Origin of the sequence: Streptomyces sp. NPDC014733 (genome assembly GCF_043083385.1) — a bacterium.
Classification (GTDB): Bacteria; Actinomycetota; Actinomycetes; order Streptomycetales; family Streptomycetaceae; genus Streptomyces.
This window is the reverse complement of sequence record NZ_JBIBYO010000011.1, coordinates 1-57030: the sequence shown is the minus strand read 5'-3', so window position 1 is coordinate 57030 and position 57030 is coordinate 1. Positions and strand designations below refer to the sequence as shown.

49 protein-coding genes and 5 pseudogenes (1 of these 54 only partly in view) are annotated in these 57030 nt (G+C 70.1%); 29 read left to right on the top strand and 25 right to left on the bottom strand.

The genetic code is table 11. The annotated features are described in order from the left end of the window. Together ACF1BH_RS23035 and ACF1BH_RS23030 are read left to right on the top strand one after the other, a co-directional pair. Positions 1-139: the final stretch of an MFS transporter gene (locus tag ACF1BH_RS23035; RefSeq protein WP_391645029.1), read on the top strand. The gene continues 1217 nt to the left of window position 1, outside the view; only the last 139 of its 1356 coding nucleotides appear in the window; its start codon lies beyond the left edge, outside the window; it ends in the stop codon at positions 137-139. 361 nt (positions 140-500) lie between these two features. Continuing rightward, a complete protein-coding gene (locus tag ACF1BH_RS23030; RefSeq protein WP_026170122.1) occupies positions 501-878 on the top strand; it encodes an RNA polymerase-binding protein RbpA in 378 nt (125 codons plus the stop codon). A 176-nt stretch (positions 879-1054) separates the two neighbouring features. Here ACF1BH_RS23030 and fxsA read toward each other — a convergent pair whose 3' ends face one another. From fxsA to ACF1BH_RS23005, 5 genes are all read right to left on the bottom strand, one after another. Continuing rightward, positions 1055-1615 (bottom strand): FxsA family membrane protein, encoded by a 561-nt coding sequence (fxsA, locus tag ACF1BH_RS23025; protein WP_391645026.1) that lies wholly within the window; start codon positions 1613-1615, stop codon positions 1055-1057. A gap of 75 nt (positions 1616-1690) precedes the next feature. Beyond that, on the bottom strand, positions 1691-2449 hold the full coding sequence (locus ACF1BH_RS23020) for a polyprenol monophosphomannose synthase (RefSeq protein WP_391645024.1): 759 nt from the start codon (positions 2447-2449) through the stop codon (positions 1691-1693). Beyond that, on the bottom strand, positions 2446-4116 hold the full coding sequence (gene lnt / locus ACF1BH_RS23015; protein ID WP_391645022.1) for an apolipoprotein N-acyltransferase: 1671 nt from the start codon (positions 4114-4116) through the stop codon (positions 2446-2448). The genes ACF1BH_RS23020 and lnt overlap by 4 nt, the downstream gene beginning before the upstream one ends. Positions 4117-4667: 551 nt before the next feature. Further along, the gene (locus tag ACF1BH_RS23010) at positions 4668-6308 is read right to left on the bottom strand and encodes an amidohydrolase (RefSeq protein ID WP_391645020.1); all 1641 of its coding nucleotides are present in this window, start codon (positions 6306-6308) and stop codon (positions 4668-4670) included. A gap of 113 nt (positions 6309-6421) precedes the next feature. Further along, a complete protein-coding gene (locus tag ACF1BH_RS23005) occupies positions 6422-6862 on the bottom strand; it encodes an Lrp/AsnC family transcriptional regulator (protein WP_030288641.1) in 441 nt (146 codons plus the stop codon). Positions 6863-7069: 207 nt separating this feature from the next. Here ACF1BH_RS23005 and ACF1BH_RS23000 point away from each other — a divergent pair, with 207 nt between their 5' ends. Next, positions 7070-7489 carry a hypothetical protein gene (locus ACF1BH_RS23000; RefSeq protein WP_391645017.1) on the top strand — a complete coding sequence of 140 codons (420 nt, stop codon included), beginning with the start codon at positions 7070-7072 and terminating at the stop codon, positions 7487-7489. Positions 7490-7719: 230 nt separating this feature from the next. Here the strand turns inward: ACF1BH_RS23000 and ACF1BH_RS22995 are convergent, their stop codons facing one another. Then, complete coding sequence (locus ACF1BH_RS22995) at positions 7720-8892, bottom strand: acyl-CoA dehydrogenase family protein (RefSeq protein WP_391645015.1); 1173 nt, start codon at positions 8890-8892, stop codon at positions 7720-7722. A 339-nt stretch (positions 8893-9231) separates the two neighbouring features. Here ACF1BH_RS22995 and ACF1BH_RS22990 point away from each other — a divergent pair, with 339 nt between their 5' ends. Further along, positions 9232-10518 (top strand): glycoside hydrolase family 18 protein, encoded by a 1287-nt coding sequence (locus ACF1BH_RS22990; protein WP_391645013.1) that lies wholly within the window; start codon positions 9232-9234, stop codon positions 10516-10518. Between the two features lie 70 nt (positions 10519-10588). Here the strand turns inward: ACF1BH_RS22990 and ACF1BH_RS22985 are convergent, their stop codons facing one another. Next, entirely contained in the window at positions 10589-11227 is a 639-nt protein-coding gene (locus ACF1BH_RS22985) for a TetR/AcrR family transcriptional regulator (RefSeq protein WP_391645011.1), read from the bottom strand. 207 nt (positions 11228-11434) lie between these two features. Here ACF1BH_RS22985 and ACF1BH_RS22980 point away from each other — a divergent pair, with 207 nt between their 5' ends. Together ACF1BH_RS22980 and ACF1BH_RS22975 are read left to right on the top strand one after the other, a co-directional pair. After that, positions 11435-12691 carry a GAF domain-containing protein gene (locus ACF1BH_RS22980; RefSeq protein ID WP_391645009.1) on the top strand — a complete coding sequence of 419 codons (1257 nt, stop codon included), beginning with the start codon at positions 11435-11437 and terminating at the stop codon, positions 12689-12691. 162 nt (positions 12692-12853) lie between these two features. Then, the gene (locus ACF1BH_RS22975; RefSeq protein ID WP_391645007.1) at positions 12854-14377 is read left to right on the top strand and encodes an aldehyde dehydrogenase family protein; all 1524 of its coding nucleotides are present in this window, start codon (positions 12854-12856) and stop codon (positions 14375-14377) included. 315 nt (positions 14378-14692) lie between these two features. Here the strand turns inward: ACF1BH_RS22975 and ACF1BH_RS22970 are convergent, their stop codons facing one another. Beyond that, the gene (locus tag ACF1BH_RS22970; RefSeq protein ID WP_391645005.1) at positions 14693-15256 is read right to left on the bottom strand and encodes a hypothetical protein; all 564 of its coding nucleotides are present in this window, start codon (positions 15254-15256) and stop codon (positions 14693-14695) included. Positions 15257-15828: 572 nt separating this feature from the next. Here ACF1BH_RS22970 and ACF1BH_RS22965 point away from each other — a divergent pair. Further along, positions 15829-16008, top strand: coding sequence for a hypothetical protein (locus tag ACF1BH_RS22965; protein WP_391645003.1), 180 nt, complete (start codon positions 15829-15831; stop codon positions 16006-16008). A gap of 63 nt (positions 16009-16071) precedes the next feature. Here ACF1BH_RS22965 and ACF1BH_RS22960 read toward each other — a convergent pair whose 3' ends face one another. Further along, on the bottom strand, positions 16072-16278 hold the full coding sequence (locus tag ACF1BH_RS22960) for a hypothetical protein (RefSeq protein ID WP_391645000.1): 207 nt from the start codon (positions 16276-16278) through the stop codon (positions 16072-16074). 84 nt (positions 16279-16362) lie between these two features. Here ACF1BH_RS22960 and ACF1BH_RS22955 point away from each other — a divergent pair, with 84 nt between their 5' ends. From ACF1BH_RS22955 to ACF1BH_RS22915, 9 genes and pseudogenes are all read left to right on the top strand, one after another. Beyond that, positions 16363-19239 carry a tetratricopeptide repeat protein gene (locus ACF1BH_RS22955; protein WP_391644998.1) on the top strand — a complete coding sequence of 959 codons (2877 nt, stop codon included), beginning with the start codon at positions 16363-16365 and terminating at the stop codon, positions 19237-19239. Positions 19240-19486: 247 nt separating this feature from the next. Next, complete coding sequence (locus ACF1BH_RS22950) at positions 19487-20140, top strand: VWA domain-containing protein (protein ID WP_391644996.1); 654 nt, start codon at positions 19487-19489, stop codon at positions 20138-20140. Between the two features lie 34 nt (positions 20141-20174). After that, on the top strand, positions 20175-21602 hold the full coding sequence (locus tag ACF1BH_RS22945) for a lipopolysaccharide kinase InaA family protein (RefSeq protein ID WP_391644994.1): 1428 nt from the start codon (positions 20175-20177) through the stop codon (positions 21600-21602). After that, positions 21599-25009 (top strand): DEAD/DEAH box helicase, encoded by a 3411-nt coding sequence (locus ACF1BH_RS22940; protein WP_391644992.1) that lies wholly within the window; start codon positions 21599-21601, stop codon positions 25007-25009. Before ACF1BH_RS22945 ends, ACF1BH_RS22940 begins: the two co-directional genes overlap by 4 nt. Next, a complete protein-coding gene (locus tag ACF1BH_RS22935) occupies positions 24993-26435 on the top strand; it encodes a hypothetical protein (protein ID WP_391644990.1) in 1443 nt (480 codons plus the stop codon). The genes ACF1BH_RS22940 and ACF1BH_RS22935 overlap by 17 nt, the downstream gene beginning before the upstream one ends. Positions 26436-26444: 9 nt before the next feature. Beyond that, positions 26445-28808 carry a hypothetical protein gene (locus ACF1BH_RS22930; RefSeq protein WP_391644988.1) on the top strand — a complete coding sequence of 788 codons (2364 nt, stop codon included), beginning with the start codon at positions 26445-26447 and terminating at the stop codon, positions 28806-28808. After that, positions 28805-30739: a DUF2357 domain-containing protein gene (locus tag ACF1BH_RS22925; RefSeq protein WP_391644986.1), complete on the top strand. Its 1935-nt coding sequence runs from the start codon at positions 28805-28807 to the stop codon at positions 30737-30739. Before ACF1BH_RS22930 ends, ACF1BH_RS22925 begins: the two co-directional genes overlap by 4 nt. 294 nt (positions 30740-31033) lie before the next feature. Beyond that, positions 31034-31264, top strand: a complete 231-nt coding sequence (locus ACF1BH_RS22920; RefSeq protein ID WP_391645355.1) for a hypothetical protein — start codon at positions 31034-31036, stop codon at positions 31262-31264. 1013 nt (positions 31265-32277) lie between these two features. Then, positions 32278-32631 (top strand): annotated as a pseudogene (locus tag ACF1BH_RS22915) (transposase); the annotation flags it as partial. Between the two features lie 227 nt (positions 32632-32858). Here the strand turns inward: ACF1BH_RS22915 and ACF1BH_RS22910 are convergent. Next, positions 32859-33470, bottom strand: coding sequence for a TetR/AcrR family transcriptional regulator (locus ACF1BH_RS22910; protein ID WP_391644984.1), 612 nt, complete (start codon positions 33468-33470; stop codon positions 32859-32861). 197 nt (positions 33471-33667) lie between these two features. Here ACF1BH_RS22910 and ACF1BH_RS22905 point away from each other — a divergent pair, with 197 nt between their 5' ends. After that, a complete protein-coding gene (locus ACF1BH_RS22905) occupies positions 33668-34141 on the top strand; it encodes a hypothetical protein (protein WP_391644982.1) in 474 nt (157 codons plus the stop codon). 83 nt (positions 34142-34224) lie between these two features. Further along, a complete protein-coding gene (gene fxsT, locus ACF1BH_RS22900) occupies positions 34225-36621 on the top strand; it encodes an FxSxx-COOH system tetratricopeptide repeat protein (protein ID WP_391644980.1) in 2397 nt (798 codons plus the stop codon). A gap of 88 nt (positions 36622-36709) precedes the next feature. On the opposite strand, the gene ACF1BH_RS22895 is transcribed toward fxsT, so the two are convergent. Together ACF1BH_RS22895 and ACF1BH_RS22890 are read right to left on the bottom strand one after the other, a co-directional pair. Beyond that, on the bottom strand, positions 36710-36874 hold the full coding sequence (locus ACF1BH_RS22895) for a hypothetical protein (protein WP_391644978.1): 165 nt from the start codon (positions 36872-36874) through the stop codon (positions 36710-36712). Positions 36875-37327: 453 nt separating this feature from the next. Further along, positions 37328-38077: a DUF4118 domain-containing protein gene (locus ACF1BH_RS22890; protein WP_391644976.1), complete on the bottom strand. Its 750-nt coding sequence runs from the start codon at positions 38075-38077 to the stop codon at positions 37328-37330. Between the two features lie 256 nt (positions 38078-38333). Here ACF1BH_RS22890 and ACF1BH_RS22885 point away from each other — a divergent pair, with 256 nt between their 5' ends. Continuing rightward, on the top strand, positions 38334-40175 hold the full coding sequence (locus ACF1BH_RS22885) for an APC family permease (protein ID WP_391644974.1): 1842 nt from the start codon (positions 38334-38336) through the stop codon (positions 40173-40175). A gap of 105 nt (positions 40176-40280) precedes the next feature. Here the strand turns inward: ACF1BH_RS22885 and ACF1BH_RS22880 are convergent. From ACF1BH_RS22880 to ACF1BH_RS22865, 4 genes and pseudogenes are all read right to left on the bottom strand, one after another. Then, positions 40281-40526: pseudogene (locus ACF1BH_RS22880) on the bottom strand (site-specific integrase); the annotation flags it as partial. Between the two features lie 262 nt (positions 40527-40788). Further along, positions 40789-41007 (bottom strand): annotated as a pseudogene (locus ACF1BH_RS22875) (hypothetical protein); the annotation flags it as partial. Further along, the gene (locus ACF1BH_RS22870; RefSeq protein ID WP_391644972.1) at positions 40982-41320 is read right to left on the bottom strand and encodes a hypothetical protein; all 339 of its coding nucleotides are present in this window, start codon (positions 41318-41320) and stop codon (positions 40982-40984) included. The gene ACF1BH_RS22870 and the pseudogene ACF1BH_RS22875, both read right to left, overlap by 26 nt. A gap of 317 nt (positions 41321-41637) precedes the next feature. Beyond that, positions 41638-42651, bottom strand: a complete 1014-nt coding sequence (locus tag ACF1BH_RS22865; protein WP_391644970.1) for a hypothetical protein — start codon at positions 42649-42651, stop codon at positions 41638-41640. Between the two features lie 42 nt (positions 42652-42693). On the opposite strand from ACF1BH_RS22865, the gene ACF1BH_RS22860 reads away from it, so the two are divergent. After that, the gene (locus ACF1BH_RS22860) at positions 42694-43359 is read left to right on the top strand and encodes a TetR/AcrR family transcriptional regulator (protein ID WP_391644968.1); all 666 of its coding nucleotides are present in this window, start codon (positions 42694-42696) and stop codon (positions 43357-43359) included. 37 nt (positions 43360-43396) lie between these two features. On the opposite strand, the gene ACF1BH_RS22855 is transcribed toward ACF1BH_RS22860, so the two are convergent. Together ACF1BH_RS22855 and ACF1BH_RS22850 are read right to left on the bottom strand one after the other, a co-directional pair. Further along, positions 43397-43759: a hypothetical protein gene (locus tag ACF1BH_RS22855; RefSeq protein ID WP_391644966.1), complete on the bottom strand. Its 363-nt coding sequence runs from the start codon at positions 43757-43759 to the stop codon at positions 43397-43399. A gap of 134 nt (positions 43760-43893) precedes the next feature. Next, on the bottom strand, positions 43894-44655 hold the full coding sequence (locus ACF1BH_RS22850; RefSeq protein ID WP_391644964.1) for a DeoR/GlpR family DNA-binding transcription regulator: 762 nt from the start codon (positions 44653-44655) through the stop codon (positions 43894-43896). A gap of 90 nt (positions 44656-44745) precedes the next feature. Here ACF1BH_RS22850 and ACF1BH_RS22845 point away from each other — a divergent pair, with 90 nt between their 5' ends. After that, a complete protein-coding gene (locus tag ACF1BH_RS22845) occupies positions 44746-45972 on the top strand; it encodes an MFS transporter (protein ID WP_391644962.1) in 1227 nt (408 codons plus the stop codon). A 95-nt stretch (positions 45973-46067) separates the two neighbouring features. Continuing rightward, positions 46068-47063: an LLM class flavin-dependent oxidoreductase gene (locus ACF1BH_RS22840; protein ID WP_391644960.1), complete on the top strand. Its 996-nt coding sequence runs from the start codon at positions 46068-46070 to the stop codon at positions 47061-47063. Positions 47064-47756: 693 nt separating this feature from the next. Here the strand turns inward: ACF1BH_RS22840 and ACF1BH_RS22835 are convergent. After that, on the bottom strand, positions 47757-48032 hold the full coding sequence (locus ACF1BH_RS22835) for a CU044_2847 family protein (RefSeq protein WP_391644958.1): 276 nt from the start codon (positions 48030-48032) through the stop codon (positions 47757-47759). 61 nt (positions 48033-48093) lie between these two features. On the opposite strand from ACF1BH_RS22835, the gene ACF1BH_RS22830 reads away from it, so the two are divergent. Beyond that, complete coding sequence (locus tag ACF1BH_RS22830; protein ID WP_391644956.1) at positions 48094-48618, top strand: AAA family ATPase; 525 nt, start codon at positions 48094-48096, stop codon at positions 48616-48618. 9 nt (positions 48619-48627) lie between these two features. Then, positions 48628-49596, top strand: a complete 969-nt coding sequence (locus ACF1BH_RS22825) for a maleylpyruvate isomerase family mycothiol-dependent enzyme (RefSeq protein WP_391644954.1) — start codon at positions 48628-48630, stop codon at positions 49594-49596. 214 nt (positions 49597-49810) lie between these two features. Here ACF1BH_RS22825 and ACF1BH_RS22820 read toward each other — a convergent pair. The 3 genes and pseudogenes from ACF1BH_RS22820 to ACF1BH_RS22810 form a co-directional block, all read right to left on the bottom strand. Continuing rightward, positions 49811-50085, bottom strand: a pseudogene (locus ACF1BH_RS22820) (transposase); the annotation flags it as partial. Positions 50086-50201: 116 nt separating this feature from the next. Beyond that, complete coding sequence (locus ACF1BH_RS22815) at positions 50202-50417, bottom strand: DUF6243 family protein (RefSeq protein ID WP_391644952.1); 216 nt, start codon at positions 50415-50417, stop codon at positions 50202-50204. A 529-nt stretch (positions 50418-50946) separates the two neighbouring features. Continuing rightward, entirely contained in the window at positions 50947-51105 is a 159-nt protein-coding gene (locus ACF1BH_RS22810; protein ID WP_391644950.1) for a hypothetical protein, read from the bottom strand. A gap of 430 nt (positions 51106-51535) precedes the next feature. Here ACF1BH_RS22810 and ACF1BH_RS22805 point away from each other — a divergent pair, with 430 nt between their 5' ends. The 3 genes from ACF1BH_RS22805 (at position 51536) to ACF1BH_RS22795 (ending at position 53292) form a co-directional block, all read left to right on the top strand. Then, entirely contained in the window at positions 51536-52060 is a 525-nt protein-coding gene (locus tag ACF1BH_RS22805; RefSeq protein WP_391644948.1) for a GNAT family N-acetyltransferase, read from the top strand. Between the two features lie 385 nt (positions 52061-52445). Continuing rightward, positions 52446-52598 (top strand): hypothetical protein, encoded by a 153-nt coding sequence (locus tag ACF1BH_RS22800; RefSeq protein WP_391644946.1) that lies wholly within the window; start codon positions 52446-52448, stop codon positions 52596-52598. A 247-nt stretch (positions 52599-52845) separates the two neighbouring features. Continuing rightward, entirely contained in the window at positions 52846-53292 is a 447-nt protein-coding gene (locus ACF1BH_RS22795) for a hypothetical protein (protein ID WP_391644944.1), read from the top strand. A 640-nt stretch (positions 53293-53932) separates the two neighbouring features. Here ACF1BH_RS22795 and ACF1BH_RS22790 read toward each other — a convergent pair. Next, positions 53933-54454 carry a hypothetical protein gene (locus ACF1BH_RS22790; protein ID WP_391644942.1) on the bottom strand — a complete coding sequence of 174 codons (522 nt, stop codon included), beginning with the start codon at positions 54452-54454 and terminating at the stop codon, positions 53933-53935. A 272-nt stretch (positions 54455-54726) separates the two neighbouring features. Between ACF1BH_RS22790 and ACF1BH_RS22785 the strand changes: the two genes are divergently transcribed. Both ACF1BH_RS22785 and ACF1BH_RS22780 read left to right on the top strand, forming a co-directional pair. After that, entirely contained in the window at positions 54727-55629 is a 903-nt protein-coding gene (locus tag ACF1BH_RS22785) for a hypothetical protein (RefSeq protein WP_391644940.1), read from the top strand. 37 nt (positions 55630-55666) lie between these two features. Then, a protein-coding gene (locus ACF1BH_RS22780; protein WP_391645343.1) for an IS5 family transposase occupies positions 55667-56538 on the top strand; the annotation gives its coding sequence in 2 pieces (ribosomal slippage) (positions 55667-55994 and positions 55994-56538; 873 coding nt in all). Here the strand turns inward: ACF1BH_RS22780 and ACF1BH_RS22775 are convergent. Next, the gene (locus ACF1BH_RS22775; protein WP_391644938.1) at positions 56516-56878 is read right to left on the bottom strand and encodes a VOC family protein; all 363 of its coding nucleotides are present in this window, start codon (positions 56876-56878) and stop codon (positions 56516-56518) included. The genes ACF1BH_RS22780 and ACF1BH_RS22775 overlap by 23 nt on opposite strands. A 52-nt stretch (positions 56879-56930) precedes the next feature. Then, positions 56931-57030, bottom strand: a pseudogene (locus tag ACF1BH_RS22770) (IS481 family transposase); the annotation flags it as partial.

Below are 57030 nucleotides of genomic sequence, written 5' to 3'. Positions count from 1 at the left end.
GTACCAGCTGTCGGGGAGTTACCGGCTGGCCATCGCATCGCTGGGGGTGTTCTTCGTGGTGGGATTCGTCCTGCTGGCGCGGGTCCCGATGCGGCGGGCCGTGGCTGCGGCGGGGAATCCCGTACCGGACCGGATTTAGTTTCGGTGGAGGTGGCGCGGTAGTATACGCCTTTGGCTCACCAGGCGGACCGTTACTGCGCGTTCGAGAGAAGTGGGCGCTGGGTGACATCTCCTGTCAGATGTGACAAAACGGGCGCTGGTGGGTACAACAAGGGGCGGCACGAAGGTAGGCAGCGGCACGCAGCGTCTCCGTCACGGCGGAGGCGGGCGAGTGGTGAAGGTGAGCAGCGGCGTACGGCGCCTCCGTCAGGAACGGTGGTCGGTGACGGGCGGGCGCATCCATCCCGAATTCGGGAATCTTCACCGCCGACCGGACGTTGACCAGATGACGACGACAGCGACACCTGTCCTGTGGGCGACAAGCCCGGGAGGCACGATTCATGAGTGAGCGAGCTCTTCGCGGCACGCGACTCGTGGTGACCAGCTACGAGACCGACCGCGGCATCGACCTGGCCCCGCGCCAGGCGGTGGAGTACGCATGCCAGAACGGACATCGGTTTGAGATGCCGTTCTCGGTTGAGGCCGAGATTCCGCCGGAGTGGGAGTGCAAGGTATGTGGCGCACCCTCGCTTCTGGTGGATGGCGACGGCCCGGAGGAAAAGAAGGGTAAGCCCGCGCGTACGCACTGGGACATGCTCATGGAGCGCCGCACCCGCGAGGAGCTGGAGGAGGTGCTGGCCGAACGGCTGGCCGTCCTGCGCTCCGGCACCATGAACATCGCCGTGCATCCGCGCGACAGCAATCGCAAGTCCGCCTGACGACCGGACTTCCCGACGCAGTAGCGCACCACAGCAGCACATGAGGGCCGGTGCCACCACTCGGTGGCACCGGCCCTCGTGCGTGTCCGGACGGTGCGGGCCCGGACGGTCCGGCGCCGCCCGGGCCGGTTCCGCTCCCCCACGGAGCCGGCCCGTCGCCGCGCCCGGCCGCCCGCTCAGCGGGTCAGCGGCGGGTCCTGGCGGGGCGGGCGCGGCGGCTCGTCGTCGCGGATGACCTCACCCTGGACGACCTTGCCGTCGGGCCGGTGCATCCGCGCCTGCTGGAAGGCGTCACCGAGGGACCCGGGGGCCGGGCGCGCGGCGCGGCGGGTCAGCAGCTTCTCGGCGCGGCGGCGGAGCAGCTTCCCGGTCGGCGGGAAGAGGCAGAACAGGCCCAGCACGTCGGAGATCATGCCGGGAAGGATCAGCAGCAGACCGCCGAGCATCGGCAGGGTGTTGCCGCCGTCCTTGGCGGGCTCGGGTGCCGTACCGGACTGCACCGACTCGGCCAGCCGGCGCCAGGCCCGGCGGCCCGCCCTCTTGATCACATAACTGCCCGCGACGACCCCGGCGATCAGCAGCAGGAAGACCGTCCAGCCGCCGGCCGCCTCGGCCACCAGCCGGAGCAGCCAGACCTCCAGGACCAACCAGGCGATCACCGCGAGCGGCAGGAAACGGCGGGCGGCGGAGCGCCGGGGCGGGCGGGGCGGTGGCGTGGGCGTGGCTCCGAACGTCATGCCTCAAGTGTGCCTGGCCGCCCGCCCGGGCCGTCCCCGAGGGTCGCCGCGACGATCACCTCGGGGCGGCCGGGGTCACTTTCCGCGGATCTTGTCCAGGCGGGAGCCGACGCCCCAGGCGGTGACCCGCCACAGCGCCTCGACGACGATGTCCCGGCTCATCTTGGAGTCGCCGCGCTCCCGCTCGACGAAGGTGATCGGCACCTCGACGACGTGCAGCCCGGCCTTGACCGCGCGGCGGGCCAGGTCGACCTGGAAGCAGTACCCCTGGGAGGCCACCTCGTCCAGGCCCAGCCGGTCGAGCGCGTCCACCCGGAAGGCGCGGAATCCGCCGGTCACGTCGCGGATCGGCACGTCGAGCAGCAGGCGGGAGTAGGTGGAGCCGCCGCGGGAGAGGAATTCGCGGGACTTCGGCCAGTTCACCACCCGGCCGCCGGGTACCCAGCGCGAGCCGAGGACCAGATCGGCGCCCTTGAGCGCGGTGAGCAGCCGCGGCAGCTCCTCCGGCTGGTGGGAGCCGTCGGCGTCCATCTCGACGAGGACGCCGTAGCCGTGCTCGACGCCCCAGCGGAACCCGGCGAGATAGGCGGCGCCGAGCCCTTCCTTGCCCTTGCGGTGCAGCACATGGACGTGGTCGTCCGCGGCCGCGAGTTCGTCGGCGAGCTTGCCGGTGCCGTCCGGGCTGTTGTCGTCCGCGACGAGCACATGCGCCTCGGGGACGGCGGACCGTACCCGCTCGACGATCGGCTTGACGTTCTCCGCCTCGTTGTACGTCGGGATGATCACCAAGGTGGTGCCGAGCGGACCGTACTGCCGCTGACCGCCGTCTGTCACTGCTGCCCCTTCTCGTCCTTCGGTCGCCCGCGCCGGCCGATCAGAGGGGACGCGACGCAGGACAGAAGGCCCACGATAGCGAGCGTCCACTCGGGTGCCGCACCCGCGCGGTCGGCGAGCGTCGTTTCGTCGCGGAGCGGGATGCGCGCCGAGACGACACCCTGGGTGAATTCGGGAATCTTCCGGACGATCTTTCCGTCCGGTGCGACCACCGCGCTGATTCCGCTGGTCGCGGCGGTCACGACGGCGCGGCCGTGCTCGACGGCGCGCAGCTTCGACATCGCCAGCTGCTGTTCGGGCTGTCCGGTACGGCCGTAGGTCGCGTTGTTGGTCTGGATCACCAGGGCCCGGGCCCCGGCGCGCACGGTGTCGTGCACGATCTCGTCATAGGCGACCTCGAAGCAGATGACGTCACCGAGCCGGGCGGGCCCGACCTTCAGGACGCCGGTGTGGTCACCCGGGTAGAAGTCCCGGGGCACCCGCTGGAACCGCGTGATGATCTTGCTGAGTTGTTCCCGGAACGGCACGTACTCGCCGAACGGCACCGGGTGCTGCTTGGTGTACGAGGCGCCGGGGCCCTTGGCCGGGTCCCAGACGATGCCCTCGTTGAAGACGTACCCGGGCTTGGTCGGGTGGTCGACGAGGGCGCCGACGAGCACCGGCACGCCGATCGCCCGGACCGCCTCGTCGATCCGCTCGCGGGCCTGCGGGAAGCGGAAGGGGTCGAGGTCGGAGGCGTTCTCCGGCCAGATGACCAGGTCGGGCTTGTTCGCCTTGCCGGCCCGGACATCCGCGGCCAGCTGCTCGGTGGCCCGGGCGTGGTTGTCGAGGATCTGCATCGGGCGGCCGAGGAAGTCCATACCGGGCTGCTGGACATTGCCCTGGACGACCGCGATGTCGACGGTGTCGTCCGCCTTGGTCGGTACGGGGACCAGCGTGCCGGCCGCGGTGAGCGCCGCGGCGAGGCCGAACGCCTCCACGGCGGGCAGCGCGCGGCGCAGCGTCCCACCGGAGCGCAGTCCCCACAGCCCGGCGGCGCAGGCCGCCAGCAGACCGCCGGTCAGCGCGACGGCGAAGGTCACCAGCGGCGCGCCGCCCAGCGCGGCGAGCGGGGTGAACGGCGAGCCGGTGTGGGCGAACGCGAGGCGCCCCCAGGGGAAGCCGCCGAACGGGAGCCGGTCGCGGGCACACTCCTGGGCGACCCACAGACAGGCGCCCCACAGCGGCCACCACGGCAGCCGGGAGACGCGGGCGAGCCCGGCGCCGAGCAACGCCATGAACAGCGCCTCGGCGAACGACAGCCCCACCACGGCGTCCCAGCCGACCACATGGAGCCACTTGAGCAGCAGCAGGAAGAACGGCAGGCCGAGAACGAGGCCGAGCCAGGCGCCCTGTGCGGCGCTCCGGCCGCGGACCAGCAGCGCCAGCGCGGCGACCGCGACCAGGGAGAGCGGCCACAGGTCGTACGGCGGGAAGGCGAGGCCGAGGGCGATTCCGGCGCAGGCGGCGAGCGCGGTGCGCGGGGCCGTGCGGCGGGCGAGGGCGCCGAGACGGCGCCACCGGCCGGGACGGGGCGGTGCCGGGTCCGGCGCGGTCGGCGGCGCGGAACCGTCGGCCGCGTCGCGGTCGGCCGCGGCTTCGGTGGTGTCGGAGGGGCCCGGGGGCACGGTCGCGCCTTCCTGCAGGTCGTGCGGTGGTGAGCAGACCGTACATCGGAAGGCCGGGGTGGCGGGTGCGGGGTGCCGGAGGCGGCAGGCGGTCCGTGGCGCCGCCGGGTGGGCGGTGCGGATAGGGGCCCGGTGCCCTTCGGGCCGACCTGGGGCCCGCTGGCTGCGGGTCGACCGAGAGCCGTTGTCTACTGAGCGTCCGGGCCCCACCCGGGTCGCACCGTCCTCCCGGCTCTCCAGGGAGCCGGGAGGGACCCCTCCGGCCGGAGCGTTTCCGCGTCTCGCGCCGCTGGTGCTGGACCTGGCTCACAGTGACGGCGTCCGGTCCCGGCACACCGCCCGTGGCCCAGCCGCGGCCGACGACGGTACGGAATCTCCCGGCCGGACGTCCTGTGGTGGACTCGGCCGAACCTACCGGCCGCCGACCGGCTGCTGTCAACAGCCGCCACATCCGGGGCCTTTTCACCGTCCCGCCGGACCGGTGGCCGCCGATCCCAGGCGGGGCAGGGGCGTACGGCGCGGCCGCCGCGCGCGGCGGCGGCCGCGGGAAGTCACTCGTTCGGCCGTGCGAAGACGGTACGTCCGGCGACGACGGTGGCGAGGCAGACCGGCAGCGGACGGTCCGGGCTGAGGTCGGGCAGGCCCGGGGTGCCGGAGCGGGGATCGGTCGACCAGCGCTCGACGCGCTCGTCGGGCGTCTGGACGACGAGGTCCCCGGCGCGCCAGACGGCGTAGTCCGCGGGGGCGCCGGGCACCAGCACACCGGCGTCGTCGCGGCCGATGGCGCGCCAGCCGCCGCGGGTGTGGGCGGTGAAGGCGGCGCGGGCGGAGATGCCGTGCGCCCGGGTGCGGTGGAAGACCGCGGCGCGGATCGTGCCCCAGGGGTCGAGGGGCGTGACGGGGCTGTCGGAGCCGAGGGCGAGCGGCACCCCGGCCTTCAGCAGCGCCGCGTACGGGTTGAGGGTGCGGGCGCGGTCGGCGCCGAGGCGTGCCGCGTACATGCCCTCGGTACCGCCCCAGGCCGCGTCGAAGGCGGGCTGGACGGAGGCGGTCAGGGCCAGGTCGGCGAAGGCGGCGAGGGTGCGCTCGGTGAGCATCTCGGCGTGTTCGACGCGGTGGCGGGCGGCGCGGACGCGGGCGAGGCCGACGCGGTCGGCGGCGGCCCGGACGCCGTCGGTGACGGTGGTCAGCGCGGCATCGCCGATGGCGTGGAAGCCGGCCTGGAGTCCGGCCTCGGTGCAGTGCGCGACGTGGGTGGCGACGGCCTCGGCGTCGAGGTGGGCGGTACCGGTGTGGCCGGCGTCTGCGTAGGGCGCGTGGAGGTGGGCGGTGTGCGAGCCGAGGGAGCCGTCGGCGAAGAGATCACCCGCGGCGCCGAGGGCGCCCAGTTCGCGGATGCGGTCGGCTTCCTTTGCGGATGCGACCAGTTCGGCCCAGTAGCCGACGACCCGCGGACCGTTCCCCTCGGCGGCGAGGGCGAGCAGGGCGGTGAAGTCGTCCTCGCCGGAGATCTCCGGACCGGCGCATTCGTGGACGCTGCCGATGCCGAGCGAGGCGGCCCGGGCGAGCGCGGCGCGCTGCGCGTCGGCGCGCTGGGCGGGCGTGAGCGTGGCGTACGCGGTCTGCCGCACGGCGTGGTGGGCATCGCCGGTCAGCGGGGCGTCGGCATGGAATCCGGGCAGGTCACGCAGGCCGGGGACGAGGTCGAGCAGGGCGGTGGTGACGACGGCGGAGTGCACGTCGACGCGGGTGAGATAGAGGGGACGGCCGCCGGTGGCCTCGTCCAGTTCGGCGCGGGACGGCGGGCGGCCCTCGGGCCAGGCGGTGGCGTCCCAGCCGTGGCCGAGGAGGACCCGGTCGTGCGGACGGGCCGCGGCGTGCGCGCGGACGCGGGCGAGCGCGTCGGCGAGACGGGTGGCCGGCGCGAGGTCGAGGCCGGTGAGGGCGAGGCCGGTGGCAGTGGTGTGCACATGTGCGTCCGTGAACGCCGGGGTGACGAGTGCGCCGTCGAGGTGGACGACCTCGTCGACGCCGTCGGCGAAGGAATCGGCGGCGCCCTCCTCCCCCACCCACGCGATGCTGTCGCCCTCCACCACCATGGCGGTGGCGAAGGGGTCGGCGGGGCTGTGCACCTCACCGCCCCGCAGCAGGACGGTACGGGGACGGGCCGGATCGGGGATGCGCTCGCTCATACCGGACAGTTTCGCCCCTGCCGGGCCGGGGCCGGTGCGCGGGGTGGGCGAAGGCGCGGCGTGGCGGGAGATACGCGGCCGGCCGGTCGGCCGCGCCCCGTGCGAGCCCCGCCTCAGATACGGGGCGGCCGGGCCTCGTACGGCGTGGACAGGACGACGGTGGTGCGGGTCGAGACGCCGGCCAGGCTGCGGATGCGGCTGAGCAGGTGCTCCAGCTCCAGCGGGGTGGCGACGCGGACCTTGAGGATGTAGTTCTCGTCGCCGGCGACGCTGTGGCATGCCTCCAGCTCGGGGACGTCCGCGAGGCGCTCGGCGATGTCGTCGGGGGCGCTGGGGTCGAAGGGTTTGACCGAGATGAAGGCGGTCAGCGGCAGCCCCACCGCCTCCGGGTCCACGATCGCGGCATAGCCGCGGATCACCCCGCGCTGCTCCAGGCGGCGCACCCGCTGGTGCACCGCCGAGGTGGACAGGCCGGTGGCCTTGCCCAGGTCGGTGTAGCTCATCCGCCCGTCCTTGACGAGCAGATCCACGATTCGTCGGTCCAACTCCTCCACGCGTTCAACTTACTGTGCCGACGCGCCCCCGTGCACCGCGCGCCGGGTTGTGGACACCCCCGCGCGCCGTTCATGTGACGAACGCCACAGGCGCGCTCCGCTGTCCGGAGGGCGGCGGCGATTATGCACGCGGCATGAGGGGAATTGCTGGTGGTGGCCCGGACCGCCCGTCACAGGAGCGGCGGCCGAGCGGCCCACCCGAGGGGGATGGACACCATGCGACGCATCAAGCAGGACACCACTGCGACCCGAGTCGGCACCACCGACGGCGACAGTCCCGGCTTCGTCGAGGACGACGATCCGGACGAGTTCGGCACCTACGACATCTTCCGGGTCGCCTGCCCGGACTGCGGGCAGCCCATCGCGCTGCTCGCCGAGGAGGACAGCCTTCCCGAGCACGCGCTGTGCCCCTCGCCGTGGAACCCGTTCGGCCTGACGGTCTGCCAGGGGTCGGGGCGGCCGGTCAGTGAGGCCGCGCAGACGCCGGACGCGCTGGACGCCCACGAGCAGGACGCGGCCGTCCTGTTGACGCTTCCGGAGGGCCTGGACTGGCGCCGTCAGCCGTTCTCGCACATCGGCGGCGACGGCTCCGGCACCGTCCGGGTGCCGCGGATGCGCCACGCCTGACGACGCGCACGACGGCGCTCGGCGTCCGCCCGACAGCGCCCGGAGCGAGGGGGTCCGACGCTCCCTCCGCTCCTCCTCCCGTGTCCCCGGGCCGGTACGACCGGTCCGGGTTCTTTCATGTCCGCACCCGCACGGCGCGCCCGCCCCCGGCGGGTACGGAAAAGGCCCGCCCCTCGTCGCGAGGCGGGCCCGAACCGGCATCTGGCGGGGCGGAGTTCGCCCCGGGCGGTTCAGCGTGATTCCGGTCCCGCCAGATGGCGGGCGATGACCATCCGCTGGATCTGGTTGGTGCCCTCGACGATCTGCAGGACCTTCGCCTCGCGCATGTAGCGCTCGGCGGGGAAGTCCTGGGTGTAGCCGTAGCCGCCCAGGAGTTGGACGGCGTCGGTGGTCACCCGCATCGCGGTGTCGGTGCAGAAGAGCTTGGCCATCGCCGCCTCCTTGGAGAACGGGCGGCCCGCGTCGCGCAGCCGGGCCGCGGCGAGGTAGAGCGCTCGGCCGGCCTCGATCCGGGTGGCCATGTCGGCGAGCAGGAACCGCAGGCCCTGGAAGTCGGCGATCGGACGGCCGAACTGCCGCCGCTCCGCGGTGTATCCGAGCGCGGTGTCCAGCGCGGCCTGGGCGACGCCGACGGCGCAGGCGGCGATGCCGAGGCGGCCGGAGTCCAGGGCGGCCAGCGCGATGGCGAAGCCCTGGCCCTCGTCGCCGAGGCGGCGGTCGTCGCCGACCCGTACGCCGTCGAAGTGCAGCTGGGCGGTGGGCGAGCCCTTCATGCCCATCTTGCGTTCGGGGGCGGCGGCGGAGAGGCCCTCGGCGTCGCCGGGGACGAGGAACGCGGTGATGCCGCGGGCGCCGCTGTCGCCGGTGCGGGCGAGCACGGTGTAGAAGTCGGCCACGCCGCCGTGGGTGATCCACGCCTTGGTGCCGTTGAGGACCCAGTCGTCGCCGTCGCGGACGGCGCGGGTGGTCAGGGAGGCGGCGTCGGAGCCCGAGGAGGGCTCGGAGAGGCAGTAGGCGCCGAGGAGCCCGCCGCCGAGCATGGCGGGCAGAAGTGCGGCGCGCTGCTCCTTGGTCCCGAATCCGGCAAGGGCATGACAGGCCAGAGTGTGGACGCTGACGCCGAGGCCGACGGTGAGGCGGGCGGCCGCCAGCTCCTCCAGGACCTGGAGGTAGACCTCGTAGGGCTGCTCGCCGCCGCCGAACTCCTCGGCGTACGGCAGGGAGAGCAGTCCGGATTCGGAGAGCAGGGTGAAGGTCGCGCGCGGGAAGCGGCCGGCCTCCTCTTCCTCGGCGGCGCTCGGGGCGATCTCCCGCTCGGCGAGATCCCTGACGAGCGTCAGCAGGTCACGGGCTTCCTCGGTGGGCAGACTGCGGTCCACCGGGCGGGGGCCGTACTCGGTCATGGCGGCGCTCTCCTCCGTCTCGGGCGCTGGCGGCCCCGCACGCGTGGGGTGGGCGGCGGTGCCGTCTTCCGGGTGCCCAGCCGATGATTGCCCTCCGGGTCTCGGAACGCGATGACCTGCGACTGTGGCGCTTGGAGTATGCCCGATCGGCGGCCTGGCGTCACGGGTTGACGGACGGGGAATGATCTTTGCGCAGGCAGATGAACTGGCGGCGAAATTGGTCCGAACCATTGACGCACTGGTCTAGTCCATCTAGCTTCTCCCCAACGCCCCACGCGTTTTGGAACGTTCGGAACGCAGGTCGCATCCCGTCCCTCGTCCCCCCTCCGAGGAGAAGACATGCTCAGACCGCACCGTGGACGATCGCGCCGAGCTCTGGCAGCCACCACCGCCCTCTGTACGGTGGCGCTCTCCGGCACCCTGCTCGCGGGCCAGGCGCTCGCCGCCCCGTCCGGCGCCCCCACCGCCGCACACCCGGCGGCCGCCACGGCGAAGACCGCGGCGCAGCCTGCCACCGCCGCGGGCGACAAGGTCGTCGGATACTTCACCAACTGGGGTGTCTACGACCGGAATTACCACGTCAAGAACATCGAGACGTCGGGCTCCGCCGACAAGCTGACGCATATCAACTACGCCTTCGGCAACGTCACCGGCGGCAAGTGCGCCATCGGTGACTCCTACGCCGACTACGACAAGGCGTACACCGCCGACCAGAGCGTCGACGGCAAGGCCGACACCTGGGACGACGGTGCGCTGCGCGGCAACTTCAACCAGCTGCGCAAGCTGAAGAAGCTGCACCCGAACCTCAAGGTGGTCTGGTCGTTCGGCGGCTGGACCTGGTCCGGCGGCTTCGGTGAGGCGGCCAAGAACCCGGCGGCGTTCGCCAAGTCCTGCCACGACATGGTCGAGGACCCCCGGTGGGCCGATGTCTTCGACGGCATCGACATCGACTGGGAGTACCCCAACGACTGCGGTCTGACCTGCGACACCAGCGGGAAGGACGCCTTCACCAACGTGATGAAGGCGCTGCGCGAGGAGTTCGGCAAGGACGAGCTGGTGACCGCGGCCATCAGCGCCGACGCCTCCGACGGCGGCAAGCTCGACAAGGCGGACTACGCCGGCGCCGCCCAGTACGTCGACTGGTACAACCCGATGACGTACGACTACTTCGGCGCGTGGGACGACAAGGGGCCGACCGCTCCGCACTCCCCGCTGACCGCGTACGACGGCATCCCGCGGGACGGCTTCAACACGACCGACACCACCGCCAAGCTGAAGAAGCTCGGTGTTCCGGCGGACAAGCTGCTGCTGGGCATCGGCTTCTACGGCCGCGGCTGGCAGGGCGTGACCGACGACAAGCCGGGCGGCACCGCCACCGGCGCGGCCCCGGGCAAGTACGAGGCCGGGATCGACGACTACAAGGTCCTCAAGGACCGGTGCCCGGCCACCGGCAAGATCGCCGGCACCGCGTACGCCAAGTGCGGGGACCAGTGGTGGAGTTACGACACCCCGGAGACCATCGCCGGGAAGATGGCCTTCAAGAACGAGCAGGGCATGGGCGGCACGTTCTTCTGGGAGCTGAGCGGTGACACCGCGAACGGCGAGCTGATCAAGGCGATCAAGTAGCACCTCGCGGGTCGCGTACGAAGGGCGGGAGGCCGCGGCCTCCCGCCCTTCGTACGCGTGCGCTCCGGGCTCAGCCGGCCGGCGGCGCCGGGCAGTCCGGCTCGTGCTCCGCGATCAGGCGCAGGGCGTCCTCCAGCCCGCGCACCAGCAGTTCACGGATGGTTTCGCGGGGCAGCCGCTGCTCCTCGATCCAGTGCAGGGTGACCCCCTCGACGCCGCTCAGCCAGCCGATCAGCACCGTACGGGCCAGGCAGGGCAGGTCGTCGCGGCCCCAGGCGCCGTGCGCGAGGGCGGTGAGCATCCGGGCGCGGACCGCGTCGCGCATCGCCTGGACCTCCGCGTCGAAGCCGACGCCCCCGGTGACGATGGCCCGGTAGGCGGCCTGGTGGTGCTGGGCGTAGCGGAGATAGCCGTCGACGGTGTGGCGCACCCGGTCGTAGGGCGGCAGGTCCTGGGCGGCACCGGCCCGCTCGGCGAGCTGGGCGACGGCGTCCTCGACGATCGCGAGGTAGTAGCCGCGCTTGTTGGTGAAGTAGTAGTAGATCAGGCCCTTGGCGACGCCCGCGTGCCGGGCGATGTCGTCCATGGAGAGGGCGTCGTACGACGTGTCGGCGAACAACTTCCGTCCGACGGCTATGAGGTCCCGCCGACGCGCCTGTGAACGGTCGGTGGTGCAGGCACTCCGTCCACGCTGCTGGGTCTTGTTCACAATCCGCTCTCATCTGCAACTGCCGTAAATTCCCGGCAGTATGACAGAGCGTCAATTTCCACGCCGGGAGTGCACCGGGCGCAGTCACGGCGGCCCGCGCTCCCCCGGCCCGCGCCCGGCGCCGTTGTCCCCCGCACGGGGGTTTACGGCGCCGCCGCGTTCCCGGACGATCGGCGTACGGGGCGGCGCCGCACGGAGAGGTGGTACGTGGTCAATCCTTGGCTGGCGTTGGAGGCGGGCGCGGATCCCGCCGCGCGGATCGCCTCCCTGCGGCGGGCGCACGAGACGTTCCTCGCGGGCGGGCCGGTGGCGCCGCCGGTGCGCCCGGTGGTCGCCGACTCCTGGCGGCGCTCGGCCGACGCCCGCGCGGCGCCCGACGGCGCGGTCCCGGTGGAGCTGGACGGCGAGGCGCTGCGCGCCCACCGCGACAGCCATCCGCTCGCCCGCGCGCTGCCCGTCTTCCGGGAACTCCTGGGCACCACCGCGCAGGACGGGGCGCATCTGATGGCCGTCTGCGACGCGCAGGGCCGGATGCTGTGGGTCGAGGGCCACCCGGGCGTGCGGCGGGGCGCGGAGCGCATGAACTTCGTGGTCGGGGCGCGCTGGGACGAGCGGCACGCCGGGACCAACGCGCCCGGCACCGCGCTCGCCGCGGGCCACCCCGTCCAGATCTTCGCGGCGGAGCACTACAACCGGCGGGTGCAGCGCTGGACGTGCGCCGCGGCGCCGCTGCACGACCGGCGCACCGGGCGGCTGCTGGGCGCGGTCGACATCACCGGCGGCGACCATCTCGCCCACCCCCACAGCCTCGCCCTCGTCCAGGCCACCGCCCGCGCCGCCGAGGCGCATCTCGCCGCGTCCGCGCCGGAACCCTGCGTCCATCTCACCGCGCTGGGCCGCGACGAGGCGCTGCTGGTGGTGGACGGCCGGCGGTTGCGGCTGGGGCGGCGGCACAGCGAGATCATGGTGCTGCTCGCCCACCACCCCGACGGCCTGACCGGTGATCAGCTGTCATTGCTGCTGTACGGCGAGCGGGAGGTGCGCCCCGTGACGCTCCGGGCCGAACTCTCGCGGCTGCGGCACCTCGTGGGCCCGCTGCTCGACTCCCGCCCGTACCGGCTGCGGCGCCCCGTCGGCACCGACGCCGCCGCGGTCGGCGCCGCCCTGGCCGCCGGCGACCCGTCGGCGGCGCTCGACGGCTACCCGGGCCCGCTGCTCCCGCTGTCCGACGCCCCCGGCGTACGGCGACTGCGGGACGCTCTGGAGGCGCGGCTCCGGCGCACCCTGCTGACCTGCGGCGATCCGGAGGGGCTGCGGCAGTGGGCCGGGACGCCCTGGGGCGAGGACGACCTGGAGGTCTGGGAGGCGCTGGCCGCCGCGCTCCCCCCGCACGCCCCCGGACACGCACGGGCCCGGGCCGCGGTGCGGCGGCTGCGGGAGGTGTACGGGGTGGTGGGGCGGTAGGGCGATGCGGGTTCCGGGCGGCGCCGGACCACCACGGCGCGGTCCCGCCCCGGCCGCCGCTGCCCGCGCAACGTTGTGGCAACCTCCCCCGCCCTACCGTGCGCGCACCGTCCTCCGCAGGGAAGCGGAGGGCACCGCGCCGAGCGATTGGGAGGCCGTGCCATGGCCCGCTTTGCCCACCCCGGTTCCGCCGATGCCGTGATGTCCTACCGGAGCCGGTACGACCACTGGATCGGCGGCGAGTACGTCGCGCCCGCCCGGGGCCGGTACTTCGAGAACCCGACGCCGGTGAACGGCCGGCCCTTCACCGAGGTGGCGCGCGGCACCGCCGAGGACGTCGAACGCGCCCTGGACGCGGCGCACGCGGCGGCCCCCGCCTGGGCCCGTACCGCGCCCGCCGAACGCGCCGTGATCCTCAACCGCATCGCGGACCGGATGGAGGCCCACCTCCAGGAGCTGGCCGTCGCCGAGAGCTGGGAGAACGGCAAGCCGGTCCGGGAGACGCTGGCCGCCGACATCCCGCTGGCCATCGACCACTTCCGCTACTTCGCCGGTGCGGTGCGCGCCCAGGAGGGCACCCTCTCCGAGATCGACGCGGACACCGTCGCGTACCACTTCCACGAGCCGCTGGGCGTCGTCGCGCAGATCATCCCGTGGAACTTCCCCATCCTCATGGCGACCTGGAAACTGGCCCCCGCGCTCGCCGCGGGCAACGCCGTGGTCCTGAAGCCCGCCGAGCAGACGCCCGCCTCGGTGCACTTCCTGATGAGCCTGATCGCGGACCTGCTGCCGCCGGGCGTCGTCAACATCGTCAACGGCTTCGGCGCCGAGGCGGGCAAACCGCTGGCCTCCAGCCCCCGGGTGGCGAAGGTCGCGTTCACCGGCGAGACCACGACCGGCCGTCTGATCATGCAGTACGCCTCGGAGAACCTGCGGCCGGTCACCCTCGAACTGGGCGGCAAGAGCCCCAACATCTTCTTCGACGACGTCTCGTCGGCCACCGACGACTTCCTCGACAAGGCGCTGGAGGGCTTCACGATGTTCGCCCTCAACCAGGGCGAGGTCTGCACCTGCCCGTCCCGCGCCCTGATCCAGCGCGGCCACTACCAGGACTTCCTCGCCGCGGGAGTGGCCCGCACCGAGAAGATCGTCCAGGGCCATCCGCTCGACACCGACACCATGGTCGGCGCGCAGGCGTCCAACGACCAGCTGGAGAAGATCCTCTCCTACCTGGACATCGGCCGTCAGGAAGGCGCCCGCGTCCTCACCGGCGGCGCCCGCGCCGAACTCGGCGGCGAACTGGAGGGCGGCTACTACGTCCGCCCCACCGTCTTCGAGGGCAACAACGCCATGCGCGTCTTCCAGGAGGAGATCTTCGGCCCTGTCGTGGCCGTCGCCCCCTTCGCCGACTTCGACGACGCCATCACCCTCGCCAACGACACCCTCTACGGCCTCGGCGCCGGCGTCTGGACCCGCGACGGCTCCACCGCCTACCGCGCCGGCCGCGCCATCCAGGCCGGCCGGGTGTGGACCAACTGCTACCACGCCTACCCGGCCCACGCCGCCTTCGGCGGCTACAAGCAGTCCGGCATCGGCCGCGAGAACCACAAGATGATGCTGGATCACTATCAGCAGACGAAGAACGTTCTAGTTTCATACAGCCCGAAGAAACTTGGGTTCTTCTAGAGCCTCAAGTCGGCTGCCTGGAGGCGCCGTTACGCTCCAGGCAGCCCGACATTGGAGTCACTCTGGGTAAGCAACAGGCTGCCTCAGGTCGATGGTCGACCTGCACGGGGAATGTCCCCGGACCAGTCACGGACCAGACTCCCGCCCGGTGTGAGGCAGGCGACAACCCTCTGTCACGTGTGGTGGCGCGACCTAGCGGGACCGCTCAGGCTCAGCAGCACGCTCCGCGGGCGTGGGAACATCCTTCGAGCCCGACCGCTCTCATCACATGGTTCGCATGACCGTCGTGCTGGCGGCTGTGCCTGGCGCGGTGTGTCAACTCACCCCAGAGTGGTGGGGGCCGATTACCCGGCGGACTGTCAGTGCCTGCGCATAGCCTGCCGACATGTCCTCGAATACCGGTGAGCTCCGCCACCTCATGCTCGGCTCGATCTTCAAGCCCGAGGTTCCCCTGGGGTCGGCCCGGGACACCCCCATCACCTGCCACGCCTCACCAACGGGCAAGGGCAAGCTCCACGGAAGCCCCGAGTGCCGCGCACTGCGGTCGGCCGCTTCTGTGAACCAGTTCGACATCCCGTTCGGCGAAGCCGTCGAGCGGCTTTGTACGAACTGCCGGTGGGCTCTGTTCACGGACAGTCCGATCCTGCCGCTCGGCGCGGCGGTGAACGACGTGGACTCTCTCACCATCTGGCTCGACAGGAACCCGACGACGATGAGGACATCAAGGCCGAGCATGACGCGGCAATCGCCCTCTCCACCGGCGATTACCCGCCCCACACCAATGACGTCGAAGACGCGGATGAGGAAGACAACGAGGCCGGGCACGACGAAGAGTGGGAACGCTATGACCGCGCCCGCGATCTCCGCTCCGGACGCCACTCACACTGGCGCCGACTGCACTCCTACCTGATACGGAGCAACCAGGCAGTAGCCGATTACCCGTTTCTCGCCCCGTGGGCCGACGGACTTCAGAGTCGGCTCACCGCCGTCCTCGACGCCGAGCGTCGGGCTTTCGCGGCCCTCGTCCAGCCGGCCCATCTTCTGGAGGCGGCTGCCGTACGCGTCCTGCCCACGCCGCAATTCTCCGGCGATCCCGGCTTCGCCGGATTGGGAGCAGAAGCGGAGAAGACCTTCCGGCGAGCGTGGTACGAGTGGAGTCGCCGAGCCACCTGGTCCTGGCAGCGCCTGGAAGATCATGACTTCTCTGTGTACACCGTCGTCAGCGACGCCTTCGGGCGCCGCCGCAAGGGGAAGCCCCCGAGGCCCACGCCGCGTTCCGCCAGCTCACCGCCGACTGGATCCGCCAGGCACGCGAAGAAGCCGACCGCCCCGCCACCGCGCCCTGGCAGCTGGTGGCAGTCAAGACACCCGCCCTTCCCCGAACCCGCCACAGTGAGCCGGAACGCGACCCCCTCACCCCATGGGAGGTATCCGTCATCGCCACCTACCAGGTGGCTTTCAACCGAGAGGCCGGCACCGCAGCCTTGCTCGCTCCCCAACTCGTCGCCGAGCAACTGCTCGCATGTGCCTCCCCCAACATGCCAGTCCAGCGTCTTGCACCCGACGGCAGCGCACTGCCCGCGGAGGCGCGGCTCGAGCAGTGGGACCACGAGGGCCTCACCCGCACGTGACATCGCACTGTCAGGTCACTAGCCGATCACCGACTGCGACGGTCTCGGGAGAAACCGCGCGATTCACAGCCTCGGGGTTACTGCGGCGAGGGCCGCGGTGAAGGCGGTGGCGAGGGTGAGGGTAGCCGCGAAGGCGATCCCAGCGCGGGTGAGAGCGGCGGGATAGGTGGCGCCGTCGAGACGCGCCAGCTTCCCCGCTACTGCGGCGGCCAAGACCGCGACGACGACCACCAAGGCGGTAACGAGCAGGATGAGGGCGAGCGTGGGCACGGTGTTCTCCTTCGGTCACGAGCAGCGGGTGCTGTCGCGGCCCCAAGATCCCGAAAGTGATGGTCGCTGGGGTTCGGCCGGACAATGATGAACACCGACGAACACGGAGGGGGCGGGAGCATGGCGGGCGAGGACACCGAAGACCGGGAGGAGGCGCTCAAAAAACTGCGGGAGCTGCTGGCCGATGAACTGGCCAATGCCCGTCTGGCGAAAGCTCAGCTCGCGATCCGAGCGAGTTTGGGGCGTACCACGGTCTCCGAGGCATACCAGGTGGGCGGGCCGGTGCCGTCGGCGGTCACCGTGGCAGCGCTGGCACGTGCTCTCAAGCTCCCGAACGAGAAGCGGGACTTGCTGCTGGCGCTGCGGCGCCGTGCTGCCGGCGAAGGCGGTGAGGATCCGATCGTGCGTGGCGGGCCGGGAAGGCCGGTCGAGGAGTGGGATCCCCACGACCTTGAAGTGCATCCCGCCAGCACCGAGCCCGGGGCCGGAGTGCGGGCGACGCGTGCCTTGTCGGGGTATGCGCGGCGCAGGCACGACGAGGTGCTCGGCGAGGTGGTGCGCGCCGCAGTGGCCGGGCGTAGTGGGATGGTGGTGTTGGTCGGGTCATCGTCGACGGGGAAGACACGGGCGTGTTGGGAGGCGGTACAAGCGCTGGCCGGGACGGGGTGGCGGCTGTGGCATCCCTTCGAACCGACCCGCGCGGACGCCGCGCTCGCGAATCTGGAGAAGGTCGGGCCTCGGACGGTGGTGTGGCTGAACGAAGCTCAGCACTACCTCGGCGACCCCAACACCGGCGAGCGTGTCGCCGCTGCCCTGCACTCGTTGCTGACTGACCCGGAGCGGGCGCCGGTGGCAGTGTTTGGGACACTATGGCCGGAGTACGTCGAGAAGTACACGGCCTCGCCGCCGCCCGGTGCGCCGGACTCCCATAGCCGGCTCCGGGAATTGCTGAGCGGGCGGACCGTGATCGTCCCGGAAGCATTCGACGAGGCGGCCCTCGACACCGCACGGGACCTCGCTGCCGCTGGTGACGAGCTGCTGAGGGACGCGCTCAGCCGCGTAGAAGGGCACGGTCGACTCGCTCAGGATCTCGCCGGTGGCCCAGAGCTCCTGCGGCGGTATCAGCAAGGCACGCCCTCGGCACGAGCCCTGTTGGAAGCGGCTATGGACGCCCGTCGGCTCGGCGTCGGCCTCCACCTCCCTCAAGCCTTCCTCATCGACGCCGCCGAGGACTACTTCACCGACCATGACTACAACTACCGCAGCCCCGACTGGGCCGAAGCTGCCTTCGCCGCCCTCGCCGAACCCGTCCACGGCAAACAAGCACCCCTCACCCGAACTGCCACTCGACCTGCACGGCGCCCTCCGGGCGGGTCGGTACCCGCCGAGGTGACGGCGTCGGCGGGTAGGGGCACAGTGTTCCGGCTGGCGGACTACCTGGAACAACACGGCCGCGCGGAACGCTGGTACCTGTGTCCCCCGGCATCGTTCTGGCACGCAGCCCATACCCACCTCACCCACGCCGAAGACCTCACCAACCTCTCCCTCGCAGCGCAGCAACGGTGGCGTCGGCAATGGGCCCACCATCTCCGCCAGAGAGCCCTCGCAACCGACACCTCCAACCGCGGCCCCCTCCTGATCCGCATGGCGGAGGTGTGGGAGAAGAGCGGGGATGGGGAGATCGCCGAGGCCCTCGCCCGCGAAGCCGCCACAGATGGAAGCCCGTACTTCCTGACCTCTTTGGCGAAGGCGCGGGCAAAGGCCGGGGATCGCAAAGGCGCTGAAGCCCTCCTCCTCGAAGCCTCCGCAGCCGGGGATTTCGACTCCCTGACATTCTTGCTGGATCTGTGGGAGAGGGGTGAAAGCCCCGGCAGAGCCGAGACCCTCCTCCGCGAAGTGGCCGATGCAGGCAACGCCGACGCCCTGATTCACCTGGCTTCCCTTCGGGAAAGGGCCGGGGACCTCGAAGCCGCTGAAGCCTTCCTTCGCGAAGCCGCCGACGCCGGAAGAACCCACGCCCTACTCCGCTTGTCGTACCTGCGGATGGAGGTTGGAGACCACGCGGGAGCCGAAACCCTCGCCCACAAAGCAGCCGCTGCTGGCGACTCCATGGCATTGAGCCTCCTAGCCGAGCTGCGGGAAGCGGTCGGGGACCGTGAGGTAGCCGAAGCCCTCGCCCGCGAAGCAGCCGCTCACGGCGACTCAACGGCTGCGTCTCGGATTGTGGAGCGGCGAGAGAACGCAGGCGACCACGAAGAAGCCCAAACCCTCGCCCTCAGAACAGCCAACGCAGGTAGCACGGAAGTCCTAGACCTCCTGTTGGAGCTGCGGGAAGAGGCAGGAGACCGCGAGGGAGCCGAAACCCTCGCCTTCAGAGCAGCTGGCGCCGGGCATGCTTGGGCTCTGCACCTCCTTGCGGAGATCCGGCATGCGGAGGGGGACCACAAGGGAGCCGAACTCCTCGCATGCGAAGCCGCCGATGCCAACGACCCGTTCGCCCTGGCCATGCTGGCCCAGATACGGGAGGACACGGGCGATTTCGAAGAAGCCGAAACGCTCGCCTTCAGAGCGGCTGGCGCCGGAAACGTCTTCGCGCTGCCTCGCCTGGGGCTGCAGCGGGAGCGATCTGGGAACCATGAGGGCGCGGATACCTTCGCTCGTAAAGTGTCCGCCGCCGGGTACACCATGCTCTTGGCCAGCCTGGCCCAGATGCGAGCACAGGCTGGGGACCGCGAAAGCGCCGAAATTCTCGCCCACGAAGCGGCCAGCGCCAGAGACCCAGACGCTCTGGTCCTTCTTGGGGAACTATGCGAGGAAGCGGGTAACCACGAGCGAGCTGAGGCCCTCTTCCGAGCAGCCGCAAACACGGGGGAAGCCAAGTCGCTCAGAGCCTTCGCAAGGTGGCCGCACGGCCTGGAACCGGACGGTTCACCGACGCCGCCCTGGTTTAGGGATCTCTGAGCCGGGCCTCTCGAATGCCGCACACCTCAGGATGAGACCTGGGCAATGCACGATCCTTCCCAACCACCCCACCAGGCAGGCTAGTTCAGATGCACCCGACCGCACAGCAGATCCGTCACAGGCACCTTTCGTGGTATCTTGTCTGCTTCAGCGCCAGGAACAAACTCGCCGCAACTGGGCGTGAGACTCACAGCTGTTGTTATGGCAAAAGGGGTGGGGGGACATCGTGGCTACAGCGCCGCGTTTCATGGCCGCGAAAGCTCGTCCGTTACCGGTTCTCGTACTGGCAGACGTCAGCGGAAGCATGGGGGAGCCTCGCGAGAAGATCGATGTACTCAATGAGTGCATACGCCACATGCTCGACGATTTCGCGAAGGCCGATGTGGGGCGAGGCGCCATCCACGTCGGCGTGATCTCTTTCAGCCAGGGCGGAGCCGAACTGCATCAGAACATGGTGCCCGCGGCCGAGGCCGTCTGGACCGACCTGGAAGCGCGGGGAGGCACCCCGCTGGGCGCGGCCCTCAGCATGGCCGACACGGTGCTGCGCGACGAGTCCGCCGTGCCGGCCCGCTCCTTCTCTCCCACCATCGTTCTCGTGTCCGACGGGATGCCCAACGACGAGTGGGAGGAGGCTCTCGACCGGCTGCTCGCCTCCCCGAAGGGTTCCCAGGCCAACCGCCTGGCCGTCGCCATCGGTCCCGACATGACCGAGCAGGCCAAGGCCGTGCTGCGGCGGTTCGTCAGCGACGACACCAACGGCGTCTTCGAGGCACAGGACGTCGGGCGCATCCAGCAGTACTTCCGCTGGGTCACGGTCACCGTCACCCAGCAGGCCCGAAGCACTCGCCCGGACCGTGCGCCGGTACTCAGCCCCGACGACCTGTCCGACTTCGGCGCCTGATCCGGCCGGAGAACGCGGCGAGAGGAAAACACCCGTGGCATCGCGCTGGGATCTTGGCGGTCTGCTGCGGCCCGTCGAGGACGAGTACCACCAGTTGTGGCCGCTGTCCCACTCGATCGGAGCCGGCGGTCAGGGCGAGGTGTGGCTGGCCCGAGGCGGACGTACCGCCATCAAGATGATCACCGCGCCGACCCAGGAAGCGGCGGATGCCGTCCATACGCGGTTACGGCGCATTCAGCGTCTGCCGCTGGACGGCGTCCCCTTGGCCGGGGTCCTCGCGCTGCTCGCCCCGCCGAAGCTCGGTTATGTGATGGAACTGGCGGACGAGATGGTCCCGTTGGACCGCCTGTGCGTTCCGGACGAGGATGATCTTGCGGCGTGGTACCTGCGTACCGGGGGCCTGGAGCGCCGACTGCGGTTGCTCGCCAAACTCGCGGACGCCGTCGCCCGGCTCCATTCACGGGCCATCGTGTACCAGGACCTGTCCCCCTCGAACGTTCTGGTCTCCGCCGCACCCGAGCAGCAGGAGATCCGCCTCATCGATGTGGACAACCTCGGTCTGGTCTCGGCGGTCGAGTCCGCGCCGGTGCACACCCCGGGGTACGGGGCGCCGGAGATCGTGTCGGGGCGCAGTGGCGCCACGACGCTGGCCGACGCGCACGCACTCGCCGTCCTGGTCTTCGAGACGCTCACCGCGAGCCACCCGTTCCGTGGCGACGAAGTCCTGGATGCCGATCCCGCCTACCAACAGGAGTACGCGGACTGCTTCCGTCTCCCCTGGATCGACCATCCCACCGACCGCAGCAACGAGTGCAGTTGGGGCATCGCTCCCCGCGAAGAGGTGTTGTCCGGTCAGCTCTGGGACCTGGCCACCCGGTGCTTCGTGGACGCCGTGACCGATCCCCTGGCCCGGCCGTCGGCCGCCCGGTGGGCCGCCGCCCTGCATTCCGCGGCGGGACAGACGGTCGAATGCCCGGAATGCCGGTGGAGCTTTCGGGCCATCGCTTCCTCCTGCCTCGCCTGTGGTAGGCCCCGGGGCCGGGTCTGGCTGCTGCGCCACGGCCTGACCGGCCCGGTAGGTGTCGATGGGGAGGGCACGTCGGGGTCAGGGTCCGGTGACGACATACCCCTGGTGGAGCTGTCGGAGGTCCCTCTGCCCGACTTCACCGTGCTGCGCCCCGACGCCGAGACGACACTGACCGCCCGTCACACCTCCCCCGCTCCGGACCGGCCGGACACGGTGGTCGCGCAGTTGCGCTCTCAAGGCCAGGGCGTGACGGTGACCAACCTTTCCCGCGACAGCCTCTGGCTGGACCACACGGACGGTCGGCCCTGGCGGGAGATAGGCCAGGGAGGCCAGGCGACCGTACCCGTCGACGGACGGCCCTGGACGCTTCACTTCGGCAGGCAGGGCGTGATCCACCGCTGGGTACGTCTGGTGGCTCTGGAGGCGAGCAAGTGAGCGTGCGACCCAAGCAGCCGGTCATGCCCGCCCGCATGCCAGGGGAACCCGTACTCGTCTCCTTCCTCTGGCATCGGGTACCGCAGGGGTCGGCCGATCGGTCACTGCCCGACGGCAGCGAGGTCCGCCTCTACCGACGGCCCACAGGACAACTGGACCTGGTCACCGACTCCGCCACGTTCGGGATCACACCCGCAACTCCGGAGGACGCACGGAAACTCGACCAGGTCCAGGCAGCCGAGACCACGAGTGTCACCGTCACCGCGCATCCCGTAAGGCCGCAGCCGCCTGCCCCGGTTCCCGCGCCTCGACGTCGTCATGGGGCCCTGCCCCCGGCGGCGGCCGACAGTCCGTTCACCTTACGGGTGCACATCTACGCCCCTGCCGTAGGGCTGGCGGTACCGCTCAGCAACGGGCTGCTCCTCGATGTCGATGACGCGGTCCTGGAGGACGCCGCCAAGTACACGGGCCCCGCGGACACCGGCAACATCGGTTCCGTCATGGCATTCCTGGCTCGTGAACTTCTCCTGGAGCCCCGCCCCGGGGCTCCGGCGGACGCCCGGCGCATGGTGGTCTCGGCCGGTCCGACCGGCAGCTTCGAAGCCGGCTTCCGTGTGCATGGACCGGGGCTCATGGCCGACGTCGAGAAACACAGCGGCGGCTACCGCATCGTCCGGCTGCTCAGAGCGGTCCACGATCAGCACTCCACCGTCCAGAAGGCGTTGGCCGTCGGATCCATCGACTTCCGTGACATGACCGCCAGACAGCGGGATCGCGAGCGGATCCAGCAGGGCCTCGACCTGGTGGCCAGCCAGGATGGTTACCTGGCCATGTGGGACAGGTACCAAGAGCTGGAGGCGCGCCACATCAGGAGGCGCCTGCGTGACTTCGGGACCATCCGCTACACCGACGTCAAGGTCGAGTCTGACGGCCGCTGCGCGTTCACAGTGGACCTTCGCCGTGCCCTGCCCCGTACCCGAGCCGCGCTGGAGAACACGGCCGCGGTCGAACGCGTCGAGATCGAGGCCGCCCCAGAGGTTCCGGCCTCCGTGACGGACACCGCGATGAGCGACCGGGAATGGCTTGTGGCGTCCCGTGCGCAGAAGGTGCGGGCGTGGGTCGGTGAACCGCTGGGATACGACAGTGTCACCGAGGTCCTGAGGCTCACGGCGACCCTCAACAACCAGCAGGACCCGCCCCCTCAGGGGTGGCTCTACCTGGCTCACCGCGGTGACCAGCGTCGACTAGACCGGCGCGAAAAGGCCATGCAACAGCTGCGCACGCACGGAACACACATTCCCGCGCTGCCGACGCTGCTGGAGGGGGGTGTCTGGCCGCAGCCGGCCCCACGGCGGATCACCAAGCTGCTGCCGTCCGCCCTCAACTGCTTTGCGCCGCACGGGCCGACACCGGCCCAGCGGGAGGCGGTGCTCGCCGCCCTCAACACGCCGGACGTCGCGATCATCCAGGGACCGCCGGGCACCGGCAAGACCCAGGTGATCGCCGCTCTGGTCAACCAGTTGGGCGATCTCGCCCAGGGGGGAGCCATCGCCGGGAGCACCCTGCTGACAAGCTTCCAGCACGCGGCTGTGGACCATCTCGTCACTCGCGGCTGGGTCTTCGGGCTTCCGCCGCTCAAGGTGGACTCGCGCGGCCGGGGAAGCAAAGTGGCGCTGGACACCTGGCGCATCGAAGCGGCCCGCGCTGCCGACCTGCGGCTGCGTGAACGCCCGGCAGGGCCCCATCTGGCCGCTCGGCGGGCCGCCGCCGAGCTGGCGGCCACCTACCGGGCGGCGCCGGTCCCGCCCGAGTTCCTGCCACACTTCCTCGACCAGGTGATCACCCAGCTCGAACACGTCGCCGAACCGATGTTGGTCGCTGAACTACGCGGTCACCGGGACCGAGCCGAGCAACAGCGCGTGCGAGCCGCCGCCGTGGCCGACCGCGATGTGCGCGCGGACCTGCTGCCCTACATTCGGTCGTTGCGTTGCACCGCCACCGGCTTCGACGACGACGGTCCGCGCACGGCCCGAGCGCTCCTGGTACGGCTCGAAATCGCCGACAGCCCACTGTTCGACGGCATCTCGTACCGGGAGCCGCTGCGTGCGGCGGTCGACGCCACCGCACCGCAGACGGCACTGCTCGACGCGCTCACCACGCTGCGCGACACCCTGATCGACCGTCTCACCGCGCGCATCCGGCTGCCGGAAGTCACCGTGGCCGATCCCGCGATCGTCGATCTCCTCGACCGGCTCGCGGCCCGACTCGCCGAAGCGGTGACCCGGTCCCCCGACGCCATCGCCGCGGCGCTGCTCGATTACCGGGACGACCTGCGCAGCGATCCGGAAGGCGTCGACGACACCCTGCGCGCCTATACGGTGTCGCTGGCCTCGACCTGTCAGCAGGCCGTGTCCAAGGCCATGGTGGAGAGCGGCGGCCGTCAGGACGGGGTGTTCGAGTCGGTCGTCGTCGACGAAGCGGCTCGGGCCAACCCGCTGGACCTCCTCATCCCCCTCGCCCAGGCCCGGCGCCGCATCGTGCTGGTCGGCGACCACGCCCAGCTTCCCCACATGCTGGAGCCGGACGTGGAGCGCGAGCTGGCTTCGCTCGGTGACGACGTCCGTGACCGGCTGCAGGAGAGCCTGTTCCAACGACTGGGCCGGCGCTGGGAGCACGGTTCGCCCGACGGACACACCCGGTTCGTCCGCCTCGATACCCAGTTCCGTATGCATCCCGTACTCGGCACCTTCGTCAGCGACAACTTCTACGAGGGCAAACTACGCAACGGCCGCGAGGCGGACGATTTCATCCACGAGATCGACCGGTACGGCGAGGTTCCCGCTGTGTGGCTTTCCGTACCACAGTCCGCTGGTGGCGAGAGCAGGCGGGGTACGAGTCGGGCCCGGCCCGCCGAAGCCGCCGTCATCGCCGCGGAGATAGCCGCGTTGATCGAGCGGCATCCGAGCACGACCTTCGGTGTCATCTCGTTCTACGCCGCCCAGGTCACCGAGGTGTGGAAGGAACTGAAGAAGGTCGGGCTCGCCGAGTTCACGGAGGCGGGCGGATGGCGTCCCGTACCCCGGCTCAGCCGCGATGAGGACGGCACGCCGCTCGACCGGCTGCGGGTCGGCACCGTCGACGCCTTCCAGGGCATGGAGTTCTCGGTCACCTATCTGTCCACCGTGCGCAGCTGTGTCCCCGACGCGCGGACCGACACCAAGCGCGCCTACGGGCACCTGACCGTCACCAACCGACTGTGCGTCGCGATGAGTCGCCAGCAACGACTGCTGGTCGTGGTGGGGGATGACGACATGTTCGGACCAGCCGGCCCGGACGCGGTCAAGCCCCTCGCCGCGTTCCTGGAGCTGTGCCGGAAGGAGACGAGCGGCCGTGTCGTTCGACCGTGAGACCCCTGTTTTCCAGCTGGCCCTGCCGCCTCGCCGGCGGTACCGGCCTGTCCTGCTGCCCGTATGGGTGCATCAAGTGACGGCTCCGACCGGCTACTCCCGGACCCTGGACGTCTTTCAGAACGTGGTGCTTCGCCTGTGTGCCGCCGGAGTACGAGATGTCGGCGATCTGTCCCGGTTGATCGGACTGGACACCGCCCTGTGCCGCACGGTGATCGCCCGGCTGGTGGAGGGGCAGCTGATGGGGCCCGGGCTGAAACCGACCGAGGCGGGGCAACGCACCGTGGCCGAGGGGGAAGTCGCGGAGACGGAGCCGCGACTCGCCCGTGTCTTCCAGGACCCCGCCACCGGAGGACTCCTGCCTCGCATTTTGGTCGCAGATCCTGTCCGTGCCGATCTGAGGGCGCACCGCGGTCGCTGGGTCACCATTCAGTTCGGTACTGCCGGCGCTTCCCGGGAGGTCAGCGCGCTGACGCTGCGGGCAGGCGGCTCCTGGTTGCGCCCGTCGGAGCGTGACGTCCTCGACGCCTGCAAGAATCACGATCTGGCGGCACGGGGCCTGCGCGGTACTTCCCGCGAGCCGGTGGACTCTCTGGGGGCGACTCGCCGGGTCGGGTTCCACGGAACGGCGAACCCGGCCCACGTCGTGTGCTACGTCGTCGAGGGCAACGACGGGTCCGGGCGTATGTGGACCGTCGAGGACCCGTTCGCGGTCGGCGACGGGCGTTTCTTCGCGGATCTTCTGGCCGCCCGTGCACAGGCGGACGAGCAACTGGGCCAGCTGATCGACGACATACTCGGAAAGAGCCGCCGCGAGCGGACCACCGCGGCGCGCAAGGTCGACCGGGAGCTCGCCGAGGACGCCCGCGCCGATGTGGTGCGGATGCTCGGCGAGGAGGTCCGCGACCACCCGGCGGTGCTGACCCACCTGGCGGACATCGAACTGGCGCTCCTCAAGGACACCGCTCGGGAACGGGAGAACGCGGCACGCAACGCCATCCGCGTCTTCGAGTGCATCCTTCCCGACCTCAACGAGCGGTTCCCCGCCCAGATTCCACCGTCCAGGGAGCCGGGAGTGCGCGAACGGGCGTTCGTACTGACCGCGCAGCGTCTGGGCGCCGCATCCGTGCCGCCGGAGATGCGCAAGTACTGCACCCGGCCGGCCGGAGGACTGGCCGGAGACATCATCAGAGCCGTGTGGGCGGCCGGGGAGGACGCACAGCATCCGTTCGCCGCGTTCCTCCGCGAGTGCCCCACCCTTCTGGAAGATCTCGACCGATCACGCATCCTGCGCAACAACGCGACGCACGGACCGACCGGCGCACCGGCCCCCGATGAGCTGGAGCACATCCGCACGCTCGTGTACGACGCAGCCCGCCACTTGCTCGGTCTGAGCAGCGGCAGAATCACAACCGGCAAGAGGTGAACCGACGTCATGGGGAAGAGGCAGACGCGACCGCGTCAGAAGGGCAAGGGGAAGGTGTGGCCAGGGCAGCCACCCGCTCCTCAGCGCACCGCGACCGCGCGTGCCCGTCAATCGCCTCCGGCGGCTGCCCCCGAACCGGAGCGTACTGACGACACCGCCGCGCTGCTGGCGGAGATCCGGCAGGTCGCGGATGAGGCCCAGGTGGCTGCCGCGGGGGAGGCCGGATCCGACGGCGCGACCTCTGACCTCGTCACTTCCTGGCAGCTGTACCGCGCGATCGCCGAGCGCCAGGCCGACGCGGTGAGCAAACTGACGGCACGGGCAGAAGCGCTCCACGCCGAGCAGGAGGGCCTCACTGCGACGGTCGCCCGAAGAGCCGAGGAAGCCGCTGCCCTGCGGGAGAGCGAGGCCGCGCTGGACGCCCGCACGGAACTCCTCGACCGCAAGGAACGCGAGCTGTCCGACCGCGAGCAAGCGGCTGAAGCACGGGTCACTCAACGCCGCCTGGAGGCAGGCCGAGAGCTGGAGACCTGGCTGACGGAGCAGCGCCGGACTGCGGTTGCCGCCCTGGACACCGAGCGCGAGGACCGGCAGACACGGTGGAACGAGGAGCAGCGTCGCCTGGCCGACACGCAGACGGCTTTGGATCAGCGGGAGAGTGAACTCGCCCGGCGCGAACGGGACCTGCGATCCGCGCGGCTCCGGTTGGAGGACGAACGCGAGGACATCGACCACCTCAAAGCCGCGCTCCAGGAGCAGCAGGCCACCCGCGCGGAACGGTTCGAGCGCGACGTGACGAGCCGCACGGGCCAGCTGCTTCAGGAAAGGGAGGAGAACCGGAACAGGCTGGCCGCCGTCACCGAGGGAAACGAACGCCTCAGCGCGCGTCTCAACGAGTACGACGGCGCACTGGCGTCTCTGGGGGGTATGACCCTCGAGCAGGTCGTCGAGCGCCTATCCGAACTTCGGGCCGAGAACGCCCGCCTGCTGGAGGAGAACGCCTCCGCGCCCAGGGCCGACGCCCAGCTGCTGGGGCAACTGCGGCAGCAGGTCACGCAACTGGCCGCTGACAATGAGGAGTTGGTCCAGGAGCGTGGGGAACTGGAGTCCGCGCTCCAACGCGACCGCATCGCGGTCAGTGAGCGCCAGAACTACGTGGAGGCCAACAACTGGCTGCGTGCCGCCAACGGTCAACTGCAGCAGCTATTGAACGAGGAAGCAGCCAAGCTCCGCACCACGGCCCAGGCCGGTAAAGAGGGTCACGCGTTCCCGGCGTGCTCGGCGATGGACCAGGAGTACGGCACGCCCCAGCCCTTCGACGCGCGTACGCCGGACATGCCCGAACTCGTAAGCCACATGCAGGCCGTCATCCGCCAAAAGGCCGGTCTCTCCTATCGCCTGTCCGATCTGCGTCTGGTCCTGGGGGGCATGGCGATGAGCCGGCTCCATCTCTTCCAGGGCATCAGCGGTATCGGCAAGACCGGTCTGGCCCGCGCGCTCGCCATCGCCTTCGGCAGTGACAGCAGTGCCGCCGTGGTGCCCGTCCAGGCCGGCTGGCGCGACCCGCAGGATCTGATGGGCTACTACAACAGCTTCGACCGGCTCTTCTACGAATCCGAGTTCACCAAGGCCCTGTATCGCGCGCAGTGCCCTGCCTTCAGGGACCGGCCCTTCTTCATCGTCCTCGACGAGATGAACCTCTCCCACCCCGAGCAGTACTTCAGCGGAGTGCTGTCGGCCCTGGCCATCAAGGACCAGCCCAGGCTGGCGCTGACCACTGCGCCGGTCAGGAACCCTGCAAAACTGATCATCGACGGAACACACATAGCTGTCCCGGACAACGTCTGGTTCATCGGAACCGCCAATCACGACGAGACGACCGTCGGCTTCGCCGACAAGACCTACGACCGTTCCTTCGTCCTGGAGTTGCCCTGGCGACACCCGGAGCTGCCGGAGACCGCGCCCGCGTTCTCGGAACCGCTCGGTCTGCAGGGCCTCAGTCAGCTCTTCGACAAGGCGCAGGCCGTCTACGGCGCGCAGGCCGACGGCATCATCGAATTCCTCGACACCCACTGGCGCAGCCGTATGGCGGACGAACTGCGCATCGGGTGGGGCAACCGGCTCGAGACGCAGATCAAACAGTTCGCACCCGTCGTGGTCGCCGCCGGGGGCAGCCCGGGAGAAGCGCTCGACCACCTCCTCGCCACCCGCATCCTGCGCTCGGTCCAGGGACGGTACGACATCCATGCCGACACCCTCGACACACTGCGCGACGACCTCGTCGAGAGCCTGACGCGGCTCGACAGCGCTCACGAACCGGAGGCGACGCGGCGGCTGCTGGACGACGAGCTCCGCACGCGTGGTCGGCAGTGAAGCGGGAAGCGGTCGAGCCCGAACTCGACTCCCTTCTCGTCCGTCATCTGCTGGCGCTGTCGTCCCTTCTCATGGAAGCCACCACTCTCGACGGCTGGCTGGCCATGCCGCCAATCGTCCTCGATGTCACCGAGGAAACCGGGCCCCTGCCGATCGAGGACGTCTTTGAGCGCGAGTCCGGTGCGTTACGCGCGGTCTGTAACCGCCCGTACACGCGTCTACGGACGGTGGAGGAGGTAGTGCCGACGTCCCGCGTCCGCTCGATCGCGGCCGGCGCCGTCGCACGCCTGGCCTCCCGTCCCGAGGACTGGGCCGCGCACTCGCTCGCCGGCGTGCGCCCCAGCCGGCTGCTCGCCCGGCGCAGCGAGGAGGACACCGACATCTACGAGAACCGGGTCGCCGGGGCTGTCCTCACCGCGATGCGCTCGCACCTGCAGCAGCGGATCGCCAAGCTCAGGGACCTGAGCAGAATGGTGAACGATGTGCACGGTCTACTCATGCCCTCGCAGGAGACATCCTGGCGGGCTCGGCGGGATCTGGCCGGTCTGCTGAGAAACATCGAGGATTCCGGGCGGCAACGAGCCGCCGCGGTCGCGCGATTGCGGACACTGGAATCGTCCCTCGCGGTGGTGGAGATCATGCTCGGCTCGCCGTTGGCGCGCGCGGTCGACCGCCGCGCCGCCCCGCCCCGCGAACTGCACGCCACGAATCTACTCAGCAGAGACCCGCATTACCGAAGAGTTGCTCTGCTCTGGCAAGCCTGCACCGCCATCGCCACCGTGGGCGCCGGAGATGTGGAGACCGACCGCAGACGCCGAGAAGCGCACATCGCTTTCGAACGGTTCACAGCCCTTCTGCTCGCCCTAGCCTGCAAGTTGGCCCAGGCCATTCCGGATGAGAATCAGTCGGCGCCAGCTCCCGGCCAGACCACCCACTTTCGCCTGCGCGGGGAGCCGTTGACGATCACCTGGACCCGGTCAGGCGACTTCTCCGTTATTTGGTGTGAGCGTCACGTGCTACGTGTAATTCCGTTCGCAGCCGACCTGTGCTCGGCTCCCGACGCAGCGTCAATCACCACGTCAATCACAAACGTCCGCCGAAACCGGCTGACCAGCGACTTCGACAACGACCTCATCGTCTATCCGGGGCTGCTTCAGGAACGACAGAACGCAAAACCCGATGTCGTCCAGGCTACTTATAGAATCGGACACTTCGACGGCGGTGCCACTGGACAGCAGGTGAGCGTTGCTCCTCTGTCCCCTCTGGATATTTTCAGCGTCAGCCGCCTGGTCCGAGCTATCCAATGGGCCACCTTGGGCACCGACGTTCGCCGCTACCCACGCACCGCAGGAATACCCGCAAGCCACCGCTCCGCTTTGACGAACTGTGGCTGGCTCGAGCCCCGTCCCGACGGTGTCGCGGTCTTGCGTACCCCAAGCCCGGACGAGCTGGAACAACTACCCACGCAACTCAAAACAACCCTAAGGCGGAAAACCAACGTTAAAGCAGACGAATATGAAGCCCAACGGATGCGCACCACTCTCGAAACGTTGAGAGATGCAGCTGCAAAGACCACCCTTTTCACGGTGTGCCCCGTGTGCGGCAAGAGAGGCTCTCAACACCAAACGGAGTTTGAACCTCGCGAAGGCGGATTGTTCAGAGCTTCCTGCTCTTCATGCCGTACCCGTTGGGAACTCCGCCGCTGTCGGGCCTGCAACCAGACCTTCCCGTTGATGGACCCTGATGGCACTTCCGCCATCGGCGCTGCCGAGCCGGACATCGATCGCCGCTTCGGTGGTGCCATGTTGGCAATTCCGTGCTGGGCGCCGGAAGGCAAGGGTCAATTTATCTGCCCCGCATGCAGCACCTGCGGTCAGATAACTCGAGCAAATTCCTGCCCACGCGGATGTTCAGTTCATGCACCGGACTAGAATGGATACAAATCAGGTTGCAGGCGACCGCCACTAGCGTTCCAAGCACTTAATTTATGCTTGATCTGAGCCTGCCCGTAATCGAGTTCGGTGGAATCGAGGATAACTACGCGGCAGCGGCAGCCCCGCGTTTCGGTCCAGATCTGCACTTATACCATGCACTGGGATACGGCAAGCGACCTTCGCCGGCGTCTGGACCGACTACGTGGGTACCGAATATTGCGTCGGCGTAGTTCAGTCCGGCTGCAGCAAGCGGGAATGATCACGGCTACCGTCCTGGAACGAAAACTCGGCATGGACCCCATCAAGTTCACTCCCGCGGACCGGGCGTTCCTCGCCGCTCTGCTGATCCCCCTGCCACGCCAGGCCCTGCGTCGACTCCGGCTACTGGTCCGGAGCGACACCGTGCTGCGCTGGCACCGCGACCTGACCAAGCGGCGTCACGCCCGCACCTGCCGGCGGCAGCAGATCAGAGCCGCGGCGATGCCGCCGAATGCCAGGAAGTGGTCGGCCTTGTGCTCGTAGCGACGGTGCAGGCGGCGACACCCCGACAGCCTGTGGGTGCTCGAAACTCGGCCACCTCTGCTGACCTGGCTTTGCGATCCAGCCAGGTGTGGCGAGATCCCGGGGCATGGCTCTGCGACTGCGGCAGCGGAAAGCGAAGGTGCCTTCTGAACTGGGGCGATGAAGCTTGATCTGGGCTTCATTTCGTACCGGCAGGAAGGCACTTTTTGCACGCACACGCGGAAACCGACGGCGGCGGCTCACAACACTGCCAGTCCACACCAACGGGCCGCCTGCACACAGCACAGCCGTTTCGAAGATCCGGACCAGGAGCGGACCAACTCGACTGCACACCAGCTGCTTCCGCCTGTCACCGCAGGTCAGAGGCGAATGACGCCTGTACGACAAGCAGACGAAGAATCTTCTGGTGTCGTACTCGCCGAAGAAGCTCGGGTTCTTCTAGACCTACGAAATGAGGCGCCTGACCTGGGCTTTTGCCCGTCAGGCGCCTCTCTCTCGACCCGCTCAGAGCAAGGCCCGATTTACGTCGTAACCCCCAGTTCCTCCCACCGCTGGCCCGGTCCTGCCCAGTTGTTCCGGACCAGTCACGGACCAAAACCCCACTCACCCCTCAGGCGCCGCGCCCCGGCTGGCGCCGGTCCCACTCCGCCATCAACTGCTCGATGAGACGGTTGGCCTGCTCCCCCACCGCGTCCGGGAACTTGGCGTAGTGGCGGAAGAGGACTTCGATGCTCTGGCCCGCGCGGCGAGCACATTCAGCCGGTCCACACCGGAGTACAGCCAGAACGAGATCCCAGCGTGCCGCAGGTCGTAGGGCCGCTCGGCCAAGCCGGAGGTGAGTTCGGCGCGAGTCAGGGCATCCTTCCGCGCTCGCGCCCACGTCGTGCCATACGCGGCGGCGTCCACACGATCTGACTGAGCCCGACGCGCCGGTCATCAGCGACTTAGACCGTGTCCGACATGGTCAGTTGGCGGTTGGGCTGCGTATGGGGAGTGGGCGGTGAGGGCGGATCGTGTTGGTCAGCGGCTGTGTCTGGCGGGCGCTGCCGCCTTGCTTCGGCGCGTCGAAGTCGACCGTCCATCGTCGGTTCCTGATCTGGTCCAGAGCCGGGGTCCGGGGTCGGCTGCACCAGAAGGTGCTCCAACTCCTGGACGATCAGGACCTGGTGGACTTGTCCCGGGCGGCCTTGGAGTCGGCTCACGTCCGTGCGAAAAAAGGGGGCGAACTTGCAGGTCCGAGCCCTGTGGACCGGGGTAAGCCCGGTTCCAGGATGCATGTCCCGTCCGACGCGAACGGACTGCCCCTACGGGTCGGTCTCTCCGCGGCCCACACCCATGACGGCCTCGCTCTGAAGCCGATGCTGTCCCATTTGGACAAACGCCTCCTGGCCGAGGTGTCGGGGGCGGTTCCGCCGCCGCATCACGGTTGCAGGGGGCGCCTTCGACGGGCCGTGCCCGTAAGCGGGGAGGGCGGCCCGGGGGCTGCCGCCCTTGCCGCCGTCGCCGATGAACGGCGGCAAGGACGCGACCGGTCAGACCAGGACGGGGCCCGGGGCAGCCTTGGCCGTAACCCGCAGGAGCCCTCTCCGCGCGCTCATTCGACGCTTCCCGAGACCGCCCCGTGCAGGAAGACCTCCACCAGCTCCTGCGGGGTCAGGTCGGGCTCGTCCTCGGTACGCGGCTGGGTGAAGAGCAGCCCGAAGAAGAGGGCCGCGATCTGCTCCGGCGGGCGGCGCAGGGCGGCCCTGTCGGGCTCCAGCAGATCCGCGAGGGCCGCGCGGATACGGGCCGTCGACTCGTTGCGGCCCGCACCGCGCACCGTGCCGGGGTGCTTGCCGCCGCGGTGCCCCAGCGAGCCGGCGATCGCGCCCATCCTGGACATGTGCGCCTGCAGCGCCTCCGCGGCCTCCGCGAGCCGGTCGGGCAGCGGCTGGGACACGTCGATCGCGTCGAGCTCGCGGACCGCGTGCTCAGGGGAGAGCGCCTCTGCCACGCAGGCCTGCAGCAGTTCGTCCTTGTCGGCGAAGACCCGGAAGATCGTGCCTTCGCCGATGCCCGCGGCGCGGGCGATCTTCGCGGTCGTGACCGCGGCGCCGTATTCGGCGATCAGCGGAATCGCGGTCTGGATGATCATCGCCCGGCGCTGCTCCGGCGACATGCCGGGGGCGCGGCGGCGGGTGGTCTGGTTCTCCTTGGGTGCCGTCATGGCCACGAGAGTACGGAGTGAGCGCTCACTCCGTCAATGAGTGAGCACTCACTCCGCTCAAGGCGATTGCTCCGGCGGACGAGCCGTTCCCTGTGCGTCGACCGTTCGGGAGCTGCGCGAATTTGTTCATGACGCAGATCGGGCACCGGGTGCCGCGTTACGGTGCTGCCGGGACGTTCCGGGAGGGGAATACGGGGATGCTGGATCAGGCGTTGGGGGCGTTGGCCGCGGCGGGCGGGACCGCGGTGGTGCAGGCCGCGGGCACGGACATGTGGACCGGGCTGCGGCAGGCGGTGGCTTGCTGGTTCGGCCGGGGTGACGCGCAGCGTGAACGGACGGAGCTGGAGCGCCTGGACCAGGCCGCGAGCGAGCTGGAGTCCGCCGAGGGCGCCGAGGCGGAGCGGGTACACGTCCGTCAGGAGGCGGCGTGGCAGGCCCGGATCGAGGCTCTGCTGGAGAGCCTGGACGTGACGGAGCGAAGCCGTGCCGCCGAGGAGCTGAGCGCCCTGCTGGCCCGGCACACCGCCCATGGCGGGGCGTCGGCGGGCAACGGCGGACAAGCCGTCGCAGGGGATGTGCGCATCGAGGCCCACCACGGTTCCGCGGCCGCCTGGAGCATGGGGAACGTGTCCCTGGGAAACCCTCCCCAGCCGGGTCCGCAACAGGGCTGAGCGGCCCCGGAGCCACATCACCCGCTCCTGACCGACCTACCGGAGTCTTCGCCGACCACGGCGGCCTCGCGGTCGGCTCCGCCATGCACGTGCACCACTTCGCCGCGCCCCGTACGGCGGTGGCCTGGCCGCACCAGGTCGGCGTGATCCCCTCCCGCGCTCTGTCCTTCCAGCACCGGGCCGAGGCCGACCAACTGCGAGCCATGGTCGAAGGCGGGGGCACCGCGGTGCTGAGCCAGGTACTGAGCGGGACCGGCGGGGTGGGCAAGACCCAACTGGCCGCCGACTACGCCCGCAGTGCCTGGGAGAACGGCACGGTGGACGTGCTGGTGTGGGTGACCGCCGGCAGCCGCCAGGCGATCATGGCCGGATACGCGCAAGCCGGAGTGGAACTGCTGGCCGCGGACCCCGGCACCCCGGAGCAGGCCGCGCAAGCCTTCCTGGCCTGGCTGGAGCCCAAGGGCGGCCGGAGACGGTGCCGATGGCTGGTGGTCCTGGACGATCTGGCGGACCCGGCCGATCTGCGCGGACTGTGGCCCCCGGACCGGCACGGCCGCACGCTGGTGACCACCCGCCGCCGCGAGGCCGCGGTGAGCGGGGAGGGCCGACGCCTCGTACGCGTAGGCATGTTCACGCCGCAGGAGGCCGCCACCTACCTCGCGACCGCCCTCGCCGCACACGGCCGCCACGACCCCGCCGAGGAGACAGCCGCCCTCGCAGCCGACCTGGGGTACCTGCCCCTGGCCCTCGCCCAGGCCGCCGCCTACCTCATCGATACCGCCCTCAGCTGCGCCGACTACCGGCGCCTGCTGGGTGACCGGGTCAGAAGGCTGGCCGATCTGCTTCCCGAGCCCGGTGCGCTTCCCGACGGCCAGGCCACCCCCGTGGCCGCCACCTGGTCGCTGTCGACCGAACGTGCCGACCAGCTCCGCCCCGTCGGCCTCGCCCGCCCCATGCTCCAACTGGCCGCCGTGCTCGATCCCAACGGCACCCCCGGCACCGTCCTGACCAGTACGCCTGCCCTGACATACCTCAGCGCTCACCGCAGCGGTCAGGCCCCGGCCCCGGTGACGGTCGAGGACGCGGTGGGCGCCCTCAGAGCCTTGCACCGCCTCAGCCTGATCGACCACACCCCCGACGACCCACACTCGACCGTCCGTGTCCACCAGCTCATCCAACGCGCCGCCTGCGACGACCTCGTACCCGCCCAACGCGACGCACTCGCCCGCACCGCCGCAGACGCCCTGACCGCCGCGTGGCCCGTGGTGGAACGCGACACCGAACTCACCCAGGCCCTGCGCGCCAACACCGACACCTTGAGCCGCCACGCGGCAGACGCGCTGTATCGGTCGCGCATCCACCCGGTGCTGTACCGGGCCGGTACGAGCGTGGGGGAATCCGGCCAGGTCGCCGCCGCCTACGAGCACTTCCAGCACCTGGCCGCAGAGGCGACGCGCCGCCTGGGCCCCGACCACCTCGATACCCTCTCCTGCCGCGCGCACATCGCCCACTGGCAGGGCGAGGCCGGCAACGTGGCCGGGGCCGCCGGCGCGGTCGCAGAGCTGCTGGACGACATGCTGCGGGTCCTGGGCCCCGACCACCCCCACACGCTCGCCACCCGCAGTGGCGCCGCCCACTGGCGGGGGAAGACCGGGGACGCGGCCGGAGCCGCCGCCGCGTTCGCCGAACTGCTCGACGACCGCGAGCGGGTGTTGGGCCGCGACCACCCCCACACCCTCATGACCCGCAACGGCGTCGCCCGGTGGCGGGGCGAGGCCGGGGACGTGGCCGGAGCCGGCCGTGCGTCGGCCGAGCTGCTCGACGACGCGGTGCGGGTCCTGGGCCCCGACCACCCTCACACCCGCGCCATCCGTATGGACGTCGCCCGGTGGCGAGGGGAGGCCGGGGACGTGGCCGAAGCCGGCACCGCGTCCGCCGAATGGCTCGACGACGCGCTACGGGTATGGGGCCCCGACCACCCCAACACCCTCACCGCCCGCGCCAACGACGCCCATTGGCAGGGGAAGGCCGGAGACGCGGCCGAAGCCGCCGCGGCGCTGGCCGCATTGCTCGACGACATGCTGCGGGTGCTGGGCCCCGACCACCCCGAAACCCTCAACACCCGTGCCGGCCTGGCCCACTGGCGGGGAGAGGCCGGAGACGTGACCGGAGCCTATCGCGCGTTGGCGGAGCTGCTCGACGACATGCTGGCCGTGCTGGGCCCCGATCACCCCGACACCCTCCACACCCAAAGCAGCGCCGCCCGATGGCGCGGTGAGGCCGGGGACGCGGCCGGAGCCGCCGCCGCGTTCGCCGAACTGCTCCACGACCGCGAGCGGGTGTCGGGCCCCGACCACCCGCACACGCTCGCCACCCGCGAGGAGCTTGCCCATTGGCGAGGCAGAGCGGAAAGCGGCGATCAGACTGCCGGCACGCCGGCCGAGGGATGCTGCGCGGACGGGCTGTACCGGCCACGGTGACGCCGGCCGCCGTGCACCCTCCGGTGGGCTTTTGACCCGCAGGCTTCCGGCGCGCCCCTCTCCGGCTGGGACCGCGCCGACGTCGCTCCTACGGCAGCACGTCCTCCGTCACCTCGATATGGCCCTGGTCGGGGTCGATGACGCCGCCGAGGCGCTGGAAGGCGCCGTCGGTGAGGTCGAGGCACTTGGGTTCCTGCGGGATCTGGCACCAGGAGTGCGGCGACCACGGCGATCGTGGCCGCCAGATACTCAAAGCGTTGCGCACAGCTCCTCCGTCGAATGTGGGGTGGGCGGTGGGGAGTCGGGGCCGAGTCCGGAGAGGAACTGAACGTCCGCCTCGCAGCGTGAGACGAAAGGATCACCGACGGGACGTCACGTACGGGCGTACGTCGACCGCGTGCATCCCCGCAGCCCGCGCCGCCGCGAGCGCGTTCTGGCTGATCGCGGCACCTTCCTTCCGCCCGAGTTCGTACCAAGCGGGCCGGGCGCCGCGCGCCGTCATGGCGGCGGTGCGTAGCCGCATCGGAAGCCCGCTGGGCTACGGCGGGGCGCTGCGGAGCCTGACCGTTCATGCGGCACCACATCGACATACGGCCGGTAGTACTCCTTCCAGCTCCCGGACCTGTCTGGCGGCCTGCGGCCCATGCACGATCCGGACGCCTCCGGGGACGAGTGACGGCCGTGGTCTTGTGAATCCGGCCGGAGGCTACTGCTGTGGGCTGGGGCCGGCTGTGTCCAGAGCGGCGCCGGCCTGGTCAGCGAGGGTCACGGCGACCAAGCGGGCTTCCAGGGCGGGGCGGGTGTCCGGCGCCGGGTTGAGCATGAATCGGCCCTGGAACCGGCCGCCTCCGCTGGCACGCAACTCGATCTCCTCCTGGGGCCAGCCGAGCTGGTCCACGTCCCATCGCTTGCGTCCGACGGTGACGCTACCGTCTTGCTCCAGGCGGGCGGGGTGGCCCAGGAGGGAGCCGTACTCGAAACGGCACTGCTGCAGCTGTAGCAGGTCGGTGAGTTGCTGCTCGACGTGGTCGACGACCGCATCGGCGGAGGAGGCCGACTGAGCCAGCTGGGCGGTGTCATGGACGCGGAAGAGGTAGTCGGCGTCCGTGACGACAAGCACCTCCAGCTTCCGGGCGTGGGCGGCCAGTTGCGACACCGCCAGGCCCACCGCCAGCAGCAGGGCCGCGGTGGCGATGTCCCCGCCGTGACCGATCGTGAAGCTCTGGTAGGGCCGGGTGAGGAAGAAGTCGAACCACACGGCCGTGGACAGGGCAGCCAGCGCGCCGGCCAGACGGCTGCCGGCAGCGGCGACGGCCACGATGACCACCACCAGGATCAGGGCCAGGTTCGTGCTCGACACGCCGCCTCGGAAGGGCACCAGAAGGAGCGCGACCAGCAGCGGGCCCGCCAGGGCTGCCGCCAGCGCGATGCGGTCCCGAAGCGGATACCGGGCCATCTGTCCACCTCCACCGCACTGCCTATCACGAAGAATCCCCTTTGTCCGGATGGCATGCAGGCAGTGGCCCACCGCCCTGCGGGGTCGCGGCGGTGGCCGCTGGTCCTCCCCTGTGGCTTACGGGACCTGGATCAGGTGGCATACGGGTGCGCTTGACGTCTTCCTGACGCTCTGACCAGGGATTTGAGGTGCTCGTCCCCTTTAGATTCAGTGAAGCTGGGTTCCGGCTGGACGACATGGACGTGGAGGGGGCCTGGTGGCTGCAGACGATGAGGACGCCGGTGGCGCGGACAGCCGCGTTGCCGGGGCGGAGGGTGAACCCCGGGAACGGGACCGGCTGACCGTCCCGCAGGGGCTGGCCGCTCTGTCCCTCGACGCGCTGGCATCCGTTGCCTACGGACCCGAGGCGATCGTCGTCGTCCTCGCGGTGGCCGGCAGCCGCGGCCTGCAGTTCACGCTGCCGGTCACGCTGGCGATCGTGGTACTCCTGGCCGCCCTCACGTTCTCCTACCGCCAGGTGATCGCGGCCTTCCCCAACGGCGGGGGCGCCTACGCGGTCGCCGGGCGCCATCTGGGACGGCGCCTCAGCCTGATCGCCGCCGCCTCCCTGATCATCGACTACGTCCTCAACGTCGCGGTCTCGGTCTCCGCCGGCGTCGCCGCGCTCACCTCCGCCTTCCCCGCCCTGTACGGCGAGCGGGTGCTGCTGTGCGTGCTCGTCCTGGCCTTGATCACCGCCGTCAACCTGTACGGGGTCGCCGAGTCGGCCAAGGTGATGATCGCCCCGACCGTGGTGTTCATCGCGGCGATCGCAGCCGTGGTCCTGGCCGGCCTGCTACGCGCCCATCCGGCCGTTCAGCCCGTCCACTCCACCGCCTCCACCACCTCCACCGTCGGGGCACTGCTGCTGATGCGGGCCTTCGCCTCGGGCTGCTCGGCCCTGACCGGAGTCGAGGCCATCGCCAATGCCGTCCCCACCTTCCGCACCCCACGGGTCAAGCGGGCGCAGCGCACCGAAGTCGCCCTCGGGGCGCTGCTGGGGGCCATGCTGATCTGCCTGTCCCTGCTGATCGGCAAGTTCCACGTCGCCCCCAGCGCCACCCAGACCGTCCTCGCCCAGCTGACCGAGGCCGCTCTGGGGCGCAACGCCGGCTTCTACATCGTGCAGTTCGCCACCATGGTGCTTCTCGCGCTCGCCGCGAACACCTCCTTCGGCGGCATGCCCGTGCTCACCTCTTTGCTGGCCCGTGACAACCACCTGCCCCACATCTTCGGCCTCCGTGCCGACCGGCAGGTCTACCGCTACGGCGTCGTGGTGCTCGCGGCGACCGCCCTGGCGCTGCTCATCGTCGCCGAGGGCGACACCCAAAAGCTGGTGCCGGTCTTCGCCATCGGGGTGTTCATCGGCTTCACCCTCTCCCAGGCCGGCATGGTCCGGCACTGGCGCGAGGAAGGCAGTCCCGGCTGGCCCGCGCGCGCCGCCCTCAACGGCCTGGGCGCCTTTTTGACAGCCGCAGCCCTGGCCATCGAGCTGATCTCGAAATTCCACGAGGGCGGCTGGCTGGTCTTCCTCGCCGTCGCCGTCCTGGTCACGCTGTTCGAAGCGGTCCACCGCACCTACCGGCGCATCGGCACCGCCCTCCACCTTGGCGAGGTACCCGCACCGCCACAAACACGCCGCTCGCTGGTCGTCATCCCGGTCGGCGCGGTCAACCTGCTCACCCAGGAAGCGGTCAGCGCCGCCCTCTCCCTAGGTGACGAGGTCCGCGCCGTCACCGTCGTCCACCCCGAAGACCCTGAAGCACACTCCGCCGACGAGGTCCGCCAGGCATGGAACACCTGGCAACCCGATGTGCCGCTCACCGTGCTGCACAGCCGCACCCGCTCCCTCACCCGGCCAATCGTCGACTACCTGCACGCGCTCAGCACCCAGGACAGTCACGACCGCCTGGTCGTCCTGATCCCCGAAATGCACCTGCCCAAGCCATGGCAGCGCCTGCTGCAAAACCAGCGCGGCGCCGTCCTGGACCGCGCCATCCGCCACCACACCGACGCCGTCATCTGCCGCCTGCGTTTCCCCCTCGAACTGACTCGCTGACGCCCCCAGACACAGGGCAGGAAGACGCGCCGGTACCCGCCGAGACCGGTCAGCGCAACCCGAGGCGTCTCACCCCGTGGAAACAGCGGCCCGCGACCCGAAGATTCAGCGGCGGCTGCCGCCCGGAGCAAGCGGGCTGGTGAGCTCCGCGATGGCCTCCGGAGACGGCTTGAAGTAGCGGCGGACGTTCTCCGGCTTCTTGTGCCGGGACTTCGCCATCAGCATCAGCAGGCTCGCCCCGGCCTCGCCGAGATGGGTCAGGGCGGAGCGGCGGTACTGATGCAGGTCCCAGCCCGTTCCGGGCCCGCGCACCGCGGTGTGCCCGTCCAACAGGGCACGCGCCTGTCCGTAGACGACGACGTCGGCGACAGCCAGCTCGTTGCGGGTGATGGTGCCGGTCTTGTCGGCGCACAGCACGTCCACCCCGGCCGTCTCCTCCACCGCGGGCAAGTGACTGACCACGGCTTCCCGCTTGGCCAGATACCGGGCTCCGACAGTCATCGTCACCGACAGCACCGCCGGCAGAGCGACCGGAACCGAGGCGATGACCACCAGCCAGAGCGAACTCCAGCGTGCGCGCCACTCCGCTCCCCCGCAGCAACGACAGCACAATGATCGCAACGACCAGGCCGGGCGCGAGCAGGCTCAAGTACTTACCGATGTTGATGACCGCGCGCGGGAAATGGCTCACCGGTGCCGCCCGCCCCGCCAGCTCCGCTGTGCGGCCGAACTCCGTTTCCACGCCCGTGGCCAGCACACGCGCCACCGGGCCGCCCCGCGGCACCGCAGACCCCGAGTACATGCCGTCACCAGGGTTCTTGGGAACCGGCAGCGACTCTGTCAGCGCCGACTCGTCCGCCTCCCCCTCCCCCCGACCCCCTCCCGTCCGCGGGCACCACCTCCCCGCGGCCGATCCGCACCAGGTCTCCCGGAACCAGCTCCACTGCCGGCACCGTCGTCCACGCCCCGGCGCGTTTGACCTGCGCCACCTTCGCCAGCCGCTCCTTGAGCGCCGCGATCGCGTTCTGCGCCTGATGCTCTTCCCAGAACCCCACGACCCCGTTCAGCAGCAACAAGACCGCAATGATCGCGAAATCCGCCCACCGGATCGTCGCCGCCGTCAGCACCAGGGCCGCTTCGATCATCCACGGGACCGGCCCCCAGAAATGCCCCCAAGAACTCCACCAGGACACTCGCTTCTTCAAGGACCAGCAGGACAGCGGCTCGGCGGCCGCCAGTTACGTGCCGCGGTTGCGGCGGTTCAGCAGTTGACACCTACTGGATCGGGGTCGGCGAGGCCGGTGACGCCCAGCCGTGGAAACGGTGGCCGCTGGCACAGGCTCCGCGCAGGCGGCGTCTTCTGGGCACCTGATCGGCCGGAGTGTCCGCGCCCCGCATGCCAACTGCTGGCGGTCAGGATCCGCCCTCGACGCTTCAAGCACCGTACGGTCGTGGACTGTTCTCACCCGTAGTGCTCGGCAAGGGCATGGAAGGCTTCCTTCGGCTCCCAGTGCATTCCGGGGTAGGCGCGGGCCTGAGCGCCATCGTCGAGCATCTTGACGATGCCGTAGGAGCCGAGGTCCAGATCGATGCGGGGATCCGGCCGGTGCGGCAGTTCGAAGCCGGCGAAGCTGAACCAGAAGACGGTGTCGACGCCTTCGTGCTCGAACACGGGGAGCAACTCGTTCATGTAGCGGACCTGCTCGCCCTCGTCCCGGATCGTCCCGGGCCTGACGCGGCCGTCTGGCGCGATCACGGTCCAGCCACCCGCGCCGAGGTCGGCGGCACCCTGGAAGGTGCAGCAGCCGGCTTCGGTGACGACCACCGGTTTGCCGTGGGAGAAATACTGCCTGAGCTGTCGGCGGTAGGTGAGGGCGTTGCGGCTGTTGCGGTAGGCGTCGACGCCGACGATGTCGAACGGGCGCCAGTCGATCTGCTCGATCGGGATCGACGCGTAGCTGATCGGGCCGCCGAACCTGGGCCGGACGACCTTGACGACCTCGCCGAGGAAGCCGTTGACGCGCTCGGGGATCTCCGCGAGCGCGGCCGCCCGCTCTTCGGGGGCGGCGCGCAGGGCCTGCATACGGTCGGAGAAGGTGCCGCCGGGGAGGTAGCCGCAGGCGAACAGGCTCAGTTCGCACCCCGTGGCCAGGACGACGGTGGCTCCGGCACGGCGAAGCGCCTCCGCGCGGTCGGCGCAGTCGGCGAAGTAGGGCAGCATCTGGTCTTCGGTCATCTCGCAGGGGAACGGCGAGTACCAGACGTCCAGTCCGGCGGTGGCCGCGTGCTCGGCCGCGACGCTGAGGCGTTCGGGGTCGCCACCGGTGACGCGCACGGCGGTGCAGTGCAGGTCGTCGGCGATGATGCGCATCTCACGCTCCACCACGTGGGGATCGAAGGTGTAGCGGGTGTTGCTGCCGTCGGGGAACGTTCCGGTGTCGTACTGCACACCCTTGCCGCGCATCAGGACCCCCATAGGGTTCAGCGTGTACCTTAACTTGAAGTTAAGATACACACCGTGCCCAAAAAGGAAACCGGCGCCCCGCGTCCCGCCGAGTCCGCGCGCGGCTCCTCCGTCGACGACACCGGTGCCCGTCCGGCACGGCGTCGCAGGGGCGCCGCCCTGGAAGCCGCCCTGCTCCAGGCAGCGTGGGAAGAACTCCTCGCCGTCGGCTACCAGCAGCTGACGTTCGAGGCCGTGGCGGCCCGCGCCGGAACCAGCAGAACCGTTCTCTACCGCCGGTGGCCCAGCCGCCGCGATCTGGTCCTGGCCGCTCTGCGTCACCAGACACCACCGCTGCCACCCCCCACACCCGACACGGGAGCCCTGCGCACCGACGTCCTCGCCCTGCTGCAGCGCCTCACCCTGCGCATGACAGAGATCGCACCCGTCCTCGGCGTACTCGCCGACGAGCGCACCCGCGACAGCGACCTCGCCCACTACCTCCAGGAACGCACCCAGCAGGCGGGCCGGTCCGCGATGGCAACGGTGCTCGACCGCGCCGCACAACGCGGTGAGCTCGATCAAACGTCCATCCCCGCACGCGTCGCCACGCTGCCCTTCACCCTGGTGGTCGGCGAAACGCTTCTCACCCGCCTCCCCCCTTCCCGAGCCGCCCTCACCGAAGTGGTGGACCAGATCTTTCTCCCCCTGATCGCTCACCACCGTCGCTTCCCGAGCTGACAACTGCGCTCACGGAACACCGCCGACCCACTACCGCTCACCGTTCCTGGCAGGGATCCGCGCCCTGACGGAAGTTCACCGTGCTGCCGAGCACGCGCCGGGCGGTGGTGTAACTGCCGACGGGCGAGCCCGGATGGTCAGCGCAGCCAGGCAGGAGGGCCCCGGGGACGTGGATCAGCGGGTGATCTCCGAGAGCACAAATCGAGCTGGGAAGGCCGACCTCACAGGCGCCCTCGACGTGGCCGCTTCGAGGAACCGTTCGATCGAGCACGAGACGGATCCCGCCCGGCGGGCGATCATCGCCGCGATGAACCGGCTGGTCACCGGGAAGCCCCAGCGCTCCAGCGGCCGACTCGGTGTCTCCCAACTCGCCGTCGAGGCCGACGTCAAGAGATGGCATCTGACCCACCAGCACCTCGACCTCAAGGACCTCTTCCGGTCACACATCGCCGAGGCAGAGACCCAGAGGGCCACAAGCCTCCGGGCCATGCGCCGAGTTGTGCGCCGGTGCGGTGCCAACGCACGACGGGCCGGTCAGGCGGTTTTGACGGTGGTGCCGGCGTTGCCGAGTGCGGTGACTTCGTCGGCGGGTGCGGTGGTGTCGGTGACGACGGTGTGCGCGAGGCTGGCGGGGCCTACGTGGGCGTAGGCGGTGTGGCCGAGTTTGCTGCCGTCGGTGGCGACGATCACGCGGCGGGAGGAGGCGATGCCCGCCTTCTTCACGGCGGCGTCGTCGAGGTCGTAGGCGGTCAGGCCGTCGGCAGCGCTCAGGCCGCAGCAGCCGATGATCGCGGTGTCGAAGCGCAAGGCTGCCAGGGAGGCGAGGGTGAGGGGGCCGGTGAGGGATCCTTCGGCGGCGCGGGGCTGGCCGCCGGGCACCACCAGGGTGGCCGGGCCGGGAGTTTCTCCGAGCAGGTGGATGGCCTGCAGTGACAGGGGCATCACGGTGACGGGGCGCTCGCGCAGCAGGCGGGCGACTTCCAGGCAGGTGGTACCGCTGTCCAGCAGGACGCTCTCGCCGTCGGTGATGAGCGCGCAGATCTCGGCGGCGATGCTCTGCTTGGCCTCGGTCGCCTCGTGGGCGCGCAGCGCGAAGGGGGGCTCCTCACCACGCAGCAGCAGGGTGCGGGCGCCGCCGCGGACGCGTTCGAGGGCGCCCTGGGCGGCGAGGGTGTCGAGATCGCGCCGGATGGTCATCTCGGAGGCCCCGGTCAGCTGCGCGAGCTCCTGCACGGTGGCGCCGCCGGAGTCCCTGACGGCCTTGACGATCAGTCCGTGCCGGTCTGCGTTGCTCATACCGCGATTGAACACCACTACGAAACGAACAAGTGACTTGTTAGCTTCGTAGACTTTCGAACATGATTTATGTTCGTTACGGTGGATCGCATGGGACGTTCGCTTCGAGCCGCCCGTGTGGCGACCTTCGTCTACTTCGCCCTGTGCGGCACCGTCATGGGCACCTGGGTGGTGCAGATCCCCGCGATCGAGGACCGCGTGGGCATCAGCCACGCCACCCTCGGCGGCCTGCTGGTCCTCCTGGGCGGCGGCGCCTTCCTGGGCATGCAGGTGACCGGGCCGCTGACCGACCGCCTCGGGGCCCGCCTGGTGCTGCCGACCTCCGCGGTGCTGTGCAGCGCCGCCCTGGTCCTGCCCGCCCTGGCCCACGGTGTGTGGACGCTCGCGGTGGCCCTGCTCGTCCTCGGGTTCTGCAACGGCTGCCTGGACGTGAGCATGAACGCCCACGCCGTCCACGTGGAGAAGGCGTACGGGCGGCCCGTCATGTCGGCCTTCCACGCCACCTTCTCCATCGGCGGCGTGCTGGCCGCGCTGCTCGTGGCGGCCGCCACGAGCGCCGGCCTGCACACGGCCGTGACCATGGGCATCATCGCGGTAGCGGGCATCGTGACCGCACTGGTGGCGGCCCGCTCCGTGCTGCCCACCACCCGGCCCGCCGCCGACGCCGCCTCCGGTCCGGCCGGGCAGGCTGCGGACCCGCAGGTGAAGCGGGGCGTATCGGCCAGCCGTATCTGGTTCCTGGCCGCGCTCGCCTTCATGGTCATGCTGTGCGAGGGCGCCGCCAACGACTGGAGCGCCCTGCACATGAAGGACATCCTCGGCGCCTCCGTCTCCACCGCCGCCTTCGCCTACGGCACCTATGCGGCGCTGATGACCACCGGCCGACTCTTCGCAGACCGGCTCGTCGCCCGGTTCGGGCCGATGGCGATCCTGCGCTGCGGCGCCGCCCTGGCCGCCGTCGGCATCACCGCCGTGGCCGTCACCCCGTGGGCAGGGGGCGCGTTCGCCGGCTGGGCGCTGTTCGGCCTGGGCCTGTCCGGCTGCGTGCCCCAGCTGCTCAGCGCGGCCGGGCATGCAGACCCGGCGAACGCGGGCGCCGCCGTCTCGCGGGTCTCCGGGCTCGGCTACGTCGGCATGCTCGCCGGCCCCGCCGTCATCGGCTGGCTCACCCACCTGGTGCCGCTGAACCGCGCCTTCCTCCTGCTCACCCTGTTCTGCCTGATCGCCAGCGCGGCCGCAGGAGTCCTGCGCCCGGGCCGCTCCACCGTGCGCGTGGCCTCCGGCCGCCCGCGCAAGGCGGCCTGCAGCGATCGCTGACCGCCTGCGCGGCACGGACCCTGACCCCCGCGCCGCGCAGGCCCCCCCGCCATGAACCCGACCCTGTCGATGCCAACCCGTGCCAGGAGCCCTCGATGTCCCAGCCCAACGCCGCCTCGGACCGCGGCCGTGTCGGCGTGATGCTGCCCCGTGACCTGCCCGTGAACGAAGTGCTGCCCTACGCCCGCCGCGCCGAGGAGCTGGGCTTCGACCAGCTCTGGGTGGTCGAGGACCTCGGCTGGCGCGGCGGCCTCGCGCAGGCCGCCACCGTCCTGGCCAGCACCGCACACCTCACCGTCGGCATCGGGATCCTGCCCGCCGGCGCCCGCAACGTCTCCTTCGCCGCGATGGAACTGGCCACCCTCGCCCAGATGTTCCCCGGCCGCCTCATCGCGGGCATCGGCCACGGCATGCCCGACTGGATGCGCCAGACCGGGGCCTGGCCCGCCAGCCCCCTCACCCTCCTCAAGGAGTACGCCACCACGCTACGGCTGCTCCTGCACGGCAAACCCGGCCCGGGAGGTGGCCGCTACGTGCACGCCGAGGACGTCGTCCTCACCGAGACCCCCGACGTCGTGCCCCCGGTCATCCTGGGCGTGCGCGGCCCCAAGTCGCAGGCCGCGGCGGGCCAGGTCGCCGACGGACTCCTGCTGGCCGAACCCGCCGCCCCCGCCTACATCACCGCTTCCCTGCACCACCTGCACACCGGCACCGCGCCCCTGCGGGAGCCGTACGTCGTCACCTACGACGCGGCCGCAGTCGACGACGACGAGGCCGGCGCCCTCGCCCGCGCCCGCACCGCCCTGAAGGACATCGGCGAACCGGACTGGGCCGCCCACATCGCCCCCATGCCCTTCGCCACTCAGCTGCGGGAGCACCGCGCCGCCTGCATCGACGCCGAACACTTCGCCCGCACCCTGCCCGACGCATGGGTGCGCGAGCTGAGCATCACCGGCACCCCCGACCAGGCACGCGCCGCGATCCGCGCCCGCCACGCGGCAGGCGCCACCAGCGTCGTCCTCGCCCCCGCCGGCCCCGACGCCCGAAGAGCCCTCACCTCACTCGCCCGCGCCCTGCCCCACCACCCATAAACCCGAACACCCCACAGATCGAAACGAGTTCGACCCCGCACCAAAAGGAACCACCCTCATGTCCAGTGACCGCCGCATCATCCTCTTCGACCTCTTCGGCGTCATCGCCCGCCACCAACGCCCGGGCGCCCTGGAGAAGATGGCCGCCCGCGCCGGCACCTCCCTGGATGCCTTCACCACCGCCTACTGGACCCTGCGACCGCCCTACGACGCCGGGCAGCAGACCCCTGCCGCGTACTGGAGCGACGTCCTGCGCGCCCTGTCCCGCCCCGCCGATGCGGACACGATCGAGGAACTGCGCCTGACCGACATCGACAGCTGGTCCCGCGTCGACGACCGCATGGTCACCCCCGACGCCTGCGGGAACGCCCTCCAGGCGCAGGACGGCGAGGTCGTCGCCTTCCGGTGCTCGCCGTCCCTCGGTCAGGACCGTGGCGGAGACTTCCGGCGCGTCCGGGAGGCGCCCGGGAATGCCACCGTGACGTGTCCCCCCCCGGGGGCCTGCCGGGCGGCCCGCACCACGTGGGCGCAGGTCATCGCGGTGCCGTCGTCGACGAGGAAACCCGCCCCGGCCACTCTCCCGTCGGCCCTGAGCACCTTCACCACCGATACGGCCGGCGCCGCACCACCAGCCACCCTCAGCTCCGCGCCATCCCCCCACGTTGACTTCCGGGCCCCTCGACCGGGTCTGCCTCACCCGAGGTCACCCTTGGGCTCCTCCCCCGTCGCGGCGGGATCCGTCTTGTTCCACTTGAGACGGACCTTCAGATGGACGACCCCTTCGACGCTGGTGATGACCACACCGGCCTTCGCCGCGAGCCCCACCCCGAACTCCACCTCAACCTCCTCCGGACCGTCCTCACGCAGTTCGCTCAGCACCGTGCGGACCATCTCCCGCACCGGAGCCGGCGTCGCCTGCAACGTCTGCGGCAGCTCCTGGATCGCCTCCGCGACCCGACCGACCTTCACCTGCTGGAAGTCCGTGACCCGGACGGTGCCTGGCCGCGGTCCTCCTGATTACGATCAGGACGTGACCACGTTGTTCCTGATGATCGGCCTGCCCGGGGCCGGGAAGACCACGAAGGCTCGGCAACTCGCCGAGGAGCACGGCGCCCTGCGGCTGACGCCGGATGAGTGGATGATTCCGCTGTTCGGCGAGCCGGAGGCGGACGGGAAGCGCGACGTGCTGGAAGGCCGGCTCCTCTGGCTCGGTCTGGAGGCGCTCGGGCTGGGAACCAGCGTGGTCCTGGATTTCGGGTGCTGGTCCCGTGACGAGAGGTCCGCAATCCGCTGGTTGGTGGAGTCTTCTGGGGCATCCTGCCGCCTTGTTTACCTGCCAGTGGACCATGAGACCCAACGTGCTCGAATCGTCGATCGCCAGTCGGCCACTCCGGATCAGACCTTCCCGATTAGCGAAGCGGACCTCGTGTACTGGAGGACGCTCTTCGAAGCGCCCGACACCGCCGAACTCGCTGGGCAAGAGATCGGAGCTCCGCCTCCTGGATCGTCGGGATGGCTGAGTTGGGCTGCCGATCGGTGGCCGTCGCTCACGTGAAACCCAACCATGGCGCGGCTCCACGCCGGGAACAGCAGCCTTGGGCGCGCTCAAGGACTCGCTGGTAGGGCTGCCGTGGAACCCGCCGGCTGCAGCTGCGGCGTACGCGTTGAACGACTCCAGCCCGGTCTGGCCCCATCAGCCCAACCACAGACCGCTGCTGGACTACCGCACGGGCCCGGTGGCAGCCGAAGGGCGCTGTCAGTACCCGGTGATAGGAAGCTGGGATGCCCCAGAGACCTGCTTTCGAAGAGCTGCTCACCCTGGTCCAGGACCGCTCTGACGCCCTGCACAGCAGCGTCGCGGGCTCCCCCCCATCTGGGTGTCCGCGTCCCCAGCTGCCCCGGCTGGTCGCTCCGCGACCTCGTCGCGCACCTTGCCCAGGTGCATCGGTTCTGGGCGGCGGCGGTCGTAGCCGGCCCCAACGAGAAGCCCCCGACCGTGGCACCGGCCGATGACACGCCGTCAGCCAACCTCGCGGCGGAATCTGCCGCAGCCACCCAGGAGTTGATCGCAGCCCTGCGAGCCGCGGGCCCCGCGGCGGGCTGCTGGACTTGGTGGAGCGACTCCGACGTCCCGATGACGAGCGGTGCCGTGGCTCGCCATCAGCTCCGGGAGGCCGCTGTCCACGCCTTCGACGCCCAGCTGGCTACCGGCGCTCCCCTGCCCATCCCTGCGGATATCGCCCTCGACGGCATTGCCGAGTTCATCGGCGTCGGCCACGGCACCGCCGGCCCCTGGCCGCACAAGCCGACCCGCATCGGTCTGCACGCCGCCGAGGGCGAATCATGGCTGGTTGACCTGACGGCATCAGGCTCACACGTCATCGACGGCCAACATAAAACGGCCGCTGACCTGCACGGATCAGCGAGCGACCTGCTGCTCACCTTGCACGGCCGCCTCCCACTGGACAGCCAACGAAGCCAGGGTGCCCGCGCCACCCTGGAGAACTTCCTGCGCTGGCCCGACCTGGGCTGACCTACCAGCCCCAGGGCCCCCGCTGGCGGGACGCTCTGACGTGCGCCCCCGCCAGCGAGACCACGAACTGCAGGGGGAGTATTGACTGTAATGCCCGGGCCACTCGCGCGGCGGGTTCACCAGCAAGCTCCACTTGAGCGCGGACGGCCGCTGCCGTCCGCTGTCCCTGATCGTCACACCGGGACAGCGGGCGGACTGCACGCAGTTCGAGCCCGTAACCACAGTCGGCGAACAGCCGGCCCGGCCGGTGACGCGGACGCCCTCGGACTCCGCGACCGCGAGGTATCGCGTCGAGCAGGGGCATCAGCTGGGTGACGTCATGACGGTTTCCGCCGGTCAGCGAGATCGCCAGCGGCGTTCCGTGCCGGTCGGCGATCAGATGGTGCTTGCTGCCCGGACGCGCGCGGTCGACTGGCGAAGGTCCGGTGTGAGCCCCCCTTTGAGGGCCCTGACGTGCGAGCCGTCCACCGCCGCGTCATTCATGTCCAGCAGCCGGCCGCCCGCAACCACCGCGCGGCTGCCGAGCGGGGTTCTTGGGGCCCGTGCGCCAGGGCTGCTGGACTTGCGGCTGCCCTGGCGCGATGCCGCTCTGCGGCGGCGGTGCGTCAGCTCTGTGTGGTGGCATCGCCCGTCTGCCCAGAGCCCTCGGCTGCGCCCGTCTTCTCGCGCATCTTGCGCACCAGCTCCGCCTTCCGGTCGGCGGCACTCTGGCGGTCGAGGTTGCGGTGCGGACCGTTGTTCTGCCTTTCGGCGCGGGACAGCTTCTTGCGCTGGCCGCCGCCCTGGCCCACGGGGTTGTTGATGTTCTTGCTGTCGGTCACAGGTTCTCCCGGTAACGATGTGAAACGGTCTACAGATTCATCGGCGGGGGACGGGCGCGGCGACGCCGAAGGACGTCAGCAGGGGCCCGTCACGCTCTCACTCGTAAATCGACGTCTGGAAGAACATGACAAGGACGTTACCCGGTTCCGGCGGCCCCGCGCACCAAACTTTCGCCGCCCCCGGCTGTCGGACCACAGCACGATGTGGAGCCGCGGAAAGTGGGGGGCGGATTTGGGCCGACGCGGGAGGGACGCCCTGACGGCCGGCGACGACGGCGAGCTGGCCTGGATGGTCACCCGTCGGACGCCAGGCCAGCAAACCGGCCATCTTCATCGATTGTTGATCCTGGCAATGCCGCCCAGGGCCCGATCGGTACAGCGGTGCGTGCCATCACGTGCCAGTAGTAGCGGTAAACAACGGTCAACCAAAGGCCAGGCGAGGTACCCACGAAGGCGCCGCCATCTCATATTTCCGCAGGCCAATAGCTATACAGATACCTGGGCCCCGGGTGATTCCCAAACTGAGGGCTCAGGCCGTCGGGGCGCCCTGCCAGATGTCCCACTGCTGCTGCTCCCCGCGCCCGCAGGGATGGTTCTCCGTGTACGAGCTGCCCGACGACATCATCGAGGCGCGGGCCCGGATCAGGTCCAGGAACTCAGCGATGCTGCGGGCCCCGTCGACCGCCACGTCGTGGGCGCTGCCCCCCCGCCGAGATCAGGTGGGTGTGGGTGTCGTCGAAGACGGGCAGCACGGTCACGTCGTCACTGGGCAGATCCAGCACGCGGGTGCCGGGCCCGATCAGCTCGTCCAGACCATGCGGATCCACGTCGACGGCCGCGATCCGGTCCCCGCGCACGGCCGGCGACCGCTGGGGCGCCTGTACCGGTCGGGGATGCTCACCGCGCCATGTTGCCCCAGACCGAGCAACTACGAAGCCCGGCCAGCGGGCACTGGATCAACTAATCTCGCCGGTCAGTACAAGTAGGCCGTGCCCGGGCGATCACAGCCCCCGCGGAGGGTTGGCCCAGGTAGTGGGCGCCATCAGGCCGTACGTAGTGCACTTCCCGTAGCGGAACTCGCTGGAGGCGCCACACATTGCCGTGGTGCAATGCACGCCATGATTCTCGGAGATCTTGTGCAACTACGTGCGCTGGCACCGTCCGACGCGGAGTCGTTGTGGCGGTGGAACAACGACCCCGACGTGATGCGCTGGATGGACGCGTATTACGACCAGCACCTGGAGGGGGTGCGCAAACGCCTCGACGAGCGGGGACGGAACACGTACGGGGACACGCTGTACGGGATCGAGGTACGTGACGAGGACAGGTTGATCGGGTTGGTGCGGCTGCGGGATGCCGAGCCGGAGACGGGCTGCGCAGAGCTGGACATCTACCTGGGCGAGAAGGATCACTGGGGCCGCGGGTACGCCACCGACGCGCTGCGCACCATGTGTCGGCACGGGTTCGACGCCATGCGGCTGCACAAGATCTCCCTCACCGTAGTCACGGAGAACAAGGCGGCTCACCACATCTACGAGAAGGTCGGCTTCGTCGAAGAGGGGCGACTGCGTCAGTCGTTCCACCGGGACGGGCAGTGGTATGACCGGTTCGCCATGGGGCTGTTGAGGGAGGAGCTGCGTTAGAAGTTGGCCGGGCGATCATGTTCGGAGCCAGATGACGAGGGTTGCTGCCATTCTGGTGGCAATGCCATCAGATACGACAAGACCGCTACCTCCTACAAGGCAGCGGTCAGTCTCGCGTCATTCCTGCTCTGGGCAAGATCCGTTTGAAGACGGACCCTGGATGTCGCCCCTGACGCTCCGGTGTGCGGCACGAAGCTGAGCTGGAGCGCGCCGAAGCTGGTCGCGACCACCAACGAGAAGGGGCAGGGCGTGAGCGTGCGCACGCTGCACGTCCTGGCGCCGTGGGGAGCTGTACCCAAGCGCTGCGATGAGCGGGAAAATCGCAGGCTCGTCGGATGCGGTTGAATGCGAAAATGATCTTCGGCCTCCAGGGAGTTCCACCAATATGTCCGATTCGCTGACGATCCTCCATACGCTCGGCAGCCACTCCTTCGCCGAGATCGGCGTGCCCTCGGCTGTGACTGTCAGCGAGGAGCCGTGGTGGGAGCCGCGCCGGCAATCTCCCGGTTGGCTTTTCCACTGCGCTCACCACTCGTGACGACGGTTGGCTCGTGCTCCGCTCCACGGGCGGGGGCCGGCGGCGCGACTCAGAACCGGCCGCGCTGGTCAGCCCTGCGGGAGAAACCCCGGAGGTACGCGTGCCACTGGGGGGATTCGACCTCTTCAATCACTCCTTTCCGACCCGTCACAGTCGGCAACTGCTCGTCCTCCAGGGTGAGAGAAGGGAGCCATGGCGGAACAAGTGGGTGGTTGCCGTGGACCCGGCCGGTCCTGACGCCGCACCCGTGGTACGACGACTGTTCTCCCTCGACTGGGAAACCAAGCACGCCCGGCACCTCTTCGGCGGGCCGGGTATCGAGGTCGGCACCGAGGAAGGGCGGGACCTGGTGCACGCGGGGACTGTGCACGACGGTGCAGGCCTACTCCCCGGCAACGCCTTCGTCGTACGGCGGAGTCTCGCGGACGGAGCCGCGCATTGGATCTTCACCGCCGACTTCCCGGTCACCGCCCTGGACGGTGACGAGGAGACGATCTACGTCGCCTTCAACTCCGGTGAACTGGTGGCACTGCGCACCTCGGACGGGACTGTGCTGTGGCGGCAGCGACTGGATGTCGGCGGCCAGCCCGTGGTACCGCTGTCGCTCATGCTTATCTGCCCTGGGCGACTCCTGATCGGCACGGTGGACGGGCGGATCCTCGACTGTTCCGTGGCCGGCTCGGCAGATCGATAGGAAGCATCTGCGGCGCGGCAGGCGACCGCGGCGGGGTCGTCACTCGCTATGACGAGCGCCTGCTGTCGAAGACGAAGGTCTCGTACATGTACGCGCCGGGCGTCTCGCCGGTGGCCTTCGAGGCCGACGGTGTGCGCGGCACCCTGGGTGACACCGCTGCCCAATCCCAAGGCCACGCCGCGGTCAACAGCTACTGGGCCAGCGTGTCGGTGCCCACACAGCACAGCTCCACAGCACCGCCGGGAATCATCGCCCCAACGGCGACTGGCTTGCGCGGTGCCCCGCGGACGGCTCTCCATCGGCGACCGTCGTCGACCCCGACGACAGTTCCGCGGCCGCTGAATCAGTGGCCTACGCGCGTCCCTGGCGTCGTGAGGCGCGCGCAGGCATCTACGGCGAGCACCAGGTGATCGACCCCGCGCAGCGAGGACCGGACAGCGGCCTTCTCACGCAAAAGCCGAACCCCTGTTCGCGGTGGCGGGAGGGCTCCCGGCGCCGCAGACACTTCGGTTCCAGTGCGCCCCGCACCTGGCCGCAACGGGAGGGAAGGTGCCTGCGCCGCAGTGCCCGAGGCCGCCGGCGTTCCCTTCCCTGTTGGATCGACGTGTGCGAGAAGACCGCCCGCACCTCCTGAGTCCGATCACCGCGAGGTGCGGGCCTTCGCGCGTCCATCCTCGCCCAATGAAGTCGCCGTATCATCGCAAGGAGCCGATTCTGGCAACGGATACGGCAACACGAGATGGGTGGGGTCCTCCTCGCGCCGGATCTGTACCGGCGCCCGGGCGTACTCCATGCAGAACTCCACCGGCTCCTTGAAGCTGACCGCTGGCAGCGCCTCGGCTCCGGGCATCGGGACAGTAGTTGCGACGCTGTAGCGATGGCGCATGATCTCATCCGCCCGCTCAGCCGGCTCCATCGAGACGGACGACGAAGCACCGACGGCCTGGTTGGGCACTCCCTGTACCGTCCACTGCGCACGCAGTTCCACAACCCCGGCTTCCGGACACCGCCACCTGAAGCGCGTGACGCACAAAGAGCCGACGTTGAGCCACGAACTCCACCCCCACCCATCACCGAGGAACCCGATTTCAGAAGCCTCCATGACGCCATACGAAAACGGGAGACTGCTCCAGTGGCCTACCAGCGGGTCATCCAATTCCATCCCGAGATCATCCGGCACACGCGCGCGATCTTCTGACCGTACGAGAACGGACATGCCGCCGCCCATCCGGCGCACCCCGCTGCGCCCGGACCTGGACCATGGCGTCTGGAACGGGCCCTCCGGCCTCCTAGCTCACACCTTCGCTGAACAGGACCTCGCCCGACATCGACTGCTACGCACCTGACCAAGCACCAACCGGTCTCCGCCTTCCGTGCCCATTCGCGAGGCGGAGCCGCAGCGACAAGCGGCTTCCACGAGCCCGAGGAGACCTGATGACCGAGCACTTCGCCTACTGGAGCGCGCTGCCTCCGCACCGCTACATGACCCGCACTCAGCTCAGCTCCCTCGACCAACCCCGAGAGCCTGGCGGCCCTGTACGAGCCACCGTCGAGGGCCGCGACGACGCAGGACGGCGCGCCGTCTTCGATCTCTACCTGATCAGCGAATCCCGTGCCACCCGTGCCGGCGCAACCCAACTCGCCGCGGCCGCCGCCCGCGGCACTGCCGGTACCCGCGTGTGCGAGCAATGCGGGGCCCGCCCCGACCTGCCCTGCACCCCCGTCGGCGATTGGCTGCTGTGCCGCACGTGCGCTCACATCGACATGCTGCACGCCCGCCAGAGGCAGGCAGCCGAAGCACGTACACGCGCTGCCGCCTGCGCCGCCGATCTACTGGCGGACGACCGCCTCGCGGTCCTGCACGTCGACTACACCGAACGCGGCACCGCCCCAGCCGGCACGCACCGCACCCCCTCGGCCGCCCACCTCACAGCCCTCGACTCCGACGGCCACGTCCTACTCGACCTCCAGATGCGGCTGATCCCGCCACGTGCGAAGGGCACCATCCCCGAGCGCGCGGTCGACCCGGCCACCGCGGGCGACGAGATCCGCCGCGCGCTCGAAGGACGCATGATGCTCGTCTGGGCAGCCGACAGCCTCCGCGACCTGAGCCGGAGCAAAGCCCTCGACGACGGGTGGCCCTTCCCCACCGGCTACGGCCGTCGCCACGAACTCTGCCACCTCGTCGCGGACTGGCGCGGCGACCTCGATCCCAAGACCGGCCAGCCACGCCCCGCCATGGCCCCGGGCCGCGCGGACAGGATGCTCCACCTTCTTCAGCAGACAGCTGGCGCTGTCGACCCCCACCTGAGCCAGAATCCCCGGCGCCAGGATTAGGCAGTTTCGTTTGGATCAGCCGGTCGTTGGTCCGAGTGTGTCGTTGACTGACGCGCAGTGGGCGCGGATCGAGCCGTTGCTCCCGGCTCGGACGCCGAAGCGGGGTGGCCGTTGGCGGGACCATCGAGAGGCGATCGACGCGATCGCCTTCAAGTTCCGGACCGGCACGCAGTGGGTTCACCTGCCGGAGACGTACGGCAACTGGCGAGGTGTCTACAACCGGCTGCGGATGTGGGCTGTCGACGGCACGTGGGAGCGGGTCTTCACCGCTCTGGTGGCCCAGGCCCACGCGGGCGGGGACCTCAACTGGGCGTCGGTGGACTCCACGATCGTGCGGGCTCACCAGCACGCGGCCGGGGCCCGGCAAAAGGGGCCCCGGCCGGCGAACCTGACGACCATGCCATCGGCCGGTCCCGCGGCGGACTGACAACGAAGATCCACCTCGCCTCCGACGACCGCTGCCGCCCACTGGCCTTTCACCTCACCGCCGGACAGGCCGGTGACGCGCCCGCCTTCCCCGACGTCATGGCCCGCCTGCGCGTTCCCCGTCGGCGAGGACGGCCACGCACCAGGCCGGACCTGGTCCTGGCCGACAAGGCGTACTCCTCCCGCGCGATCCGCGAGCACCTGCGCAAACACGGCATCCGGGCAGTGATCCCCGTCCCCGCCGACCAGCGCGGACACAGGATACGCCGGGGCAGCCGAGGCGGCAGACCACCGGCCTTCGACCGTGAGACCTACAAGCGGCGCAACACGGTCGAACGGTGCATCAACCGTCTGAAGCAGTGGCGAGGCATCGCCACCCGCTACGAGAAGACTGACACCGTCTATCTGGCCGGACTCTACATCGCCGGCATCTTCCTCTGGTCTGCCCGATCCTTCATCCTCAGACGTGACTGTGGACGTTGATGACACTTCCGTCGGGTGCCTGAACAAAGAAACGTCGGATTCCCCATGGTTCCGTGGTCAAGGGATAGACCACCTGGTACCCCTGGCGCTCGGCTGCGGCATACGCGGCGTCAACGTCCTCGACTTCGACTGCCAGTGTCGAATGAGCGGTATGCGCATCCCATGACTCTGCGGCAGGAGAGACCACGGTCATCTGTGCCGTCGGATTACCGGGCGAGGCCAACATCAAGAAGCCGGGCTCGTCCATGCGCACGTCCATGCCCAGGAAATCGCTGTAGAAGCTTCGGCTCTCTTCGATGTCCTGGGTGACGACGTTGGGCATGATGCGACGGATCGTCATCCTCACACTGTAGCGGAGGACCGCTGCACCAGCTTGATCCAAACGAGAGGCCCTAGCTGTGTTGTTCGGTGAGGTTGGTGACGCGGCTGGCGGGTGTGTGGCCGCTGATTCCGGTGTGGGGTCGGTGGTAGTTGTACCAGTGCAGCCAGTCG

What these genes read in the sequence shown, in the direction of transcription:
- ACF1BH_RS23030 (WP_026170122.1), top strand. Translation starts at nt 501, where the DNA reads ATGAGTGAGCGAGCTCTTCGCGGCACGCGACTCGTGGTGACCAGCTAC.
- fxsA (WP_391645026.1), bottom strand. Translation starts at nt 1,615, where the DNA reads ATGACGTTCGGAGCCACGCCCACGCCACCGCCCCGCCCGCCCCGGCGC.
- ACF1BH_RS23010 (WP_391645020.1), bottom strand. Translation starts at nt 6,308, where the DNA reads ATGAGCGAGCGCATCCCCGATCCGGCCCGTCCCCGTACCGTCCTGCTG.
- ACF1BH_RS23000 (WP_391645017.1), top strand. Translation starts at nt 7,070, where the DNA reads ATGGACACCATGCGACGCATCAAGCAGGACACCACTGCGACCCGAGTC.
- ACF1BH_RS22995 (WP_391645015.1), bottom strand. Translation starts at nt 8,892, where the DNA reads ATGACCGAGTACGGCCCCCGCCCGGTGGACCGCAGTCTGCCCACCGAG.
- ACF1BH_RS22990 (WP_391645013.1), top strand. Translation starts at nt 9,232, where the DNA reads ATGCTCAGACCGCACCGTGGACGATCGCGCCGAGCTCTGGCAGCCACC.
- ACF1BH_RS22975 (WP_391645007.1), top strand. Translation starts at nt 12,854, where the DNA reads ATGGCCCGCTTTGCCCACCCCGGTTCCGCCGATGCCGTGATGTCCTAC.
- ACF1BH_RS22955 (WP_391644998.1), top strand. Translation starts at nt 16,363, where the DNA reads ATGATGAACACCGACGAACACGGAGGGGGCGGGAGCATGGCGGGCGAG.
- ACF1BH_RS22950 (WP_391644996.1), top strand. Translation starts at nt 19,487, where the DNA reads ATGGCCGCGAAAGCTCGTCCGTTACCGGTTCTCGTACTGGCAGACGTC.
- ACF1BH_RS22930 (WP_391644988.1), top strand. Translation starts at nt 26,445, where the DNA reads ATGGGGAAGAGGCAGACGCGACCGCGTCAGAAGGGCAAGGGGAAGGTG.
- ACF1BH_RS22920 (WP_391645355.1), top strand. Translation starts at nt 31,034, where the DNA reads ATGGACCCCATCAAGTTCACTCCCGCGGACCGGGCGTTCCTCGCCGCT.
- ACF1BH_RS22910 (WP_391644984.1), bottom strand. Translation starts at nt 33,470, where the DNA reads ATGACGGCACCCAAGGAGAACCAGACCACCCGCCGCCGCGCCCCCGGC.
- ACF1BH_RS22905 (WP_391644982.1), top strand. Translation starts at nt 33,668, where the DNA reads ATGCTGGATCAGGCGTTGGGGGCGTTGGCCGCGGCGGGCGGGACCGCG.
- fxsT (WP_391644980.1), top strand. Translation starts at nt 34,225, where the DNA reads ATGCACGTGCACCACTTCGCCGCGCCCCGTACGGCGGTGGCCTGGCCG.
- ACF1BH_RS22890 (WP_391644976.1), bottom strand. Translation starts at nt 38,077, where the DNA reads ATGGCCCGGTATCCGCTTCGGGACCGCATCGCGCTGGCGGCAGCCCTG.
- ACF1BH_RS22870 (WP_391644972.1), bottom strand. Translation starts at nt 41,320, where the DNA reads ATGATCGAAGCGGCCCTGGTGCTGACGGCGGCGACGATCCGGTGGGCG.
- ACF1BH_RS22865 (WP_391644970.1), bottom strand. Translation starts at nt 42,651, where the DNA reads ATGGGGGTCCTGATGCGCGGCAAGGGTGTGCAGTACGACACCGGAACG.
- ACF1BH_RS22855 (WP_391644966.1), bottom strand. Translation starts at nt 43,759, where the DNA reads ATGCCATCTCTTGACGTCGGCCTCGACGGCGAGTTGGGAGACACCGAG.
- ACF1BH_RS22850 (WP_391644964.1), bottom strand. Translation starts at nt 44,655, where the DNA reads ATGAGCAACGCAGACCGGCACGGACTGATCGTCAAGGCCGTCAGGGAC.
- ACF1BH_RS22845 (WP_391644962.1), top strand. Translation starts at nt 44,746, where the DNA reads ATGGGACGTTCGCTTCGAGCCGCCCGTGTGGCGACCTTCGTCTACTTC.
- ACF1BH_RS22840 (WP_391644960.1), top strand. Translation starts at nt 46,068, where the DNA reads ATGTCCCAGCCCAACGCCGCCTCGGACCGCGGCCGTGTCGGCGTGATG.
- ACF1BH_RS22825 (WP_391644954.1), top strand. Translation starts at nt 48,628, where the DNA reads ATGGCGCGGCTCCACGCCGGGAACAGCAGCCTTGGGCGCGCTCAAGGA.
- ACF1BH_RS22805 (WP_391644948.1), top strand. Translation starts at nt 51,536, where the DNA reads ATGATTCTCGGAGATCTTGTGCAACTACGTGCGCTGGCACCGTCCGAC.
- ACF1BH_RS22800 (WP_391644946.1), top strand. Translation starts at nt 52,446, where the DNA reads ATGTCCGATTCGCTGACGATCCTCCATACGCTCGGCAGCCACTCCTTC.
- ACF1BH_RS22790 (WP_391644942.1), bottom strand. Translation starts at nt 54,454, where the DNA reads ATGGAATTGGATGACCCGCTGGTAGGCCACTGGAGCAGTCTCCCGTTT.
- ACF1BH_RS22785 (WP_391644940.1), top strand. Translation starts at nt 54,727, where the DNA reads ATGACCGAGCACTTCGCCTACTGGAGCGCGCTGCCTCCGCACCGCTAC.
- ACF1BH_RS22775 (WP_391644938.1), bottom strand. Translation starts at nt 56,878, where the DNA reads ATGACGATCCGTCGCATCATGCCCAACGTCGTCACCCAGGACATCGAA.